The organism is Kitasatospora sp. NPDC002551, from assembly GCF_040296005.1.
In the GTDB taxonomy this organism is placed as follows: domain Bacteria; phylum Actinomycetota; class Actinomycetes; order Streptomycetales; family Streptomycetaceae; genus Kitasatospora.
In genome coordinates this window covers 1-57671 of sequence record NZ_JBEOWI010000039.1, presented here as the reverse complement: position 1 = coordinate 57671, position 57671 = coordinate 1, and the positions used below count along the sequence as shown (strand labels likewise).

The window sequence follows — 57671 nt, the reverse complement described above, 5'->3', positions numbered from 1 at the left end:
CCGGGCGGGTCCGGTACCGCGCACGGTAACTCCGCCGGAGACCCGGCCGACTCGCGGCCCGGCGGCCCGCTCCCGGGCGACGGCGAGTCGATCGTCGTGCCCCCGGCGATCCTGAAGCAGCAGGCCGGGTGGGGCGGGTCCGGGGAGGCTCCGCGGACCGCGGGGACGAAGACCGAGGACGCCCCGCAGATCTTCGCCTCCACCGTGCGCCGCCAGGACACCTCCGAGGCCGGGTACGACGAGAACCCGGGCAACGTCGGCAAGCTCGGCGTGATCCTCGGCACGGTCCTGGGCGTCCTGCTCATCGGCAGCGCCGTCACCCTGTACCTGGTGAACAAGGACGGCTCGTCGGACGAGGCCGCCGCCAAGCCGGACACCGCCAAGTCCGCCCCGGCCACGCCGACCACCGAGCCGGTCCCGCCGATCAAGGACAGCGCCAAGGTGCTGCCCAACGTCACCGGCGACTTCGGCAGCAAGGCCACCATCGAGGTGCCCGCCGAGCAGGCCGACGGCAGCTTCGTCGTCAAGGTCCTCTCCGAGGGCAACGGCCCCAAGGTCGAGAAGAACTCCTGGACCTCGGTCGACTACACCGGCAAGGACTGGAACACCGGCAAGGACATCCCCTCGTCGTACGACGACAAGGGCAAGCCGCAGATCTTCCAGGCCGGCACCGACGCGCTGATCCCGGCGCTCGACCAGGCCGTCGTCGGCAAGAAGGCCGGCTCCCGGCTGCTCGTCGTCGCCCCGCCGGCCGCCGCCTTCGGCGCCCAGGGCAACCCGAGCATGTCCATCGGGGCGAAGGACAACCTGATCTTCGTCATCGACATCCGCAACAGCAACGCCCCCGACGCGGTGGTCAGCGGCACCGTGACCCCGCCGCCCGCGGACTTCCCGCAGGTCAAGGACAACGGCAAGAAGCCCGCCGAGATCACCCCGGTGCCGGGCGCCGCCGACCCGACCGAGCTGAAGAGCCACGTCCTCATCAAGGGCGAGGGCCGTAAGGTCGAGAAGGGCGAGAAGATCCTCGTCCAGTACACCGGCGCCCTGTACAAGGACGGCAAGGTCTTCGACTCCTCGCTCAGCAAGGGCCAGGCGTTCTCCTTCCCGCTCGGCGGCGGCCAGGTCATCGCCGGCTGGGACCAGGGCCTGGAGGGCCAGACCATCGGCAGCCGGGTCGAGCTCGTCATCCCGGCCTCGCTCGGCTACAAGGACCAGGCCCAGGGCGACATCCCGGCCAACTCCACGCTGGTCTTCGTCGTCGACATCCTCGACGCCGGTCAGGGCTGATCCACTTTCGGGTGACAATGGTGTGCGTGTGACCTTCGGGCCCGGCCGCGTGGCCGGGCCCGTACGGGCGGGGGGGGGGCGCGGCCGGGGGGGGGGGCGCCCCCGGGGGGGGGGGGGCCCCCCGGGGGGGGGGGGGGGGGGGGTGTGGGGTGGGGCGCGCCGCGCCGCCCCCGCGCGGGAAGGCCGGGTGCTCAGCGCCGCCCGGAACGGCGGTCGCCGGAGCGGCGGTCCTCCGAGGCGCCGCCGCCGGCCAGCCCGGCCCGGCGCAGCGCGTCCGCCATGGCGCTGTTGCCCAGCGGCGCCGACCCGCCGGAGCCGCCCCGGTCACCGCGGTCGCGGCGGTCCTGCCCGCGCCCACCGCCCTGAGCACCCTGACCGCCGCCCTGACCGCCGCGGCGCTCCTGGCGCGGCGGACGGGCCTGGCGGTCGCCACCGCGCCCGCCGCCCTCGCCGCCGCGCCCCACCTCGTCGTCCAGGCGCAGGGTGAGCCCGATCCGCTTGCGCGGCACGTCCACCGAGGTCACCCGGACGGTCACGATGTCGCCCGGCTTGACCACCTCGCGCGGGTCCTTGACGAAGTTCTTCGACAGCGCCGACACGTGCACCAGGCCGTCCTGGTGGACGCCCACGTCGACGAAGGCGCCGAACGCGGCCACGTTGGTCACCACGCCCTCCAGCACCATGCCGACCTCCAGGTCGCCGATCTTGTCGACGCCCTCCTTGAAGGTCGCGGTGCGGAAGGCCGGACGCGGGTCACGGCCCGGCTTGTCCAGCTCGCCGAGGATGTCGGTGACGGTCGGGACGCCGAAGGTGTCGTCGGCGAAGTCGCCCGGACGCAGGGTGCGCAGCCTCCCGCTGTTGCCGATCAGCTCGCGCAGCTCCCCGCCGGTCGCGGCGAGGATCCGGCGCACCACCGGGTAGGCCTCCGGGTGCACGCTGGAGGCGTCCAGCGGGTCGTCGCCGCCGGGGATCCGCAGGAAGCCCGCGCACTGCTCGAAGGCCTTCGGGCCGAGCCGGGACACGTCCTTCAGCGCCTTGCGGGTGCGGAACGGGCCGTTGGCGTCCCGGTGGGCGACGATGTTGTCGGCCAGCGTGCCGGTGATGCCGGAGACCCGGGTGAGCAGCGGGGCGGAGGCGGTGTTGACGTCCACGCCGACGGCGTTGACGCAGTCCTCGACGACCGCGTCCAGCGAGCGGGAGAGCTTCACCTCGCTCAGGTCGTGCTGGTACTGGCCGACGCCGATCGACTTGGGGTCGATCTTGACCAGTTCGGCCAGCGGGTCCTGCAGCCGGCGGGCGATCGAGACCGCGCCGCGGATCGACACGTCGAGCTCCGGCAGCTCCTGCGAGGCGAAGGCGGACGCCGAGTAGACCGAGGCGCCGGCCTCGCTGACCATCGCCTTGGTGAGCTTCAGCTCCGGGTGGCGCTTGATGAGGTCCTCGGCGAGCTTGTCGGTCTCCCGGGAGGCGGTGCCGTTGCCGATCGCCACCAGGTCGACGTCGTGCTTCTTCGCCAGCGCCGCCAGGGTCGCCAGCGCCGCGTCCCACTTGTTGGCGGGCTGGTGCGGGTAGATCGTGTCGTACGCGACCACCTTGCCGGTGGCGTCCACCACGGCGACCTTCACACCGGTGCGGAAGCCCGGGTCCAGGCCCATCGTGGCGCGGGTGCCGGCCGGGGCGGCGAGCAGCAGGTCCCGCAGGTTGGCGGCGAAGACGCGCACCGCCTCGTCCTCGGCCTCCGCGCGCAGCCGGCCGCGCAGGTCGATGCCGAGCCGGACCAGGATCCGGGTGCGCCAGGCCCAGCGGACGGTGTCGCCCAGCCACTTGTCGGCCGGGCGGCCGTGGTCGGCGATGCCGAAGCGGGCGGAGATCCGCTGCTCGTAGTCGTTGGCGCCGGGCAGGTCGCCGGCCTCCTCGCCGTCGTACGGGGACAGGTCGAGGTCCAGCACCTCCTCCTTCTCGCCGCGCAGCATCGCCAGGATGCGGTGCGAGGGGAGCTTGGTGTACGGCTCGGAGAAGTCGAAGTAGTCGGCGAACTTCGCGCCCTCCTGCTCCTTGCCCTCGCGGACGGTGGCGACCATCCGCCCGCGCGTCCACATCCGCTCGCGCAGCGAGCCGATCAGGTCGGCGTCCTCGCCGAACCGCTCGACCAGGATCGCCCGCGCGCCCTCCAGCGCGGCCGGCGCGTCGGCCACCGCCTCGTTCAGGTAGCCCGCCGCCAGCGCGGCCGGGTCCTGCGTGGGGTCGGCGAGCAGGGTGTCGGCCAGCGGTTCCAGGCCGGCCTCACGGGCGATCTGCGCCTTGGTGCGCCGCTTCGGCTTGAACGGCAGGTAGATGTCCTCCAGCCGCGCCTTGGAGTCGGCGGCCAGGATCCGCGCGCGCAGCGCGTCGTCCAGCTTGCCCTGCGCCTCGATCGACTCCAGGACGGCGGCGCGCCGCTCCTCCAGCTCCCGCAGGTAGCGCAGCCGCTCCTCCAGGGTGCGCAGCTGCGCGTCGTCCAGCGAGCCGGTGACCTCCTTGCGGTAGCGGGCCACGAACGGCACCGTCGCGCCGCCGTCCAGCAGCTCGACCGCCGACTTCACCTGCCCCTCGCGGACGCCCAGTTCCTCGGCGATCTTCCGCTCGATCGCCTGCTGGGCCCGCTGGGCCGCCTGTTCGACTGGCGTGGTCACGAAGCCGGTCACCTTCTTCAGAGTTGCTGTCCGTACCCCGGCATTCTCGCAGCAACCCCCGACACCCCCGCCCCGCCCCGGCACCCCGGGCGTGGCGGAGCCGCCCGCGGCCGCGCTCAGTAGCCGTCGTCGACGGTGCGGTCCGGAGCGCCGTCCGGGCCGAGCCCGATCAGCACGGTCTCCTTCTCCTTCACCAGCCTGATCCGGTCCGGGCCGTCCCAGCCGACCTCGGGCATGCCCTGCCAGTCGCCGTTGACGTACGCGAGGTGCCAACGGCGCGTTCCCGGGCCGGAGCCCTCGTCCACCGAGACGATCCAGTACGGGTCGATCAGCGCGTACCCCTCCTCGACCACCAGGCGGCGGTCCGACCGCTCCGGCGCGGCCTCGGAGCGGATCGTCCGCTCGTCGCCGCCGGTCAGCAGCGGCCCGAGGAACACCCAGAGGAGTACGGCACCCAGCAGCATGAGGCCGATGACACCGTCGACGGCGAACCTGGCCCACGGCCTCCAGTTCGACGCCAGGACGCCGACGAACAGCAGCGCGAGCACCAGCGTGCCGAACAGCGCCGGGTGGTCCAGCCATTCGCGCAGCACCAGCAGCCCGCCGGAGGCCCGGTTCGCCCGGCCGAGCACGGCGGCTCCCGCCAGCGCCGCCGCGATCCCGAGCGCCCCCCGCGAAACCCAACGCCTCCCCGAAATACTCATGTTCTCACCCTAGTGTTCGAAATCCGCCTGAGCGCGGGGCCCGTCGCGGCGTACAGTGCCGGGCATGTGCGCAGCCGCTCGGACGCCCGACCACATGCACGACGACGACCACCGCTACAGCCCGCTGCACGATCCCCTGCACGACCGTCTGCACGACGACGAACCCCTCATCGACACCGGCCTGGTGCGGCGGCTGATCGCCGCCCAGTTCCCGCAGTGGAGGGGCCTGCCGCTGGCCGAGGCCGGGTCCACCGCCACGGACAACGCGATGTTCCGGCTCGGGCCCGAACTCGCCGTCCGCCTCCCCCGGGCCGCCTGGGCCGCCGGGAACCTCCGCCGCGAACGGTACTGGCTCCCCCGCCTCGCCCGGCGGCTGCCGGTGCCCGTCCCGGCGCCGGTCGGCGACGGCCGGCCGACCGTCGGCTATCCCTGGGACTGGTCGGTGCTGCGCTGGCTGGACGGCACCAACCCGGCCCCGGGGTCGGTCTCCAATCCGGTCCAACTCGCCTACGACCTGGCCGACTTCGTCACCGCGCTGCGCGCCGTCGAACCGGATCCGGACGCTCCGCCGGCGCTGCGTTCGGGGCCGCTGTCGAGCCGCGACGCCGCCACCCGGGCCGCCCTCGGACGGCTGCGCGGGGTGATCGACACCGAGACGGCGACCGCCCTGTGGGACAAGGCCCTGCGGCTGCCCGAGCACACCGGGCCGGCCGTCTGGGTGCACGGCGACCTCACCCCCGGCAACCTTCTGGTCACCGGCCAACGGCTCGGCGCCGTCCTGGACTTCGGCCTGCTGGGTGTCGGCGACCCGACCGTCGACCTGCTGCCCGCCTGGAGCCTGCTCCCGGCCACCGCCCGCCCCGCCTACCGCACCACCCTGGCCGTCGACGACGCCACCTGGGAACGCGGCCGCGCCTGGGCGCTGTCCCTCGCGCTCGTCCAACTGCCCTACTACCGCACCACCAACCCGCCGCTGGCCGCCAACGCCCGGCACGTCGTCCGGGAGATCCTGGCGGACCGCAGCGTGTGAGCGTCAGCCCCTGTGAACGTCAGGCCCCGTGAACGTCAGGCCACCTGGGCGGCGGAGCGCGTGAACGTCAGACGTGGCGGGTCGGCTCGGCGGCCCCCGGCGGCAACGGGGTGCGGGCCGCCTCGGCCTGCCAGGTGCCGGCCAGTTCGGCCGGGAAGCGGCGGCCGCTGCGGGTCAGCACCAGGCCGGGCGTCAACTCGACCTCGTCGCCCGGCCGGAACGCCCGGTCGGTCCCCGGTGCCAGCGGCTCCCACGGGCCCAGGTGACCGCGCCGCCCGGCCACCCGCATCCGGCTGCCGTAGGTGCTGGTGTCCCGCACGGTCACCGAGCCGCCGCGCACCGAGACCGTCAGGTGCCGGCGGCTGACCCGGGCCGCGCGCTCGGCCGCCAGCAGGCCGAGCAGCGCGATGCCGTCCCGCGCCGCCCCCGGCGCCCGGCCGACGGCCGTGCGCGACCCCTCGTCCAGCGTGTACCGGGCCACGCACTCGCCGTCCAGCACCACCTTGACCTGCGCGGCACCGGGCCGGGCCCCGTCGTCGAGCAGCGGTACGCCGTGCAGTTCGCAGGTCGGCACGCCCCGGCGCATCCGCGGCAGCATCACCCGCCCGCCCCGGTGCACGCTCTACAGCGTGCAGCGGGCCTCCGGGCAGCGCCAGGCCCGCCCGACCACCTCGACCAGCGGCTTGGCGGCGGCCGTCAGCAGGCCCTGCTTCTTCAGCGCCGACAGCTCCATCTTCTTGGAGATCTCCGCGCCCGTCCGGTACCCCATGTCCAGCGGCACCAGCCGCACCGCGCCCCGGCCGGCCGCCTCCGGGCGCAGGAACTGCCAGGTGTTGCCCTGGATCCACGGGTGCTCGATCCGGTGGTCGTCGTAGTGGTCGGCGGTGACCACCTGGATCCCGGTCATGCCGGCGATCTCCAGCACCCGTTCGTCGGCGTCCGGCACCTCCTCCACCAGCCCCTCGGCCACCCACCGCGCCAGCGTCCGGGCGTCCGCCTCCTCGGCGAACTCCCGCCGCCCGCCCAGCAGACTGCGGTCGGCCACGCAGTAGACCGCCACGTCCCGGTCCCCGGTCAGCCGCACCAGCGCGTCCACCACCAGGCCCAGGCGGTGCAGCGACCGCGGCGCCGGACCGCCGAGGTCGGTCCGGCGCACGACGTTGGAGAGCTCCACCAGGTAGTCCGCCCGGTCCGCGGACGTGGCGAGGTTGCGGTCGAGGGCGCGGTGGCGGCGGTGCTCCATGAGGCCTCCGGTGCGGTCGCGGTGCACGGGACGCGGCGGGCGACACACCTGCGGACGCCCCGTCACATCCACTCCATCATCGCCGATCCCGCGCCCGGCCGCCGGGGGCCGGCAGCGCGTCGACGAGACGGTTGACCGCCCGGTCCCGCCGCCACGGCGGGAACCGCGGCACCCGCCGCAGCGCCTCCACGCTGGCGGCCAGCTCCGGCGAGCCAAGGTGGGTCCGCCGGCCGGTGGCGTCGAGGCGGCGGACGAACCGGCGCACCGCGCCCGGGCTCCAGCGGGCCTCGGACCTCATCGGCACCTCGAACGGCCAGACCACCGGCGGCCCGCCGGCCGGCTTCAGCCAGAGGTAGGAGTCCTCGGTCCCCGGCGCCCGCTCGGTCACCGAGCCGATCGTGAGGAGGAACATCGCGGTGTTCTGCACCAGGGACTTGAGACCGATGTCCCGGACCTCCACGTCGAGTTCCTCGATCTCCTCCCAGCGGAAGCCTTCCGTCCCCTCCTGGCGCAGTCCGTCCCGGTCGAAGACCGGCACCCCGGCAGTGCGCTCCCCGCGCCCCAGGTGTGCGCCGCCCGGTTCGCACCGGAGCGGACCGTACATCGGTGCCATGCCGTGCTCCTCTCTGCGCGGATACGGCGTTGCCCGGCGACCGGACACGACCGGTCGCCGGGCAACGCCTACTTCGGATCCTTCAGAGGCTTCCCGGAGAAGCCGTCATCACGCGAACAGGTCCCGGAACCTCCGGAAGCGCTCGGTGACGCTGTTGATCGTCGTCTGCACCTTGTTGTAGTAGACGTATTCGTACTTGGTCGCCAGCTGGTTCCCTCCGATGATCGCCCACGGTGCGTACTTGTGGAACCTCGCCGCGAACGTGCGCGGCGCGTAGCTGGCCCCGCTCGCCTTCGCGAGACCGGAGATGCCCGCGGACCAGCCCTTGGTCAGGTTGTTGTACCGGCCGGCCATGCCGGCGAACTTGGACGCGTTGGCGAACCGTCCGAAGCCGCCGACGGCCGCGTTGAGCACGGTGTTGCGCGCCTGCCGCTTGGCCTCCGTCCAGTGGCCGCCCGAGGCGTACGAGAGGGTGGACAGGCCTCCGGTCACGGCCGAGACCGCCTTCATCTGCGGCACCCAGATGCCCATGACACCGGTGGTGGCCGAGACGGCGCCGAGGGTCTTGCCGACGACCATCGACCCCTTCTTCTTCCACCAGTCCTTGATGCCCTTGCGCCCGTCGAGGTCCGTGCAGCCGATCGGGTCGGCCATGCAGTACTCGTAGGCGTTGGCGCTGCCGCCGGGGACGGGGTCCACGGACAGGAAGCGGCCGGTGGCGGGGTTGTAGAGGCGGACGCCCATCAGGACGATGCCGTCCTGGGCCTCGGCGGAGCGCTGCTTGCCGCCGAGCCAGCCGTACCGGGCGGCGGGGGTGCCCGCCGTCGGGTTGCCGTACTCGTCGGAGTCGAGGAGGACGGGGCCGGTCAGGGCGGTGTCGGTGACCAGCACCACCGAACCGAAGAGGTTGGTGAGCTGGAGCTTGACGGTGCCCTGGTCGGTGACGGTCGCGGACAGATCGCCGTCGGTGCCCGGGACGTTGCGGGTCCAGGCGCCGGCCGCGTTCTCGACGGTCCAGCGCGGGATGTCGCCGCCGGTGCCGAAGTGGTGGACGCGGGTGGCGGTGGTGGACCAGCTGCCGTCGGCCTGCTTGGCGGCGGTGGTGCTGCCGTTGAGCCGGCCGACCGGGTCGAGGCTCCAGGTCTGCTTCGTGGTCGCGGTCTCCTGGGAGGCGACCAGGTCGTTGACCCGGTAGCCGACGGCCGCGGTCGGCGTGGTGAGCGTACGGCCGAACGCGTCGTAGGTGTAGCCCGCGTCGGTGACCCGGTCCGCGCTGTCGTAGGCGGAGTTGACCGTCGTGGCGCCGGCGGTGGTGCAGGTGCCGTCCCCGGCCGGGCCGGAGGTCGCCTTGGCGGTGCGGTTGTAGTGGACGTCGTAGGTGTAGGCGCGGGTCGTGCAGCCGGTGGCGACCGAGCTCTGCTCGGCCTTCACCAGGCGGCCCAACCGGTCGTAGGAGTAGGTCTTGGTGCCGTTGGTGCTGGTGGTCCTCGCCACCTGGGCCTGGGTGGACAGGTCGTTGCTCTGGGACCAGACCACCGTGCCGTCCGAGGCGCGGGTGTAACTGCGGGCGACGGCCTTGCCGGAGGCGTTCAGGGTGTCCTTGCGGACGATGCCGCCGGGGTAGGTCTGCTCGACGAGCTGGCCGTCCGGGCTGTACTTCGCGGTGAACTCGCCGGCCCTGCTGTCGTTCACCGAGGTGAGCAGGCCGCGCGGCTCCTTGGCGCGGTCGTAGGTGAAGGTGGTGACGCCGGTCGGGTCGGTGACCTTGACCGGCTTGCTGAACCTGTCGTACTCGGTGGTGGTGGTCGCGCCGTCCGCGTCGGTGTACGAGATCGTCCGGCCGAGCACGTCCTGGACCATGGTGACGGACTTGCCGCCCGCCGTGGTCGACAGCACCTCGCCCGTCGCCGGGTCGTAGGCGGTGACGGCCTTCGGCACCGCCTGGCCCTCGTCGGAGGTGACCTCGGTGGACACCGTCCGGTCGACGGCGTCGTAGCCGGTCACCGTCGTCCGGGTCTTGCCCGCGTTGGTCTCCACGACCTCCTCGGGCTTGCCGGTGCGCGAGTACCGGGTGACCTGCTTGACCGGCAGCGTGGTCGGCATCCGCGCCGCGTCCGCACCGGTGACGTCCGCACCCGGCGCGGTGACGCAGGACTGGCCCGCCCACTCGGGACGGTTGCCGCAGGCCGCGTTCGCGGCGTTGGCCCCCGCCGTGTAGTAGGTGTACCTGGTGGTGCCGGCGTCGGCCGCGTCGGAGCCGGGGACCCGGATCTCCTCGGGGTGGCCCTGCGCGTCGTAGCGGGTGGTGGTGGTGAGCTTGGCGCCCAGCGCGTCGGTGATCACCGTGGTCGGCTTCTTCACCACCCAGCCGGCGGTGCCGCCGATCGCGGTGCCGTAGCCGTTCTTGGTGACCCGCAGCTCGGCGTCGTCGGCGTAGCCCTCCAGCCGGGCGCCGTCGGTGACGGTGGTGGCCAGGTGGTAGGCCTGGCCGTCCGGCTTGCCCTCGTCGTAGGTGTTGGTGTTGTGGTCGCGGACCACCACCGAGGTGCCGGCCGGGAGGGTCGGGTTGACGGTGGTCTTGGTCAGCGTGACGGTGTCCAGGCCGGCGTGGAAGCGCTCGCCCTGGCTCGCCGGGTTGGTGCCGGTGATGGTGAGCTTGAGCTCGTGGTCACCGCGCGCCAGCCGGATCGCCTGACCCGTCGCGTACGCGACCACCGCCGGGTCGGCGGCGTAGGTGTCGATCGGCTGGCCGAGGTTCTGCCCGTCGATCGCGAACTGCACGATGCCGTGGTCGTTGTACTTGGTCAGCTGGCCGGAGAGCAGGTACTCACCCTCCTCCGGAACGCTGACGCGCACCACGTCGTAGCCGCCGGCCGCGGTGGCCCGCACGCTCAGGTGCGCGCCGCCGGACCAGGTGAGGCCGCAGCAGTTGCTGTCGACCTGGACCGGCACCGTGGCCCCGAGCTGCGGCAGCTTCTCGGCTTCCGCGGTGACGGTGGCCGGGGTTGTCTGGCCGTTGACCTGCTCGGACAGCGAGGCGCGGTAGACCGGGCCGAGCGTCTCGACGACGTCCTGACCGTCGGCGGTGTAGGCGGTGCGCGAGTCCAGCAGCCGCGCCCGGGCGGCGGATTCCGCCGGCAGGTTCAGCTCGGTCGCGTACCGGGCCGCGTCCGGGTGGGTCCCGAGCGCGATCGCGCGGTTGGTCGCCTCCAGGGCGCGCACGACGTGGCCGTAGCGGTCGTACTCCTTGGTGTCGATGTCACCGCCCGGCGTCACCGACGGGGAGGCCGTGTTGACCTCCTGGCCGTTGGCGTTCAGGTAGTGCACGGCGGCCGGCTTGTAGCCGTCCGCGCCCGGCTTGGCCGGGATGGCGGTGCTGGTGCCCGGGTCGTCCTCCGGGTCGAACACGGCCGTGGCGTCCGTCGGCGCGTCCAGCTGCGCCCACCTGGCGACGTCCGCGCCCGCCAGGTCGTACGGACCGCCCGCGGCGCGGGTCAGCGGCACGTCGTAGACCACGGTGATCGCGGTCTCGCCGCTGACCTGGTCCTTGCTGCCCTGGACCAGCGCCTCGCGGCGCACCTTCAGCAGACGCCCCGGGTCCTGGTCGGCCGCGGCCTTGCCGAAGTCGTAGTTCCAGGGCAGGTGCCCCGCCGCCGTGGTCCGGACGACCCGGCCCGCGTCGTCGTAGGCGTAGCCGGTCTTCAGCGGGCTGGTCTGCCGCGGGTCCCAGGTCTCGACCAGGCGGCCCTTGTCGTCGTACGCGTAGTGCGCGACCTCGACGGCCTCCTGCCGGGAGGTCGCCGGGTTCCACGACCACACCTTGACCGCCTTCACGCGGTCCAGGTGATCACCGGGCGCGGTGGCGGTGGCGGTGGTCGTCATGGCGTACTCGTACTCCATGACCTCGCAGCCGCGCGGCAGCGGGTCCACCGAGCAGCGGTTCACGTCGTCCACGCCGGCCTCGACCGGCGGGATCACCCGCTTGACCAGGGCCCGGCCGTCGGCGGTGTCGTACTGGTAGCGGGTCGCCGAGGCGGCACCGGGGCCGATCTCGCCGACCACCTGGTAGCTGTTCGAACCGGCCTGCCGGTCGAAGACGGTCTTGGTCCCGTCCGGCTCGGTCAGCTCGTAGGTGGTGCCGCTGGTCTGGACGTCCCAGACCTGGTTCGGGCCGGCCCAGCACCACCAGATCGAGGCGCCCCGGTCGGCGTCCAGGCACTTGCCGGACTGGTGGTTGAGCACCATGCCGTCGGTGCGGACGTCCCACTTCTGGTTGTCTCCGCCGTTGCAGCCCCACAGCACCAGCTGGGTGCCGTTGTCGACCGCGCCCCAGGGGTTGTCGAGGCAGTAGCCCATCAGCCGCAGCGTCAGGTCGTCGCCCCGGCTCCACTGCTGGTTGGGCGCGCTGGTGCACGGCGCGGGCCGCAGCGTGGCGCCATTGCCCGCGGCGCCGTTCGGCACCTCCAGGCAGGAGCCGTTGGTGCTGAGCACGATCGCGCCGGAGGTGGCCGGCACCGCCTTCAGGGTGAGCGACTCGGCCCCCGGCTCGGGGAAGAACGTGCCGTCGGTGCCCTTGGCGAAGGTCAGCGAGGCGTCGTCGTTGCCCTTGATCTCGACCAGGTCGGACTGCGGGAACGACAGCGAGCGGAAGTCCGAACCGCCGCCCGCCATCGGACCGCCGGCCCACTGCGGGCCGAACGGCGCGACGATCTCCCTCAGCGACAGGTCGTCGAAGTAGACCTGCTTGTCCGCCGCGGTGAAGCCGTTGTAGAGACGGAAGAACGCCTCGGTGGCGTCCTTGGGAACGGTCATGTCGACGCTGAGCTGCTGCCAGCCGTCGGTGAAGCCGGCCTTGCCGGAAGTGGTCTTGGTGTAGTCGTTCCCGACCTTCACGAAGCCGGCGAGCCGCAGGCCCCGGTCACCGAAGTCCGGGTTCAGGCCGGTCGAGCCCGGCACGTAGATCCAGCCGGTCAGGCGGTAGGTGCGGCCCGGCTTCATGCCGAGTGCCAGGGTGTTGTCGGGGCCGACGCCCGCATAGGAGTCGATCTGGCCGGTCGGCGTGACCAGCAGCGAGTCGGTCGAGCTGTCGTGACCGCGGACGGTCGAGCGGGACAGCGTCGCCAGGCCGGCCGAGAACCCGTTGGTGTCGGTGCCGATCTGGCGCTGGTTGGTGGTCAGGCGCTCGCCCTGCGGCTGCCAGCCCCGGTCCGTGCCCCGCGAGGAGGAGGTGCGGGTCACCGACATCCCGAACTCGCTGACGTCGGTGGCGCTGGTGGAGTAGTCACCGGTCAGCAGGTTCACCGTACCCGGACCGGCCTCCGCGCTCGCGGCGCCGTCGGCGTTGCGGTCCACGGTGAGGGTGTTCCACACCGTCGTGTAGCCCGCGCCCGAGCCGTCCTCCGGGAACAGCTTGGCGCGGACCTGGACGACACCGCCGACGTTGCCCAGGGTGTCCAGGACGTTCCAGTTGGCGTGCGGGCCGAGGTCCGCCAGACGCGGCTTGTCCTCGGTCACCGGGGTGTTGTCCGCCTTGGTCAGGTTGACCCGCGGCACCGCGTACTCGGTGGCACCCGGACCACGGCGGTACTCGTACACCACCCGCTTGAACTGCGCCTGCGCGTCCACGGCCAGCTTGACCCGCTTGGCCGCCTGGGTGCCGTTCACCGGCGAGCTGATCCCGGCCTGGCCGACGTGGAACACGTACTCGGCCGGCGGGGAGAGGTTGCCCGCGCGGTCCTTGGCCTGCACGCTGAGCACGCGCCGGCCCTCCGTGGTCGGGGTGATCGACGTCGTCAGCGTGGTGCCCGCGTTCACGGTGACCGCCGTGCCGCCGTCCAGGGTGTAGACGTACGCGGCGACGTCGTCCGTCCCGGCCGGGGCCGAGAAGGTGAACGAACCGGCCTGGTTGGCCGCCCCGTGCCACAGCCCGTCCGCCGGGTAGTCGGCGGAGGTGACGAACGGCGTGCCCGGCTTCACGGTGTCCACCACGAACGGCGTGGTCACCCAGTTGGAGCGGGACTTGCCGTCGTCCAGCACCGAGGAGATCGAGTACTGCACGCCCTCGTCGAGCTTGGCCAGGCCGAAGTCGGAGGCCTGGACCGAGGCCCACGCTCCGCTCGGCGTGTCCTTGGGGATGCTGCCGATGAACGTGCCGCCGCGCCACAGGTCGAAGTAGACCTTGACCGCCTCGCCGTCGTCGTCCGCCGCCTGCGCCAGGAAGCGCGGGTTGGCGTCCGCGACGTACTTCGGGTTACCCGGCTGGGACGGCTGGATCTCGACCGACGCGGGGGTCCTGGGGACCGAGTTGTAGGTGATCGAGATGTACGGCGCGGCGCCGCTCTGGGCGGAACCGAACTTCTTCCAGGAGAGGCTGCTGTTCTCGTCCGTCGCCTTCAGCAGCATGCCGTAGTCGTTGTAGCCGAACTGCGCGAAGTGCCGGATCATCGCCGTGACGTCGGTGTTCGTCCAGCCGGAGCCGTCCGGGGCGGTGCAGTGGTGGGAGTCCCCGCCGTCGACGTCGTAGGTCTCGTACGTCCGGGTCCACATCTGGTTCCCCTGGGGCTCGTTGCCCCAGCGGGTCCACCAGGCGGCGCCGCCCGCGTCCCAGACCTCCCACTGCTTCGGAGTGCAGGAGGAGGAGTGGAAGTTGTAGAGGTGCAGCTTGGCGTCGATGACCTGCTTGCCGTTGAACGACCCGCCCGGGATCGTCAGGTACGAGCGCGCCTTGACGCTGCCGTTGTAGCTGCCCAGCTTGAGTTCGTCGGAGCCGGAGGCGTCGAAGTTCTCGTTGTTCTGGACGTAGGTGTCGAAGGTGGGGCCGATGTCCACGACCGGGTCGATGGTGACCGGGTACCGGGTCTTCTCGTCGGCCAGGAACGCCGCGTCCGGGGTGAACACCAGCTCGGTGTCCGCGCCCTCGCCGCGCACCTGCATCGTCACCGGCGCCCGGTTGAGGTGCTCGCCCGAGGCCTCGTCGAGCGCCGCGTCCCACATCACGGGGGCCGGGATCTTCACGGCCTCCTTGCCGGTCGCCTTGTCCAGCAGCTGGATCGAACCGTCCTGCTGCGGGGCGACGTTGAGGCCGGTGGTGTCCAGCGGGATGGTGACCGTGCCGGTCTGCGTGACGGCGGAACGGTTCTTCACGATCAGGAACTGCTCGAAGCCGGTCCGGGTCGCCTTGAGCACCAGGTCCACGCCCGGGCGGGCGTCGACGTAGGTCGCCTGGCTGCCCTCCAGCTTCGGCTTCGGGAGCTTGCCGAGCCAGCCGAAGCCGACCTGCCGGTCACCGGAGCCGATCTTCACCAGTTCCCGCTCGGCGGGCCCGGCGGGCTCCGCGGGCCCGGCTTCCGGCGCCTCGGCCGCCGGGGCGCCCTTCGCCTTGGCCGCGGCGCCCGGTGCGCTGTCGCCCACCGTCACCCCGGCCTCGCCGCCGGCCAGCACCAGCCCGCCGGGGTGCGCCTTCGGCGCCACCTTCCCGTCGGGGGTCTGCACGAGCGTGGTGTCGACCGGCACCCACTCCTTGCCGTCCTCGCCGGCCTTCATCCGGACCTGGCCGGTGGACCGGTCCGAGGTGAGCGTCCCGTCCGGGTTCGCCCACAGGGTGGTGAACTCCGTCCGCGCCCCGGTCACCTCGACCCGGTGCCCCTGCAGACGGGCCGCCAGCAGCGCCGACGCCTCGTCGGGAGCCTCGTCGGTCGGCGTCGCGGGCTGCGGATTCTGCGGACTCTGCGGATTCGCCGGCGTCGGCGCCGCGAAGGCCGGCGAGGCACTCAGCGCCTCGGCGGCCACACCGCCCTGGACGAGCAGACCGAGCGTCAGAGCGGCCGATATCGGCCGCCTCCAGCGCGGGGAGGAAGTCCCGTCCGCGACCGCGGACGGGATCTTGGAACGTCCTAACATCAGATCCTCTTCGAAGGAGTGCCATGAACGATTCAGGCCCTCTGGCCCGTCGGAGAACCTCTCATCGCCACACCCGCCCCAGGGGTAGCCACCCGTATCGATCGGATAACGATGCATCGCCCACGATGCAGATTCTGATGCCATGTCATCTCACAGACTGCTATGGGCGATTCAGGCGCCTTTCCCCCACCGAACCCGGTTTCCACCGGCCCCTCCCCAGCCCCCGGGTCAGACGGCGTACTCCATCCAGCCGAAGACCATCACCACCGCCTTCTTCGCGGCACACACGCCCCGGCGCCCCATCGCCACAAAGGTGACGAAGGCGAGGAACACGCCCACCATCGCGAAGGCGATCACGCCCACCTTCGGCCCCACCCCCACGGTGACGAACAGCAGCGCCGGGAGACCCGCGACGACCGGCACCCCCGAGGCCGCTTCGCGAAGCACCCCGAACCACGGGACCGGACCGGACCGCCCCTTCCGGACGCCGTCATCGACGACCACGTGCCCGGTCGTCCCGCACACCCCCTTGTCCGCCACAACAATTCCCCCCTCCGGCCGGAACCGGCCGACCACCCCGCCGTATTGCACACGGACCGCCGCCCGGCCCGGTCGGCCGCGCGACCCCTCCAGCGGATCCGGAACTCTTCTGATTTATCGTCAGTTTACGTGCGGACGCGCGCCGTTCATGATACTTTCGGCCGTCCGGCCGGATCGCCGGAAAGCCTTCCCCGGCGGCGGTGAGCGGGACCGCATAGGGTGCGAACATGACACGTCACCTGACTTTCGAGGGCCCGTACAACTTCCGCGATCTGGGCGGCTATCCGGTCGCCGACGGGCGGGCGGTCCGCTGGGGCCTGCTCTACCGTTCCTCCTCGCTCGGCCGGCTCACCTCGGCCGCCGACCTCGAACGGTTCCGGACGCTGGACATCGGAACCGTGATCGACCTGCGCTACCCCTGGGAGATCGCCCGCAGGGGGCGGATGCCGGAGCTGGACGGCGTGGCGTACCACAACCTCTCGATCGAGCACCGGCCGTACGACCAGGCCGAGATAGACCCGGAGCTGGACCCGTGGCGGTACCTGGCGGACCGGTTCGCCGAGGTGGCCGAGGACGGCGTCGCGGAGATCCGCACCGCCCTGGAGCTGATCGCCGGCGCCGAGCGGCCGGTCGTGTTCCACTGCGCCGCCGGCAAGGACCGCACCGGGCTGATCGCCGCCCTGGTGCTCACGCTGCTCGGCGTCGGCGAGGACGACGTGGCCGCCGACTTCGCGCTCACCGAGCTGGTCACCGCCCGGCTGGTGGCCGACTGGCACACCGCCAACCCGGGGCGCGCCCTGCGCTGGCCCGCCTTCGGGCGCGCGCCGGAGGAGGTGATCCGGCTGGCGCTCGCGGACCTGACGGCCGCGCACGGCTCGGTGCACGGCTACGTCACCGACCGGGTCGGGGTCGACGGGGTGCTGATCGACCGGCTGCGGGAGCGGCTGCTCACGGCGTAGATCGGCGACAGCGAGAACCGGCCATCGGCCCTCCGGAATGACAATCGCATGAAAAAGAAATCGATCACCCACTAGATCGGAAGATGGCACGGTGGATCGATATTCGACAGAAAAAGCCGATATCCAGGATTTTCCGGCGAATGTCGATCCGCCCCTTGCCAAGCCCCGACTCCCCCGCCCCATTCGGCCGAATGGCCGAAAAAAATAGTGCTGAGCACCTGTTCGTGCACGCTAAGGTCATTCCCGCGGCGGCTCGGCCGACCGGGTGACCACGACCGTTTCGGTCGGACCTCCGCTCCTTTCCTTTTGCCTGCATGACTCCGCCCCGCCCGGCGGTGTCACCGAAATGATCGGACGGAACATGCACGCAAAGAACACCGCCGACCGCCCCCGCCGCGCCGCTCGCACGCTCGTGCGAAGCGTTCTGGTCGCCGCCGCGCTACTCGGCTTCGCCGGCGCCGGCCCCGCCCTCGCCGAGGGCTCCTGGACGTCCCACATCAGCAAGTGGGGGCCCGGCTCGGAGTCCCGCCGCTGGGCCGACGGCGACCGCGACGACGTCGTCACCTCCGTCACCTTCCAGGGCTGCGCGACCAGCACCAACGACTTCAAGGACGCCGCCCTCCAGCTCTACAAGGACGTCTTCGGCCCCGACAAGGCCTACGGCCACCGCTCCAACCACTGCGACACCTCCAGCTGGGGCGACCAGAGCTCCGGCGACTACTACTTCGCGCTGGAGGGCGTGCGCAGCGGCGACAAGCTCTGGGTGGACACCGTGACCACCCGCTACTGACGCCCCCGCCTCGCCCCGTCTCGCCCGCCCCTCGACCCGCCCCGCCCCGGCCGCGGTGCCGGCGGACGCGTTCCCGCCCGCCGGCACCACCGCACCCCTTCCGAGCGAAATGCGTCGACCCCTCCATGGCCCTTGAATTCCACCGCATCGACTTCCAGTACAGCCGGAAGGCGCTCCTGTTCACCGGGTTCGACCTGCGGATCGACCACCCGGCCACCGTGCTGCTCGGCCCCAACGGCGCCGGCAAGTCCACCCTCATGGCCCTCGCCGCCTCCCAGTTGAGCCCGCGCCGGGGTCAGGTCACCTGGCGCGGTGTCAACCCGGCCTCGGGCAACGGCGACCGGGCCGCCTACCGGCGCGCGGTGGCCTGGCTGCCGCAGCAGATCACCCCGGTCCCCGGGCTCAACGTGCGCGAACAGGTCGCCTACTGCGGCTGGTTGAAGGGCATGTCGCGCACCGCCGCCTGGCAGGCCTCGGCCGGGGCGCTCGCCCGGGTCGGCCTGGCCGGGCTCGCCGACCGGGCCGGCCACCAGCTCTCCGGCGGCCAGCTGCGCCGGATGGGCATCGCCGGCTGCCTCGCCCACCACAGCGAGCTGATCCTGATGGACGAGCCCACCGCCGGGCTCGACCCCACCCAGCGAGCGGTGTTCCGTTCCCTGGTCGAGGAGTTGACGGGCGAGGTGAGCGTCGTCGTCTCCACCCACCAGACCGAGGACCTCGCCGGGACGTACCGGCAGGTGGTGGTGCTGGACCGCGGCCGGGTCCGCTTCCAGGGCGCCACCGAGGAGTTCCACGCCCTGGCGGCCGGCCGCCGGATCCCCGGACCCGGCGGCGCCGACGGGGCCGGTGGCGCGGACGGGGCCGGTGGCGGGACCGATGGCGGAACCGGCCCGGCGAGCGCCGAGGCGGCGTACGCGCGCCTGATCGAACGGGAGACGTGACCATGCTGCTGCGCACCGTGCTCCGGGTCTCGGCCGCCACCCGGACGCTGCCGTTCCTGCTCGGCTTCGTCCTGTTCGCGCTCGGCGACGAGCTGACCTCCTGGGTCACCCCCGCCTACGGGCTCGCCGCCGCCGGGCACGCCAGCCTCGCGCTGCCGTTCGCCTGCGCGGCCTGCGCCGCCTGCGGCGCGTGGGAGGGCGGACGGCTGCACCGGGGCGGGGTGTTCGGCCGCTCGCCGGTCCGCTCCGCACCGGCCATCACCGCGCCGGTGCTGCTGCCGGTGGCCGTGATGGGCGCGCTCGGCATGGCCGCCGCGCTCGGCACCACCGCGCTGGCCGGCGGCACCGCGGACGGCGTCCCGCAGCCCGGTGTGCTCGCCGTCTGGGCCGGACTGCTGCTCGCCAACACCCTGGTCGGCTCGGTCGTCGGCCGGGTGCTGGCGCCGGTGGTCGCCGTCCCGCTCACACTCGTCAGCAGCTTCGTGCTGAACGCCTACCCCGCCGCGTTCGACACCTACTGGCCACGGCACCTGGTCGGCGGCGGGCTGTCCGACTGCTGCGCCGTGGACCAGGTGCTGGACGGGCGGGCGGTGGTCGGCTCGCTGGTCTTCTCCGGCGCCGTCTGCGCGGCGGTCGTGCTGCTGATCCGCGGGCGCGGCACCCTGCTCGCCGTCGCCGCCGCGCTGGCGGTCACGGCGGGCGGCACGGCGGTGGGCGGCTGGACCGTGCGCGACCTCGGCCCCGAGCCGGTGCGCGCCCGGTCCGCCGCCGCCCTGGTCTGCGACCGGGAACGACCGCGCGTCTGCCTCTGGCCGGAGCTCGGCGGCGCCCGCGCGGCCGTGGTCCGCGCCGAGGTCCGGCGGGTCGCGGACGGCCTCGCCGGCCAGGGCATCGCCGTTCCGGAGGTGTTCACCATGGCCGGGCGGCCCGGACCGGGCGAGGCCGGACTCGGCGTCCCGACCGACGCCCGGCCGCAGGACGTCGCCCCCGCCGTGGTCGGCGGCCTGCTGCCGCGCGTCCCGGACTGCGCCCGCCGCGGCGACCCCTACCCGGCCGCGGCCGCCGCCGGCACGGCAGCCGCCTGGCTCACGGCCCGCGCGGACGCGGCCGGTCCGCAGGGCGCGGCCGGCATACCGGGCGCGGCCGCCCCGGTCGGCGGCCGCGTCACCGAGGCCGACGCCGCCCGCGCCGCCCAGCTGCTCCGGCTGCCCGACGGGACGCAGCTCGCCTGGTACCGCGCCACGGCGGCGGCCCTGGCCGACTGCGGCACCCTGCCCCCGCCGGTCCCGCGCCCCGAGGCGTCCTCCGCGGGGGGCGAGCGGTGATCTGGTGGTGCAAGGCGCGCGCGGTACCGGCGCTGGCGGCCGTCCTCGCCGGGACCTTCGCCGTCGGCCTGCTGGTCGGGGACGGCGAGCTGCCGGTGCCCGCCCTGCGCGGACAGGCCGGCCACTTCCTCCTCGCGCACGTGATCACCCTGCTCCCGGCGGTGTTCCTGCTGTACGGGCTCGGCCGGGGCGACCTGCGCGCCGAGACGGTCTCCGCACGGTTCCTGCGCGGCCTGGACGTCGGGCTCGCGCTCGCCCTCGCGGCCGTCGGGACGGCGTGCGGCGGTCTCGCCCACGCGGCCGGGCAGGGGGTGCTCGCCGTGGTACTGGCCCGCAACATCGCCGGCTACCTCGGCCTCGCGCTGCTGTTCCACCCCCTGATGGGCCACCGCCCGGCCGCCGCCGCGCTCGCCGCCGTCCCGCTGCTCTGCTCGGCCGCGGGCTGGTACCCGGACGGCCACCCGCGACCGTGGGCCTGGCCGCTGCACCCGGCCGGGTCGCCGGTCGCACTCGCCGCCGTCGGTCTGCTGCTGCTCGCCGGCACGGTCTGCGCCCTGGCCCGCCGGCGCCCGCCCGTGGTGGCGCAGCTCCTGACCGGGTGACCGCGCCGGGCGGCCCGCCCCAAGGCCCGTCTCTCTGGTTGTCTGCGGGACCGGATGAGGATGGCTGCGAGGTGGAGTGCGGCCTGGTAGGCGATGGCGAGTTCGTCGGTGCGCATGGCCAGGCCGCGCCACTGCTTCAGGCGGCCGATCCATCGCTCGACCGTGTTCCGTTGCTTGTGGGCCGCGGGGTCGAAGCCGGGCGGACGGCCTCCGCGTGAGCCGCGCCGCAGTCGGTTGCGGATCCGGTCCACCGGCTGCGGGATGCGCGTGCGGAGCGGTCCAGCCGATGTCGTCCGCCGCGTCCGCCTCGGCCAGGACGGCGGCGAAGACCCGCCGCCACGTGCCGTCGACCGCCCACCGCGGCAACCGCTTGTGCGCGGTCTGGAACGGCCCCGGCTCCTCCGGCAGGTCACGCCCCGGCGACCACGTGCGCTGATCACCAACCGGACAGACACATCCGATCAACTGCTCAGCCCATCAAAGAGACACGCCTTGGGCGCCGCCCGCCCCCCGCGCGGCTCAGCGGCGGCGGGGCCGGCCCGAGCGGCCGCCGCTCTGGGGCTTGCGGGAGGTGCGTGGCGCGCGGCCGCCACCGGGTGCCGGGGGCAGGGCCTCGGCCGTGTCGGGCCAGTGGGCGGGGCGCTGCAGCGCCGCCGGGAGCCGGGTGGCGGCGTCGCCGCGGGCCGCGTTGAGCTGCGCCTGGGTGAGGAACAGCGCCTCGGTGAGGTCGGCGCCCGCCAGGTTGGCGTCCCGCAGGTCAGCGCCGACCAGGTCGGCGAGTCGCAGGTCCGCCCCGGCCAGGTCCGCCGCGACCAGCAGCGCGCCCCGCAGGTTGGCCCCACGAAGGTCGGCCCCGCGCAGCCGGGCGCCGAACAGGTCCGCGCCCCGGTGCTCCGCCCGGCGCGGCACGGCGGCCCGGACCAGCTCGCTCGCCCTGAGCAGCAGCTCGGCCACCGCCTGCCGGTGCGCGGGCACGTCGACCGCCAGGATCTCCTCCGGCGTGCCCGCGGCCAGCCGCTCGGTCTCCTCCAGCGCCCGGCCCAGCTCCCCGTGCACGGGGCGGGCCGGAGCGAAGGTCAGCGCCTCCGCGAGGTACCAGAGCAGCTCGTGCAGCTGCCGCACCACCGGGAACACCTCGAACATCGTCGCGGCGCTCTCCGGCGCCTCGCGCCAGCTGCGCCCGCCGAAGGTGACCTGGGAGACGTGCTGACCGGCCCCGAAGCAGTCGTACACCGTGCAGCCGGGGAACCCGGTGTCCCGCAGCCGCTCGTGGATGCCGCAGGTGAAGTCCGTGCCCAGGTTGCGGCAGGGGGTGCCGGCCGCCTTGTTCACGGCGAAGTCGGTACCGGCGGCGAACGGCAGCGCGACGCAGCACAGCCCGAAGCAGCTCCCGCAGTCGGAGACGAGGTTGAGACTCGGGACGCTCACGATGCTGGTGTTCCTCCGGTGCGGCGGTGCGGTGCGGTGCGGTGCGGCGGTGCGGTGGTGCGGTGGTGCGGTGGTGCGGTGGTGCAGCTGTAGAGCGTACCGACCCGCCCCGGAACGGCCGTCGGTTAGTGTGGTCGGCCGAGCACGACACGAGTACGGGCACGGCACGAGCACGGCACGAGCAGCGTCGGCGCGAGCGGCACCAGAGCACAGCACCAGCGGAGGAACCAAGGCATGTCCCGGCACGACGTGGCGCCGTACCCGGACACCGAGGACCCCGAGGACCCCGAGAACCCCGAGGTCGCAGGGGACGCCGCGGCCACCGCGCGGCCCGCCGCCGGGGAGCCGCCCGCGCCGCGCCTGCCGGCCCGCGCCCGCACCGTCGCGTTCACCCTGCTCTGCTTCGCGGTCTGCCTGGCGATCGGCCTCCAGCAGTGGACCACCCTCCAGCTCGGTGGCTTCGACCTCGGGATCTTCGACCAGGGCGTGCGCGGCTACGCGCACTTCGGCCTGCCCGTGTCGACGCTGAAGAGCTACCACCACGAGTTCCCGCCCGGCTTCTCGCTCCTCGGCGACCACTTCTCGCCGGTGATCGCGCTGATGGCGCCGCTCTACTGGCTCTGGGACGACCCGCGCTCCCTGCTCGTCGGCCAGGCGCTCTGCTTCGCCGCCGGCGTGCCGCTGATCCGCCGGATCGCCGCCCGCTGCTTCGCCGGCGCCGCCCCCCGCACCACCCGCCGGGCCACCGACCTGGCCGCCCTCGCCTACGGGCTGGGCTGGCCGCTGCTGGTGGCCTCGCGCGGCGGGTTCCACGAGGTGGCGTTCGCCGTGCCGCTCACGCTGCTGATGCTGGAGCGCGGGATGGCCCGGCAGTACTGGGCGTCCGCGCTGGCCGGCCTGCTGCTGTGCTGCACCAAGGAGGACATGGGCCTGGCGGTCGGCGCGTACGGCCTGGTCCTGCTGCTGCGGGCGCGCCGCGAGCCGGACCGCGAGCGGCGCCGTCCGGCCGTCCGCTGGGGGCTGGGCCTGCTGATCGGCGGCCCGCTCGCCTCGGCGGTGGCGATCGCGAAGCTGGTCCCGGCGATGGGCGGGGTGCCCGGCTACTACTGGAACTACCAAGCGCTGGGCGAGGACGGCGGCTCGGCGGTCGCCAACGTGCTGGCCGACCCGGCCCTCCTGGTCTCGACGCTCTTCGACGCCCCGCTGAAGCCGCTGCTGCTGCTCTGGACCTTCGGCACCCTGTTCCTCCTCCCGGTGCGCTCCGCGACCGTGCTGCTCGCCCTCCCGCTGCTCGCCGAGCGGGTGCTGTCCAGCAACCCGAACCACTGGTCGATCGCCCGGCACTACGACGCGTTCCTCTGGCCGATCCTGCTGGTCGCCGCGCTGGAGGTGCTGGGCCGCTGCCACGACCGCGCGCTGACCCGCCGGCTCGGTGTGGCGGCGGCGGCCGTGACCGTCGCGGCCGCGCTGCCGCTCGGGGTGGCGAACCTCTTCGTCCCGGCTTACTGGCAGCTGAAGGCGAGCGAGGCGGCGCTGCAGCGCGGCGCGGCGCTGGTCCCGGACGGCGCCTCCGTCGAGGCCGACAACCAGGCGGCGCCGAGGCTGACCGCCCGCGCGGACGTGGTGCTGGTCGACGAGAAGCCGCGCGGGCGCGAGTACGTGCTGATCCGCGCGGACAAGCGGTCCTTCCCGTTCCGGACCGACCGGGAGCAGGCGGCCAGGATCGAGCTGCTGCTGGCGCACGGGTACCGGACGGTCTGGTCGCAGGACGGCGTGTACCTGCTGCACCGGGAGGGCACCGAGCCGGTCCCCGGCGAGCACGTGCCCGGGCCGGACGCCACGCCGTACCAGGACGAGGTGCCGTCGGACGTGGGTCACAACCTCTTCCGCGGCTGACGCCCGGCCCGGAAGCGGCAGCGCATCGCGTACCACCGCCCCGCTCCGCGCCACTCGGGTCGGACGGCCGTCCCGGTTGCCTGTGCGGACGGTCCCCGGCGTTCCCGAACCCGTGAGCGAGGTGCCGGGACGGAAGACCGCGGCAGGGAAGCGGCGGCTACTCACTGGATCGGATGGCCTGTGCGTCTGCGGCGTGCCCTGTACCGGGTTGTGGCGGTTGGACCGGGTGTGGGCATGGCGGACGCGATTGCAGGGCCCTTGGAGCCTGTTCGCCGGAAGAGCCGGCCGCGGATGACCGCCCCCCTCCGGTACCTGCGGTGCACATACCCGATATTCGGCCGATCGTATGTCATTCGACACAGATGAGAAGGCTCAGAGAAAGACATGCCCATGCCCCCGCCACGGCAGGCGTCCCTGGGCGTCGACGCCGACACCACGGTCCACCCGCCGGTCTCGGCCCGGTCCGGCGCGCCGCTGTTACCGAAGCGACTCATCGGCGCGCCGGGGAGCCTCGCAGTCCTGGAGGCCGCACTGGCCGTAGCGGTGGCCTTCGGGTTCGTCGTCGTCAGCAGGACCATCACGGTGAACCCGACGACCCGGGTCGGCCAGGTCAGCGGACTGGCCGCTCTCCAGTTCCGGTTCATCCTGATCGCCATGGTGCTGGCGCTCGGCTGGTGGGCCGTCAGTCGCAAGCTCTCCCCGGCCGCAGGCCTGCGGTTGGCCTGCGCGTCGGTTGCGGGGCTTGCCTCGGGCCTCTACGCCGGCGGCATCGTCGTGGCGTTGCGGGGCACCCCCTGGCCACTGTTCGGCTTCTGGGGCGACGCCGGGGAACTGGAGAAGTGGTCCGTACTGATCCAACACGGCCAACCGATCCCCGACGTCTATCCTCCGCTCTTCCCCTACCTGCTCAGCTACTGGACCCGGTTCTTCGACCCGGGACAGCCGGGCGCCGCGATGAAGACCCTGACGGTGCTCCTGACCGCCCTGGCCGGCCCGGTCGTCTACCTCGCCTGGCGCCTGCTGCTCCCGCCGGTGTGGGCACTGGCGATCGGCGTGGCCCCGGTGTTCCCGCTCTGCACGGCCTACAAGCCGTACGCCGACATCGTCCTGCTGGTCCTGATCCCCGCTTTCGCATACTTCACGGGCCGACTCCTCGATTCGGCCGGGCGTTCGGTCAACGGCGCGTTGCTGGTGGGCGCCGCGTCCGGCGCGGTCTTCGCCGTCCTCTTCCTCTGCTACTCCGGCTGGTTCGTCTGGTCCGCGCCGGGCGCGCTGGCCTGCCTGGCCGTCACACTGGCACGGGTCTCACGTCATGGCTCGGGCGCCACCGTCAGGGCGCTACTCACCATGGCCGCCACCGGAGCAGTCTTCCTGGCGCTCGACGGCAGGTATCTGCTGCGCCTACTGACCGGCGCCGGAACCCCCGACTCGTACATGTACTTCGACACCAGGACCGACCCGGCCTACTTCTCCATGTGGCTCGGCGACCTGCCGGGCGGCTACACCCATGCCGACTGGCCGGTTCCGGGCGAACTGGGTGGTATCGGAGTGTTCGTGATTCTCCTGCTGGTCGGTGCAGGCGTGTCGCTGGGGCTGGGCGCCGAGCTGCCGGTCGTCCAGGTGGCCGGCTGCTTCATGGTCGGCTCCTTCCTGCTCCGCTACTGGTTCGCCTCGCACATGGAGCGTGACCAGCTCGTCCAGCTGTACCCGCGGACCTCCCCCGAGATTCTCTACTGCTGCCTGGTGATGGTCGTGATGGCCGCCCACCTGGGGGTACGCCATCTGTCCGAGCGCACCCGGGCGCAGGCGGCGCCCGGATCCGTCATGCGTACCGGCGGTGCCGCGCTGGCCGCCCTGACCCTGTTCTTCGCGCTCGCAGGCTCGGCGACGGTCGACCGCTTCATGCCCTCCAACGACCGCTCGCTCGGTTTCCTGGCGTGGGTCGCACACAGCAGCCAGCTACCTGACGGCAGTTGTCCGAAGTTCGCACCGCATCAGACCTGCACACCGATCCCGCCCGCCATCTCCGGGGCCGCCGCGCAACGGCCGTGACCCGGCTCGCATTCGCCTCCGGCACCAGTCGAACGACGACCGATCAACGGCCACGGCAAGCGGATGCCGATCCGCCGTTTATCGGCGCCGGGCAGAGTCGGACACGTCGGCAGGGCCGGCGGCTCGGGCGGCAACGCCACCGTCGACGTCTCGGTGCGGGGCAACCGACCCCCTCACCGTCCGAAGACTCCGGGCCGCGGGCGCGGCGCCTCCCACACGGGCGCCCCCGCGGTCCGGGCGCGTTTCCCGGGCCGGTCAGACTCCCGCCGTCTCCCCCACCGGCTCCTCCACCGGCTCCTCCACCGGCTCCTCCACCACGCCGGTGATCCAATGCGTTCGAACGGCATCGGTCGGCCGCTGCTCCCCCAGCGCGTCGAGCCCCCAGACGCCGAGCGCCGCCACGACCGGCCGCAGCGCGGCGCCCCGCGCGGTCAGCTCGTAGACGGTGGCGTTGGCCGGCCGTTCGAGGCGCCGGCGCTCGATGACGCCCTCGCTCTCCAGCTGCTTGAGCCGCGCGGCGAGGATGTCGGTGGAGACGCCGGGCAGGTCGGCGTGCAGGTCGGTGTAGCGGCGCGGCCCGGCCAGGAGTTCACGGACGATCAGGAGGCTCCAGCGTTCCCCCACCGCGTCCAGGGCGCGGGCGACGGCGCAGTACTGGTCGTAGCTTCGGCGTGACATGTGGATCAGCATAGCCAAGAGGTTGGACTTTCCAAGTACATACTTGGTAGAACAAAGCGACCAGGATCGACGCGGGGTGACGGTCGGGAGGCCGCAGATGGAGTTTCGGCAGTCCAGCAAGCTGAATGACGTGTGCTACGAGATCCGCGGCCCGGTGGTCGACCAGGCCAACGCGCTGGAAGAGGCCGGGCACAGCGTGCTCCGGCTGAACACCGGCAACCCGGCCACGTTCGGCTTCGAGGCGCCGGAGGAGATCCTCCAGGACATCATCCGCAACCTCCCCCGGGCGCACGGCTACAGCGACTCGCGCGGCATCCTGCCGGCCCGCCGCGCGGTCGTGCAGTACTACCAGCAGCGCGGCGTCGAGGGCGTGAACGTCAACGACGTCTACCTCGGCAACGGCGTCTCCGAGCTGATCCAGATGGCCGTCACCGCGCTGGTGGACGACGGGGACGAGGTGCTCGTCCCGATGCCCGACTACCCGCTGTGGACGGCGGTGGTCCGGCTGGCCGGCGGCAAGGCGGTGCACTACGCCTGCGACGAGCAGGCGGACTGGTTCCCCGACCTGGACGACATCGCCGCGAAGATCACCGCCCGCACCAAGGCGATCGTGGTCATCAACCCCAACAACCCCACCGGCGCGGTCTACCCGAAGGAACTGCTGGAGGGCATCCTCGACCTCGCCCGCCGCCACCAGCTGATGGTGCTGGCCGACGAGATCTACGACAAGATCCTCTACGACGGCGTCGAGCACCACTGCCTGGCCGCGCTGGCCGACGACGTGCTCACCCTCACCTTCAACGGCCTCTCCAAGTCCTACCGGGTGGCCGGCTTCCGCAGCGGCTGGCTGGTCGTCTCCGGCCCCAAGCAGCACGCGAGCGACTACCTGGAGGGCCTCACCATGCTCTCCGGCATGCGGCTGTGCCCCAACGTGCCGTCCCAGTACGCCGTCCAGGCCGCACTCGGCGGCCACCAGTCCATCAACGACCTGGTCCTGCCCGGCGGCCGCCTCACCGAACAGCGCGACGTCGCCTTCCGCGCCCTCAACGAGATCCCCGGCGTCAGCTGCGTCAAGCCCCGCGGCGCGCTCTACGCCTTCGCCAGGCTCGACCCGGCCGTCCACCGCATCGTCGACGACGAGCGCTTCGTCCTCGACCTGCTGCTCCGCGAGAAGATCCACGTCGTCCAGGGCACCGGCTTCAACTGGCCCCGCCCCGACCACTTCCGCTTCGTCACCCTCCCCCGCGCCGACGACCTGGAGACCGCCATCAACCGCATCGGCCGCTTCCTCGCCACCTACCGCCAGGCCTGACCCCGGCCCGGCGGCCGTCGTCAGCCCCCGCGGGCGGGCCTCGCGGGGGCTGACGACGGGCGGGTGCCGGGGCTACCAGCCCCAGCCTCCGCCGTGGCCGTCGTCGTCACTGACCGGACACGGCCGCGCGGTGAACGCACCGGGCGTGCCGGTCAGTCGAACGCCAATGTTCGACCATGGCTCCGCAAAGCCGTACGCAGGCGAAAGACGCCGCCGCCGGACCCCGCGCAGCACCCCGCCCCGGCCCCCGCCGGCGGTCCCGGCCCCGGACCGGGACCCCGGCACGGACGGCGCGGCCGGGGCTGGCAGGATCGTCCTCCATGGCCCGGATCCTGATCTACCGTCGCAACCTCCGCTTCCCGCACGCCTCGGTCGTCGACGGCACCCGCGCACTGGGCGAGCTGGGCGAACGGCACGGCTTCACCGTCGACGCCAGCGAGGACCCGACCGTCTTCCGGCCCGCCGCCCTGCGCCGGTACGCCGCCGTGGTGTTCCTCTCCACCGGCGGCCCGGTGCTCGACGAGGCCGGGAAGGACGCGCTGCGCGCCCACCTGACCGCCGGTCACGGCTGGCTGGGCGTGCACGCGGCGTCCAGCACGGCGTACGAGTGGCCGTGGTTCGAGGGCCTGGTCGGCGCCCGCTTCGACCGGCACCCGGCGATCCAGACCGCACCGGTCCGGGTCGCCGACGCCGACCACCCGGCCACCGCCCACCTGCCGCGGCGCTGGGAGTGGACCGACGAGTGGTACGACTTCCGTTCGGACCCGCGCGATCGCGGCGTCCGGGTGCTGCTCACGGTGGACGAGGCCGACTACACGGGCGCGGCGATGGGTCTGGCCGACCGTCACCCGCTCGCCTGGTGCGGGGAGCACGACGGCGTGCCGACCTTCTACACCGCGCTCGGCCACGCACCCGAGGCGTACGCGGACCGGGCCTTCCGCGGACATCTGCTGGGCGGCCTGCGGCACGTGCTCGGCTGAGCCCCCGGGCGCCGGGGGCGTGGCGGCCGCGAACGGGACCGCCCGGAGCGGCAGCGCTGCTCCGGGCGGTCCGTCCGTCGGTTCGGCCGTTTACCAGCCGTGGTCGTCCTTCTTCTTGTTGGTGAGGGAGACGGTGACACAGTCGTCGTCGTTCACCTGGATCGGGCCGGTCACCGGGTCGTGCGGGAGGTGATAGCCGCTGGGTGCGGCGGTCTCCCGCAGGTAGTACTGCCCGGTCGGCAGCTGGTCGAAGTCGCAGCCGCCGTCCGAGGCGGTGGTGCAGCCGCCCGCTCGGGTGTCCGGGTTGGCGCCGCCGGTCTGCAGACCGGGGACACCGTTGCCCTCCCGCCACAGCTCGAACCTGGCGCCGCCGAGCGGCCTGCCCGACTTGGCGTCCTTCTTGGTCAGGTGGATCGAGCCGTGCCCCGGCGGCTTCGGCGACGGGCAGTCACGGGCGGTGACCTGGACTCCCGCCTGGGCGTTGGCCGGGGTCAGCACCAGCGGGCCGAAGACCGGCTCGGCCGGCAGGTCGTACCCGGGAGGCGCGGCGGTCTCCCGCCAGTAGTAGGAACCGACATCCACCGTCCGACGGCAGAAACCGTCCGCACCGGTGGTGCAGGACGCACCCACCTGCGTGTCCGGATTCACGCCCGTGGTCTGGAGACCGGGAATCCCATTGGTCTCCTCCCACAGCTCGAACACACCACCCGCGAGCGGCGCACCCGTCTCGGCATCCGTCTTGAGCACCCGCACCTCACCCGTCACCGGCGCCTGCGGAGCGTCGGCGGCCGTGACCTGGACACCGGCCGAGGCGTTCTCCGGCGTCAGCACCAGCGGGCCGAAGACCGGCTGCGCGGGCAGCACGTACCCGGGAGGCGCGGCGGTCTCCCGCCAGTAGTAGGAACCGACATCCACCGTCCGACGGCACAGACCGTCCGCACCGGTGGTGCAGGACGCACCCACCTGCGTGTCCGGATTCACGCCCGTGGTCTGGAGACCGGGAATCCCGTTCGTCTCCTCCCACAGCTCGAACACACCGCCCGCGAGCGGCGCACCCGTCACCGCGTCCGTCTTCAGCACCCGCACCTCACCGGTCACCGGCGCCTGCGGGACGTTGGGAGCGGTCACCTGCACACCGGCCGAGGCGTTCTCCGGCGTCAGCACCAGCGGACCGAACACCGGCTGCGCGGGCAGCACGTACCCGGGAGGCGCGGCGGTCTCCCGCCAGTAGTACGTCCCCACATCCACCGTGCGGGCGCAAAGACCGTCCGCACCCGTGGTGCAGGCCGCACCCACCTGCGTGTCCGGGTTCACGCCCGTGGTCTGGAGACCAGGGATGCCATTGGTCTCCTCCCACAGCTCGAACACACCACCGGCCAACGGAGCACCGGTCTCTGAGTTCGTCTTGAGCACCCGCACCTCACCCGTCACCGGCGCCTGCGCGACGTCGGGAGCGGTGACCTGCACACCCTCCGCCGCGTTGACCGGCGTCAGGACCAGCGGACCGAACACCGGCTGCGCGGGCAGCACGTACCCGGGAGGCGCGGCGGTCTCCCGCCAGTAGTACGTCCCCACATCCACCGTGCGGGTGCACAGACCGTCCGCACCGGTGGTGCAGGACGCACCCACCTGCGTGTCCGGGTTCACGCCCGTGGTCTGGAGACCAGGGATGCCATTGGTCTCCTCCCACAGCTCGAACACACCGCCCGCGAGCGGCGCACCCGTCACCGAGTCCGTCTTCAGCACCCGCACCTCACCGGTCACCGCCGGTGCCAGGACGTCCGGGGCCGTCACCTGGACGCCCTGGGAAGCATTGGCCTCGGTCAGGACCAGCGGGCCGAACACCGGGTCCACCGGCAGCACGTACCCGGGAGGCGCGGCGGTCTCCCGCCAGTAGTACGTCCCCACATCCACCGTGCGGGTGCAAAGGCCGTCCGCACCGGTGGTGCAGGACGCACCCACCTGCGTGTCCGGGTTCACGCCGTTCGTCTGGAGACCGGGAATCCCGTTCGTCTCCTCCCACAGCTCGAACACACCGCCCGCGAGCGGCAGACCGGTCACCGCGTCCGTCTTCAGCACCCGCACCTCACCCGTCACCGGCGCCTGCGCGACGTCGGGAGCGGTGACCTGCACGCCCTCCGCCGCGTTCAGCGGGGTGAGGGTCAGCGGACCGAACACCGGATCGGCCGGAAGCACGTAGCCGGGAGGCGCGGCGGTCTCCCGCCAGTAGTAGATCCCGACCGGCACCGTGCGGGTGCAGAGACCGTCCGCACCGGTGGTGCAGGCCGCACCCACCTGGGTGTCGGGGAGGATGCCGTTGGTCTGCAGACCGGGGATGCCGTTCGTCTCCTCCCAGAGCTCGAACACGCCACCGGCGAGCGGCGCACCCGTCACCGAGTCCGTCTTCAGCACCCGCACCTCACCGGTCACCGCCGGCGCCGGGATGTCCGGGGCCGTCACCTGCACACCCGCGGGGGCGTTCAGGTCCGTCAGGATCAGCGGGCCGAAGACCGGATCGACCGGCAGCAGGTAGCCGGGTGGTGCGGCGGTCTCCCGCCAGTAGTAGGTGCCGAGCGGCACCGTCTGACGGCAGATGCCGTCCGCTCCGGTGGTGCAGGCCGCACCCACCTGGGTGTCGGGGGTGACGCCCGTGGTCTGGAGACCGGGGATGCTGTTGGTCTCCTGCCACAGCTCGAACACACCGCCCGCGAGCGGAGCGCCCGTCACCGCGTCCGTCTTCAGCACCCGCACCTCGCCGGTCACCGGGGCGACGGCGCAGTCGGGCAGGTTGCCGTCGAAGGGGTAGGCGTGGAACTCCTGGCCACCGCCGCCGGTGGGCGAGCTGGTGTGGGTGAGCCCGCCGGTGGTGAAGACGCGGCCGTTGACGCCGGGCAGGGTGACCGTGGTCTGCGAGGACTGCTCGCCGACCAGGATGCTGCCCTGGAACTGGCCGGTGCCGGCCAGGGTGACCGTGGTGGCGTCGGGGAAGTTCCACAGCAGGCGCTCGCGGTAGGCGTTCAGCGGGTCGGCGTCGGCGATGTCGCCGCTGAAGGTGTTGATGGTCCGGGCGGCGCCGGTCAGGTTGACCAGGATGGTGGCGCCCGCCGGGATGTTGGCGAAGGCGATGCCCTGCTGGCCGCCGCCGACGCCGGTGAGGTCGAAGTCGACGTTGAACACCTGGAGCGAGGACACGCCGTCACCGGTGAACAGGGTCTCGAAGCCCGCGTTCACCGCGATGCCGGTCGGCGTGCGCGGCAGGCCGTTGACCCGGGCGTAGCAGTCGGAGGCGGTGGAGAGCTGGTCACGCAGGGCGGCGTACGGCTGGACGGCGTTGGGGTCCTGGACGAGGGTGCCGGTCACGGTGCCGGTGACGGTGCCGGCGTGCCGGACGACACCGCCCTCGGCCACCAGGGTCTGACCGCTCGCGATGGTGACGTTGCCGCCGGTGGTGAGGAAGTCGGCCCCGTCCGGCGGTGGGACCCGGGAGCCCGCACCGACGATGCCGATGTTGTAGATGGAGCTGCCCCCGACGTCCTTGGCCTGGTCGAAGGTGTTGAGGACGACGACGCGGCCCTCGGCCTCGGCGGCGCGGCCGCGGACGAGGAAGTCGGAGCCGACGAAGATGTTGATCCCGTTGTCCCGGCCCGCGATCGGGCCGTTGCTGATCGGGGGGAAGGGGTCGGGGCAGCTGCCGGGGACGCAGGGCCCCAGCCCGCCCGGAAGGGTCGCGGCCGCGGCGGGGGCGGCGCCGGGACCGAGCGCGAGGACCGGGACGAGGGCCGACACGATGGTGCACGGCAGTGCCAGGGCGGCTGCCTTTCGGCGGACGCGGTCGAACAAGCGGTTGAGGGAAGCCATAGTCGTAGCGTCCGTCAGCTTGTCCGGGCACGGCCGCCTGAAGGGTGCTCACCTACGCTGATCGGTGCGCGGGCGCACCCGCGCGGACCAACCGCCGGCTCCGGGGGCGATCCGACGAGGGCTCAGGAGGCCTCGTCCCAGGGGGACGCCGCCCGGTTGCCGGTGCCGTCGCAGGTGCGGCAGATCTCGTCGCGGTAGGCGTGCTTGGCGCCGGTGGCGTCGACCCGGTAGCGGACGTAGACACCGGTGCCGTCGCAGAGGAAGCAGTTGCCCCCGCCGCCGCCGACCTCGGTGGTACCGGTGCCCTGGCAGGTCCGGCAGCTGAGGCCGGCGGTGCGGCCGGTGCCCGCGCAGATGCGGCAGACCGTGGTCATCGTCTTCCTCCCGGATCGGAATCCAGGCCATGGTAGGCGGTGACCGGTGTTCCGCGAGCGGGCGCCGGTCAGCCCGGCAGGCCCGCACTGACGCGGCGGGAGACGGAGATCTGCTGGAGGTCGAGCATCCCCGGCGGGTCGGCGAGGCCGGGGCCGCCGGCGTGCACCCACTCGGCGATCTCCTGGATCATGTCGTCGGCCAGCACCCAGCCCAGCCAGACCGGCCGGCCGCCGGCCGCGCGGCCCTCGCTGGACGGGCCGACCACGACGACGTTGGAGTGCGCGCAGGTGTCCAGGCAGCCGACGGCCCGGACCCGGCCCGCGTCGCCGACCGCCGCGCGCAGCCGCTCGTACTGGCCGGCGTGGTCGACGCCGGGGTGCTTCTCCCGGGTGCCGCAGCAGCAGCCCCGGCAGACGGTGACGGTCACCGGGGCCGCCGGGCCGCGCCCGGTGCCCTTGCCCCCGCCCGCACCCTGCCGGCCCGTCCGCTCGCGTTCGCGACGGCTCATGGTCCCTCAGCCCTCCTCGTTCCCCAGGGCCCGCTGCCACGCCCGTTCGCGCAGCAGCCGCAGGCCGTTGAGGCCGACGATCACGGTGGAGCCCTCGTGCCCGGCGACGCCGAGCGGCAGGGGCAGCGTACCCGCCAGGTCCCAGACCACCAGGAGGGCGATGGCCGTCCCCGCGATCACCAGGTTCTGCACCACCAGCCGGCGGGCCCGCCGGGAGAGCGCCACCACGGCGGGGACGGCGGCCAGCTCGTCGTGGACGAGGACGGCGTCGGCGGTCTCCAGGGCGAGGTCCGAACCCGCCCGGCCCATCGCCACGCCGGTGTGGGCGGCGGCCAGCGCCGGGGCGTCGTTGACGCCGTCGCCCACCATCAGCACCCGTCGGCCGCCGGCGGCCAGCTCGTGCACGGCGGCGGCCTTCTCGTGCGGCAGCAGGCCGCCCCGGACCTCGGTGAGGCCGACCTCGGCGGCCAGCCGGGCGGCGGCGCGCGGGTTGTCGCCGGTGAGCAGCACCGGTGGGCGGCCGGTGAGCGCGGTCAGGGCCCGGACGGCGCCGGCGGCCTGGGCGCGCGGGCGGTCGGCGAGGCCGAGGACGCCGGCCGGCTCGCCGTCGCGCAGCACCAGCACGGCGGTGCGCCCGGCCGTCTCCAGGGCGGTGACGGCCGGGTGGTCCCGGTAGGGGCCGGGGGCGCCGACGGCGACCACCGTGCCCTCGACCACGGCCCGCACGCCGACGCCCGGGGTGGCGGTGAAGTCGGTGGCGGCCGGGACGGCGAGGCCGCGTTCGCGGGCGGCGGCGACCACGGCGCGGGCCAGCGGGTGCTCGCTGGGGTGCTCGGCGGCGGCGGCGAGCACCAGCAGCCGGTCGGCCCCGGTGCCGTCCAGCGGCCGTACCTCGGTGACCCGGGGGGTGCCCTCGGTGAGGGTGCCGGTCTTGTCGAGGGCGACGGCGTCCGCCTGCCCGAGGCGCTCCATCACCACCGCGGACTTGACCAGGACGCCGTGCCGGCCGGCGTTGGCGATCGCGGAGAGCAGCGGCGGCATGGTGGCGAGCACGACGGCGCAGGGCGAGGCGACGATCATGAAGGTCATGGCGCGCAGCAGGGCGTCGGCCGGTTCGGCGCCGAGCGCGAGCGGGACGCCGAACAGCAGCAGGGTGGCGGCCACCAGGACGGCGGCGTAGCGCTGTTCGATCTTCTCGACGAACAGCTGGGTGGGGGCCTTGGTCTCGGAGGCCTCCTGGACCAGGGCGACGATCCGGGCGATCACGGTGTCGGCCGGGTCCCGCTCGACGCGCACCCGCAGGGCGCCGGCGCCGTTGAGGGTGCCCGCGTACACCTGGTCGCCGGGGCGCTTGGCGGCGGGCAGCGGTTCGCCGGTGATGGTGGCCTGGTCGACGTCGCTCGCGCCGTCCAGCACCCGGCCGTCGGCGCCGATCCGCTCGCCGGGGCGGACCAGCACGGTGTCGCCGACGGCGAGCTCGGCGGTGGGGACGGTCTCCTCGGCGTCCGCGCCCGGGGCGCCGGCGCGCAGCCGGGTGGCGGTGGCGGGGGCGAGGTCGAGCAGGCCGCGGACGGAGTCGGCGGTGCGGGCGGTGGCCAGGGCCTCCAGGGCGCCGCTGGTCGCGAAGATGACGATCAGCAGCGCACCGTCCAGCACCTCGCCGATGGCGGCGGCGCCGAGGGCGGCGACGACCATCAGGAGGTCCACGTCGAGGGTCCGCTCGCGCAGCGCGCGCAGTCCGGCGAGGGCGGGCTCCCAGCCGCCGGCGGCGTACGCGAGGGCGTGCAGCGTGCCGGACGCCCAGCCGGGGGCGCCGCAGAGCTGGAGGGCGAGCGCGGCCAGGAAGGCCGCCAGGCTGCCGGCCGCCCAGCGGGCCTCGGGCAGGGCGAGCACCCGGGTGCGGCGGGCGCGCGGGGGTGGGGCCGACGGGGCCGGGGCGGCCGGCCGGGTGAGCGTGGTGGCGGACATGGGCGCCACCTTACAGGAATACATGAACACACCTTCATGCGTTCATATGACTTGCCGGACCCCCTCCCTCCACCGGCGCCCCGTAGGATTCCCCCATGGGACACGCAGCCGCCGAGAACACCGTGCCGCGGATGCGCCTGGACGCGTCCAACGCCGCCAAGGTGGCGAACACCCTCCAGGCCCTCGCCACCCCCTCGCGCCTGCTGATCCTCGCCCAGCTCCGCGAAGGACCGCGGGCCGCCACCGAACTCGCCGACGCCGTCGGCATGGAGCAGTCCGCCTGCTCCCACCAGCTGCGCCTGCTGCGCAACCTCGGCCTGGTCGTCGGCGAGCGCCGCGGCCGCTCGGTCGTCTACTCGCTGCACGACGACCACGTCGCCGCCCTCCTCGACCAGGCGGTCTACCACGTCGACCACCTCCGCCTCGGCATCACCGACGACGGAGCGGCGAACCCCCTGCCGGCGAAGGGCAGTTGAGCGCCGTTACGCTGCCGGCGGGCCCCAGTCCGGGCCCTCAGGCCGTGGCCTCCGCCGCCGCGCGGCCCGCGGTGCGGCCGGAGAACAGGCAGCCGCCGAGGAAGGTGCCCTCCAGCGAGCGGTAGCCGTGCACGCCGCCCCCGCCGAAGCCGGAGGCCTCACCGGCGGCGTAGAGGCCGTCCAGCACCGAGCCGTCGGGGCGCAGCACGCGGGCCGCGAGGTCGGTGTGCAGGCCGCCGAGCGACTTGCGGGTGAGCACCGACAGCCGCACCGCGATCAGCGGGGCGGCGGCCGGGTCGAGGATGCGGTGCGGCACGGCGGTGCGGATCAGCCGGTCGCCGAGGTAGCGGCGGGCGCCGTGGATGGCGGTCACCTGGAGGTCCTTGGCGAAGGGGTTGGCGAGCTGGCGGTCCCGGGCCTCGACGACGCGGCGCAGTTCGGCGGTCTCGATCAGCGGGGCCCGCACCTTGGCGTTCATCGCGCGGGCCAGGTCGTGCAGGTCGCCCGCGACGACGAAGTCCGGCCCGTGGCCGAGGTGGGCGCGCACCGGGCCGGGGGCGCCGGGCAGGGCGCGCCGGAGCACCCCGCGCAGCGAGCGGCCGGTGAGGTCGGGGTTCTGCTCGGAGCCGGAGAGGGTGAACTCCTTCTCGATGATCTTCTGGTTGAGCACGAACCAGGTGTGGTCGTACCCGGTGGTCCGGATGTGCTCCAGCGTGCCGAGGGTGTCGAAGCCGGGGAACAGCGGGACGGGCAGCCGGCGGCCGCGGGCGTCGAGCCAGAGCGAGGAGGGGCCGGGCAGGATGCGGATGCCGTGCCGGGCCCAGACCGGGTCCCAGTTGGCGATGCCCTCGGTGTAGTGCCACATCCGGTCGCCGTTGATCAGGCCGGCCCCGGCGTCGGCGGCGACACCGAGCATCAGCCCGTCCACGTGCGCGGGCACGCCGGAGAGCATCCGCCCGGGCGGGGTGCCGAGGCGGGCGGGCCAGGCCTTGCGGACCAGGTCGTGGTTGCCGCCGATGCCGCCGGAGGTGACCACCACCGCCTGCGCGCGCAGCTCGAAGCGGCCGGCCGGCTCGCGGGAGCTGGCCTCGCCGCGCGCCGCGCCGCTCGGCACCAGCACCTCGCCGGCCACCGTGTCGACGGCGCCCGCGCTCGCCGCCAGGCCGGTGACCCGGTGCCGGAAGCGCAGGTCGACCAGCCCGGAGGCGACGGCCGCGCGGACCCGGCGGACGAAGGGTTCGAGCAGGCCCGGGCCGGTGCCCCAGGTGATGTGGAAGCGCGGCACGGAGTTGCCCGGTCCGTCGGCGAGTTGCCCGCCGCGCTCGGCCCAGCCGACCACCGGGAAGAACCGCACGCCCATCGCGCGCAGCCAGGCCCGTTTCTCCCCCGCGGCGAAGTCGACGTAGGCCTCGGCCCAGCGGCGCGGCCAGACGTCCTCGGGCCGGTCGAAACCGGCGGTGCCGAGCCAGTCCTGCCAGGCGAGGGCGTGCGAGTCGCGGATCCGCATCCGGCGCTGCTCGGGCGAGTCGACCAGGAACAGGCCGCCGAAGGACCAGTGCGCCTGGCCGCCGAGCGAGGCGGCGGGCTCCTGGTCGAGCAGGATCACCTTCCGTCCGGCGTCGGCGAGTTCGGCGGTCGCGGCGAGGCCCGCGAGTCCGGCTCCGATGACGATGACATCGGCGTCCAGGGCCATGGGGCAGCTCCTCCTCCACCGGGGGTCCACGCGGGCGAATTCCGCTCCGCCCCGTTTCGAAACGCGCTTCGATACGCGGTGGAGCGAAATTCGAAATTCCCGCCGGGGCGGCCGGTGAAACATTTGACGGATTTTCCGGAATATCCGCGCCCGGCATGGACGGCGGCGAAACCTGCCAGTAACTTACCTGTCGGTAGTAGCTGTGGCCCGGCTCGTACGTCCCCCACCCACCCGTTTCTCTCCCCCAGGAGGAACCGTGCTCCGCCGTGCCCGGAATTCCCTGCTGCTCGCCTCCGCCGCGCTCGGCGCCGCCCTGGCGATGACCGCCACGAGCGCGCAGGCCGCCACCCCCGCCCCGCACCGCTACGTCGCCCTCGGCGACTCCTACGCGTCCGGCGCGGGCGTCCCCGGCCAGTCGGCCGGCCTGTGCCTGCGCTCCGACCGCAACTACGGCCACCTGGTCGCCGCGGCCCTGAACGCCGCCGCCTACCGCGACGTCACCTGCGCCGCCGCCAAGGTCAAGTCGGTCACCCAGGCCCAGTACGACGCCTTCATCCGGGTCAACGACCCGCAGATCGACGCGGTCACCGCGGACACCGACCTCATCACCCTCGGAATCGGCGGCAACGACCTCGGCGACAGCGACATCGGGATCGGCGACGTGATCGCCACCTGCATCGCCGGCGCGGTGGTCAACCCGCTCGGAACCCCGTGCACCGACGTCTACCACCACGGCCACTGGGACTGGTCCAGCCGGTCCTGGCAGTACGGCGACGACGACCTCGCCGACCGGATCGACGCCACCGGGCCCCGGCTCGCGGACACCGTGCGCAAACTGCGCGCCAAGGCGCCGAACGCCCGGATCCTGCTGGTCGGTTACCCCTCGGTGCTGCCCGCCGACGGCGCGTCCTGCGTGCTGCGCCAGCCCATCGCCCCGCGCGACATCCCGTACCTGCACGAGGTCCTCGGTCGGCTGAACGCGATGCTGGAGTCCACCGCCGCCTCGGTCGGCGCCGGCTACGTGGACACCGCCACCCCGACCCGCGGGCACGACGTCTGCTCGGACGACCGCTGGATCGAGGGCGCGCTGCCCGGCTCCCCGGCCGTCCCCTTCCACCCGAACGCCACCGGCGAGCGGGTCATGGCGGACGCCGTCCTGGCCGCCCTGCGGTAGCACCGCGCGAAGCCCCGAGGGGGCGGTGACCGCGGACTCCGGTCACCGCCCCCTCGGTCGTGCGCGCCGCGGCCTCACGGCTTGATGCGGACCACCTGCGGGTCGTGGTCGCTCGCCTGCTGGGCGAACTCGGCGTTGATGTGCACCACGTCGTACTTGGCGTACCCGACCTCCGGGCTGACCAGGATGTGGTCCAGCACCTGCGAGTTGCCCTGGTAGACGTACGAGTACTGCTCCTTCTCCGGCAGCTCGTTCACCAGGTCGCGCAGCACGCCGTCCTTGGTGAGCGCGGCCAGCGCGGGCGAGAACTGGTAGTCGTTGAAGTCGCCGACCGAGACCACCCTGGCCTCCTTGTCGGCGGCCAGCAGCTTGGCGACGAAGGCCTGCTCGACGGTGGCCTGGGCGATCCGCTGGACCTCGGAGGAGCGGGTCGGGGCCTGGAAGCGGCTGTCGATGCCCTGGTCGCCGCCCTTGCTGTTGAAGTGGTTGGCGATGACGAAGACCTTCTTGCCGCGGAAGGAGAACTGGCCGACCAGCGGCTTGCGGCTGTTGGCCCACGCGGCGTCGGCGGGGGCGATCCGGCCGGGCGAGGCGGTCAGCGAGGCGGCCGCACCGGTGCCGGAGACGTCCACGGCGGTGGTGGCGGTGCCGCCGGGGACGTCGGTGAAGGAGACCCGCTGCGGGTTGAACAGGAAGACCTGGCGGATGTTGCCGCCGGGCTCGCCGCCGTCCTTGCCGTCCTGCGGGTCCACCGAGCGCCAGTCGTACGCCGGGCCGCCGGCCGCCTTGATCGCGGCGACGAACCTGGCGACGGTCTGGCTCGCGTCCACCGTGCCGTCGTTCTTGGCGCCGTTGTTGTCCTGGATCTCCTCCAGGGCGACGATGTCGGGCGAGCGCAGGTGGGTGACGACACCGGCGGCCAGCTCGGCGAACTTGGCGTCCGGGTTGGTGGCCGCCAGGTTCTCCACGTTGTAGGTGGCGACGGTGAGTTCGCGCTCGCCGGCCTGGGCGGTGACCTCGCGCTGCAGGTGGTTGTCCTGGAGCGCGCCGAGGGTGCCGGCGACCAGGGTGTAGCCGCCGAACTGGTTGTAGTCCAGCGGGCCGCTGGTGGTGCCGGTCAGCACGTCGCCGACGTTGGCGACCGGGAAGGGCTGCTGGGAGACCGGCGCCTGCTGCTGGACCATCAGACGGCCGACGTTCGGCTCGGCGTAGGACTCGTAGAGCAGACCGCCGCGCTTGCTCTTCTGGTCCTGCTTGTCGGCCGCGACCCACAGCTCGTTGTACTTGTCGGTGGCCTGGACCACCCGCACGTCGCGGACCTCGACGAGCATGCCCTCCAGCGACTCGTAGAAGTCGAGGGTGTACGTCTCCGGGTCCAGGGCGACGCCGTTGATCGTGCCGTCCGCACCGGCCGCCGGGGAATAGGTGCCGGGGATGTTGCGGGTGTCGACGACCACCGGGGCCGGCAGCGGGTTGCCGGAGGAGACCACGGTGACGGCCGGGCCGCTCAGCTGGGTGAGCGACTGCGAGCCGCCGTTGAAGTTCGGGTAGTACTCCGTCACCTTGCCGGTGACCAGCACCGCGTCGCCGACCTTGACGGTCGGGTTGGCGGAGCCGGTGTAGACGAAGACGCCCTCGCTGGTGGCCGGGTCGGTGTCCGGGGCGGCGTCCTGGATCCAGAAGCCCTTGGAGCCGTACGCGCGCACGCCGGTGACGATGCCGGGCACGCCCGCGACGGTCCTGCCGGTGCGCTCCGAGAGCCGGGTGCGGCCCTGGATGTCGTGGATCCGCACGGTTCCCGGCTCGGTCGGGCCGGTCGGGGTGGAGCCCTCGGCGACCTCGCCGCGGCTGTTGGTCGGCGTCGGGGCGCCGGCCGCGAGGTCGGCCGCGTTGTCGTCGGTGTCCGGCAGCCCGGCCTTGCGGGCCACCGAAGCGGTGTTGGAGGCGCCGGGCACCGAGGCCGGGCCCTCGTGGACCACCGCGGTGCCGAAGCCGACGAGGTCGCGCACCCGCGGGTCGGCGGCGCAGTCGGCGGCGGTCTTGCAGGTCAGCGGGTCGGTGCCGCGCACCAGCGCGACGGTGCCGCCGGTGCCGGAGAGCGCGAGCGAGCCGGCCGCGTCCGGGGTGGGCAGCTCGACGGTGCCCGCGGCGCCGGCCGACTCGGCGACCAGGTAGCGCCCGCCGGGGGCGATCGACCCGGTCAGCGGGGTGACGCCCCACTGGGAGTTGGCGCCGGGGGCGGCGGATATGTACTGCACGCTCCAGCCGTCCAGGCCGAAGGCGGCGCCACCCTTGTTAGCCAGCTCGACGAAGTCGTTCTTCAGGGTGGCGCCCGAGTTGCCGCCACCGCCGTAGACCTCGGCGATCAACGCGTCGGCGGAGGGCGCGGCCACGGCGGCCGGCAGCGGGGCCAGCACCAGGGAGGCGGCCAGGCCGGCCGGGACGACCGCCGCGCGCAGCAGGGCGCGGCGGGAGCGAGGACGGGGAGCAGTGGGGGTGGTCACCGGAACGGGACTCCTAGCTGTGGGTGAGGGTCGGTCGGCCGGGCGCACCGCGCGCACTGCCCCGCTACCCGCGTAGAAAGCCGTGCGGAAGCCGGGAACCGTCCCCCGCAGCGCCCAAAGATACGCGCGTAGAAAATGGCCGGACAAGAGCCCGGAAGTGAACTTCTCCGTTACGTCCGCCGACCGTTGCCCGCAAGCCGTGACGGCCGCTACAGCCAGCCCCGCTGAGCGGCCTTCAGGCCCGCCTCGAAGCGGCTGGCCGCCTCCAGACGCTCCATCAGCGCCGCCATCTGCCGGCGCACCGTGCGCACCGAGACGCCCAGCCGCTTGGCCGCCGCGTCGTCGGTCAGCCCGGTGGACAGCAGCCGCAGCAGCTCGCGCTCGCCGGGGCTCAGGCCGGTGGCGGTGTCCTCGGGGCGGGGGTCCCCGCCGAGCGGGACGGCCGTCTCCCAGGTCTGCTCGAACAGCGCGACCAGCGAGGCGACGATGCCCGGCTCCTCGGTGCACAGCGCGCCGGCCCGGGTGTTCTCCGGGTCGATCGGCACCACGGCGGTGATCCCGTCGAAGACCAGCATCCGCGGCGGCAGCACCGGGGCGGTGCGCACCCGGCCGCCCAGGGTGGTCATCCACTGGGTGTAGGCGAAGGTCTCCGGGTCGTTGCGCACGCTGTCCTGGTAGATGGTGCGCAGGCTGACGCCGCGGCGCAGCGCGTCCTCGTCGAGCGGCCGGGAGGCGGCCAGGCTGGCGGCGGACTGCGCGCCGCCGGGCATCACGCCCAGGCACTCGGTGGTCAGCCGGGCGGTCAGCACCTCCAGCTTGGCCTGGATGGCGTCGAGGCCGACCAGCCGCTCGCCGCCGTCCACCAGGGTGGCCGAGCGCAGCGTGGCGTACTCCGCGACGGCGCGCGCGACGGCGGCCTTGGAGACGGCCAGCTCCTGTTGCCTGCGGGCCAGTTCCTCCTCCTGGCGGCGCAGCAGCAGCTCCAGCCCGCGCTCCGGGCTGACCGGCCACAGGGCGCCCGGGCGCTCCCGGGAGGCGCGCAGCAGGGTCAGGTCGGCGAGGCGGTCGAGGGCCGCCCGGACGACGGGTTCGGCGAGGTCGAGCCGTTCGCAGAGTTCGGCCACTCCGCCTTGCGGGTCCGCGAGCATCTCGCGGTACACGGCTTCCGCGGTGGCGTCCAGGCCCAGTAGTTCCAGCACGTCAGCGACCCCTGATCGTCACAGCATCCCCCCACCCGGACGGTTTGTCCGCCCGGGTCGCCGATCCCCGATCCTCCGCCGGTGATCCCTCCGCCACAAGAGGCGATCCGGTCACCCACCCAGAACCAGACCGTCCGGTCTGTTCCCGCGACGGTTTCGGCCGGGCGCGCCACCCCCCGGTTGCCGTCGCGGGGTTGCAGCATGCTGCCTGGCCGGATGCTGCCCGCCGATCTCCCTCCCGCGGCGGGCCCGGCACCGGAAGTATTCGGTCTGCGCGCAACGCACCGCCCACACGCCCTGAACCACCGTGCACAGAACAGGAACCGCCGTGCCGATGACCGTCCGGCTGCTCGCCGTCGCCGCCCTCGCACTCTCCCTCGCCACCGCCGCCGCCCCGGCCTTCTCGGCCCCGCAGGCCGCGCCGGCCGCGCCGGCCGCCGTCACCCTCGCCGCGACCGCCCCCGCCGCCGGGCCGGGGATCGGCTGGGACGGGCCGGGCATCGGCTGGGACGGCCCGGCCGTCAGGATCATCGGCTGGGACACCGCCCAGGCCGACGGCCCGGGCATCGGCTGGGACTGACCGTTCACGTGTTCGCCGTCCATCTGACCCTCCTGGACGTCTCGACCGCGCCGACGGGCGAGGCCGGACCCGCCGACGTCCAGGGCGCCCTGTGGGCACGCGCGGTTCCGGGCGACGGCCTGGAACACGTGCGCGCCCGAGCCGTCCCGGGAGGCATCGGCCTGGTGCTGTACGTCCGAGCGCCCGACCGGGAGGCGGCCGAGCTGCGGGCCCACGCCCTGCTCGACCGGGCTCTGGCGGAGGGTCCCGCGCGCCGCTACGCGGTGGCGGCTCCACCGTAGGCCGCGGGGCCTTCCGCCAGGCACTTCCTGATCTTCCGTCCGTTTTCGGGCGGTTGCCTTCACTCGCAAGTTTGGCCGATTCATGCCTACCACCATGATCGGCCTCATGGCATGCGCACGCCCATAAGCACGGCCCGCCCAGGCCCGGTCCCCCGGGTCCGCGCAGCCGTGCCCGCGTGGACGGGCGCGCGTCGCCGTCGACAACGAACCCCCCTCACACAAGACCGTCGAGGAGCTCCATGTCTCACCCGACCGGCACACCACCCCGGCCCCGCGCCGGGGGCACCGTGCCAGCCGCCCCCGCGTCACGCCGCCGCAACGGCGTGCTGCGCAACACCGCGATCGCGCTGACCGTGGTGCTCGCCGCCGAGGCCGGCGCCGTCCTCATGACGACCGGCCAGGCCGTCGCCGTCAGCCAGGACAAGCCCGCCGCCCCCGAGTCCACGAAGGCCCTCGGCCCCGCCGAGGCCCAGGACATCGCCTCCGCCCACCTCAAGGCCCGGCTGGAGAACCGCCGGATCGAGGTGGTCGGCGAGCGCACCGAGTCCACCACCACCTGGGTCAACCCGGACGGCACCACCACCCTGGACATGGCCACCGGCCCGGTCCGGTACAAGGACAAGTCCGGCAAGCTCCAGCCGATCGACGTGAACCTGGCCCCGCAGCCCGACGGTTCGGTCAAGGCCAAGGGCCACCCGCTCGGCCTCTCGCTGGCCGGCGCCACCCCGCCCGCCGCCGCGTCCAAGTTCAAGGCCGCCGGCGCGCCGGCCGGCGACCAGCAGGCCCCGGCCGTCCCCCTGGTCTCGCTGGACAACGGCCAGGGCACCAGCATGTCGCTGTCCTGGCGCGGCACCCTGCCGGCCCCCGTCATCGACGGCACCAAGGCCCGCTACGAGAACGCGCTCACCGCGACCGACCTGGTCATCGAGTCCACCCGGACCGGCTTCGAGCAGTTCCTGGAGCTCAAGAACCGCACCGCGGTCGGCGCCAACGGCACCGTCACGATGACCCTGGACGCGGCCGGCCTGCAGGCCCGCCACAACGCGGACAACTCGGTCTCCTTCCTCGACCCGAAGACCGGCGAGGAGAAGGGCCAGCTGCCCGCCCCGGTGATGTGGGACGCGCAGGTGGACGAGCGCTCCGGCGACCACACCCACACCGCCCCGGTCGCCCTGAAGGTCACCCAGCGCGGCAACGCCGTCGACCTCACGCTCACCCCGGACGCGGCGTTCCTCAACGACCCGAAGACCCAGTACCCGGTCACCGTCGACCCGGCGGTCAACATCGGCGTCGGCTTCGACACCTTCGTCCAGGAGGGCTACGGCACCGACGTCTCCTCGCAGACCGAGCTGAAGCTGGGCAACAACGGCTCCGGCCAGGTGGCCCGTTCCTTCCTGCAGTTCCCGATGGGCACCATCAGCGGCAAGAAGGTCACCGCCGCCAAGCTCAACCTGTACGAGTTCCACTCCTGGTCCTGCACCGCCAAGAGCTGGGAGATCTGGGACACCGGCTCGGCGACCACCGCCACCCGCTGGACGTCCCAGCCCGGCTGGAACCGCAAGTGGGCCTCCACCACGGCGACCAAGGGCTACTCCAGCGCCTGCGCCGACGGCTGGACCAACACCGACATCACCTCGCTGGTGCAGGCCTGGGCCGGCAACGGCAACGCCAGCAACACCATGGGCATCCGGGCCACCGACGAGAGCGACCCGTACGGCTGGAAGAAGTTCTACTCCGGCAACGCGGCCTCCAACACGCCGTACCTGTCGGTGACCTACAACACCGCCCCGGCCGTCTCCACCCTGATCTCCCCGGCGAACGGCGCGCTGACCGGCGACTCCACGCCGACCCTGTCGGCCAAGGCCACCGATCCCGACGGCGGCAACGTCGTGCTCGACTTCGAGATCTGGGCCGCCAACGGCACCGCCGCCCTGCAGTCCGGCCACAGCGCCTGGGCGGCCTCCGGATCGACCTTCACCTGGACCCCGACCACCGCGCTGCCGGCCGGCGGCTACAAGTGGCGCTCCCGCTCCGGGGACGGCACCGTCAACAGCGCCTGGTCCGGCTTCCGCACGTTCACGGTGGACACCACCGCCCCGGCCACCACCGCCGTCTCCTCCGGCGACTTCCCGGCCGGCCAGTGGGCCGGTTCCCCGGACGCCTCCGGCAACTTCACCGGCTCCTTCACCTTCACCCCGCCGACCGCCGACGTGAAGGACGTCCAGTACCGGCTGGACGGCGGCGCCTGGGTGACCGTCGCGACCACCGGCGCGCCGGTGTCCGCCGCGCTCACCTTCAAGGGCGGCCAGCACACCGTCACCGCGCACACCCGTGACGCGGCCGGCAACGCCTCCGCGGACACGACCTACGTGTTCAACGCGGGCAAGGGCGCCGCCCTCACCTCGCCCGGCGCCGGCGAGCGTTCGGCCCGCCGCACCACGCTGGCGGCCGAGGGCCAGAGCGCCGCGACCGGTGTGCGCTACCAGTACCGCCGCGGTGAGACGGCCGCCTGGACCGACATCCCGGTCGCCAACGTCACCACCGCCACCGGCGGCGCCGTCACCGCCTGGCCGTTCGCGGTCACCGGCGGCAAGCCCGCGCCGCTGACCTGGAACATCACCGACACCCTGGCCACCGACGGCCCGGTCGACGTCCGCGCCGTCTTCACCATCGGCACCGGCACCGACGCCTCGGAGCCCAACACCATCACCGTCGACCGCAACGGCGGCAACGCGCCGGACGCCGAGGTCGGCCCGGGCCGGGTCAACACCCTCACCGGTGACTACACCCTCACCGCGACCGACGCCTCCGCCTTTGGTCTGAGCACCGGCCGCACCTACTCCTCCCGGCACCCCGAGAACGGCGCCGCGCAGGAGGGCCAGGCGGCCATCTTCGGCCCGCAGTGGAGCGCCGGCACCATGGCCGAGCTCACCTCCTCGGACTGGGCGTACGTCCGGCAGACCTCGCCCACCTCGGTGTCCATCGTCGACGCCACCGGCCACGAGACCGGCTTCACCGCCACCGCCGGCGGCGGCTGGAAGCCCGAGCCCGGCGCGGAGACGCTCGCCCTGACCGGCGCTCTCACCGGCACCTTCACCCTGAAGAGCACCAACGGCGCCACCACGACCTTCGCCAAGGTCGACCCGGCCGCCACCACCTGGCAGGTCACCGCCTCCTCGACGGCCACCGACAACTCCACCACCACCGTGGTCTCGGAGAAGGTCGTCGTCGGCGGGAAGACCCTGGCCCGTCCGAAGTTCGTCGTCGCGCCGACCACGGCCGTCGCCAACTCCACCTGCGCCACCAACCCCGCCGCCAACGGCTGCCGGGTCCTGGAGTACGTCTACGCCGACGCCACCACCGCCACCACCGCCGCGCTCGGCGACGTGGCCGGCCAGGTGAAGCAGGTCCGGCTCTGGTCCAACCTGCCGGGTGCCACCGCGGCCACCCCGGTCGCCGTCGCCGAGTACCGCTACGACGACATGACCCGCCTGCGCGAGCAGTGGGACCCGCGGACCAGCCCCGCGCTGAAGACCGCGTACAGCTACGACGCGGCCGGCCGGGTCATCACCCTGACCCCGTCCGGCGAGCTCCCCTGGACCTTCACCTACGGCAAGGCCGGCAACGCCGCCACCGCCGGTGAGGGCATGCTGCTGGCGGCCTCCCGGCCGTCCCTCCAGCAGGGCAGCGCCGACGTGGTGAACGGCACCGCCGCCACCAACCTGGTCTACGACGTGCCGCTGAGCGGCGCCAACGCCCCGTACAAGCTGGGCATCACGGACGTCGCCGCGTGGGGCCAGACCAACGCGCCCACCGACGCCACCGCGATCTTCCCCGCCGACGCGCCGCCGGCCAGCCACGACGGCCGTCTGCTCGGCTCGGGCGACTTCGCCAAGGCGGCCATCACCTACACCAACGCCTCCGGCCGCGAGGTCAACACCGCCGCCGCGGGCGGCGTCACCACCACCGAGTACGACGCCTTCGGCAACTCGGTGCGCAAGCTGAGCGCGGAGAACCGGGCCCTGGCCCTGTCCACCTCCCCGGAGGGCCTGGCCAAGCTGGGCGCGCTCGGCCTCGACAAGGCGAGCACCGCCGACCGCGCCCAGGCGCTGTCCACCCTGACCGTCTACTCCGCGGACGGCGAGCGGCAGACCGACGAGTTCGGCCCGCTGCACCTGGTCACCCTGGAGCGCGACCTGGCCGCCTCCGGCTCCAGCCCGGCCCGCCCGGCCGGCGACGAGGTCCCGGCCCGGACGCACACCGCGACCGCCTACGACGAGGGCCGTCCGGCCGACGCCGCGGTCAGCAACGAGCCCACCACGGCCGCCATCGGCGCGCGCGTCGACGGCTACGCCGCCGACGCGGACGTCCGGATCACCACCACCGCCTACGACTGGGCCAAGGGTCTGGCCACCCAGACCACCGAGGACCCGGCGGGCCTGAAGCTCACCAAGACCGTCGCGTACGACTCCCAGGGCCGGGCCGTCCGGACCTCCCTGCCCAAGTCGAACGGCACCGACGTCGGCACCACCGTCACCACCTACTGGTCCGCCACCGGCACCGGCGCCTGCGCCGCCCGCCCGGAGTGGGCCGACCTGCCCTGCACCACCGGCCCGGCCGCCGCGGCGACCGACGCCGGCGGCAACCCGGCGGAGATCCCGACCAGCACCACCGAGTACGACCGCTACGGCCGTCCGGCCGTGGTCCGGGAGACCTCGAACGGCGTCACCCGCACCACCACCACGACCACCGACGCGGCCGGCCGCACCACCAAGGTCGCGGTGACCGGCGGCACCGGCACCGCGGTGCCGGAGACCACCACCGTGTACGACGCCGCCACCGGCCGGATCGTCAGCACCTCCGACGGCACCGCCACCGTGAAGACGGCCTACGACAAGCTCGGCCGCGTCATCGGCTACGACGACGGCGCCGGCAGCGTCACCACCACCGAGTACGACGTGGCCGACCGCCCGGTCAAGCACAGCGACTCGGCCCCGTCCACCACCACCCTGGCCTACGACGGCTACGGCCGGCCGCAGTCGCTCACCGACTCGGTGGCGGGCACCATGACCGCCGAGTACGACTCCGAGGGCCGGCTCACCAAGCAGAACCTGCCCGGCGGCTACGTCCTGACCAACAGCTACGACACCCAGGGCATCCTCACCGGCAAGGTCTACACCGCCGCCGACGGCACCGTCGTCCTCGCCGACTACGCCGACTTCACCGCCCACGGCCAGCAGGCCGGGCACGCGCTGACCGCCGGCGCCAGCATCGAGTCGGCCTTCGGCTACGACGCCTCCGGCCGCCTCACCAAGGCCGCCGACAAGGCCCTGGACGGCTGCACCACCCGCGCCTACACGTTCGACAAGAACAGCAACCGGACCGCGCTGACCACCACCAAGGAGGACTGCGACCCGGCCACCGTCGACTCCACCACCAGCACGGTGGGCTCGCTGTACGACTCGGCCGACCGTCTGAAGGGCGCCGTCTACGACGCCTTCGGCCGCACCACCACCCACCCCAAGGGCGCCCAGTTCGGCTACTACGCCAACGACCTGGTCCGCACCGAGACCTCGGGCACCCAGCGCAGCACCTGGGCGCTGGACGCGGCCGGCCGCCTGGCCTCCCGCACCACCGAGACCCAGGCCGGCGACGGCACCTGGAGCACCACGGCCACCAGCGTGAACCACTACGGCTGCGCCTGCGACAGCCCCAGCTGGTCCAAGGCCGGCAACGGCGCGGTCGCCCGCAGCGTGACCGACCTCGGCGGCACGCTCGGCGCCATCACGGGTGCCACCGACGGCACCGTCCTGCAGCTCACCAACCTGCACGGTGACGTGTCCGTCCAGCTCCCGCTGGACCCGGCCCAGTCGCTGAGCGTGCGCGTCTTCGACGAGTACGGCGTCAGCCTCAGCGGCCCGGTGACCGGCTACGGCTGGGTCGGCGGCGAGCAGCGCGACTCCACCACCGCCACCGGCGTCATCCTGATGGGTTCGCGGCTGTACGACCCGAGCCTCGGCCGGTTCCTGCAGGCCGACCCGGTCCCGGGCGGCAACGCCAACGCCTACACCTACCCGACCGACCCGGTGAACTCCTTCGACCTGGACGGGCGCTGGAGCTGGTCGAAGACCCGCTACTACTCCTGGGGCCGTCTCTGGGCCCACATGGAGGCGCACTTCGGCTGGCGCGGCCTGAAGTACCTGGCGCAGCTCACCTTCTACTTCAACCGCGCGTACACCGGGAAGATCGGCCGCAACGCCCACTACGTCTACGGCCCGATCTGGGTCGGCGTGGGCCTGCTCGGACCGGTCGGCGCGGGCTTCGCCCTCGCGGCGGGCGCCTACTCCGGCTACGTCCAGCACATGGCCTCGAAGGCGTACTACCACCGCAAGTGCCTGGCGATCGCCATCGGCGCGGCCGGCTGGAACTCGCTGCCCTTCCCGGGCGTGCGGTCCTGGACGTACGGCTGCTGATCCGGACACCCGGCTGAGACCGTCGGCCGAAAGCGGAGGCCCGCCCGACCACCAGGTCGGGCGGGCCTCCCGCGTTCCCGCTCCCGCGCGCCGCTCGGCCCGCGCGTTCCTCGGCCCGCGCGGCCTACTCGGCCTTCTCGGCGGCCGCGGCGGTCAGCCCGGCCGACCACTTCTCCTCGACGTTGCCGAGCTTCCAGTAGGCGATCGCCGCCACCCAGGTGAGCACGAAGAGGCCGACGATCGCGTAGCCGACGAGGTCGAGGTCCAGCTCGCCGATCCAGGCGACCGGCCCGCTGGTGACGTCGAGCTTCTCCCCGAGCAGCCCGATCAGCTCGATCGAGCCGATGACCAGGGCGACCAGCACCGACAGGCCGGTGACGGTCAGGTTGTAGTAGATCTTGCGGACCGGCTTGGAGAACGCCCACTCGTAGGCGAAGTTCATGAACGAGCCGTCGATGGTGTCCAGCAGGCTCATGCCCGCCGCGAACAGGACCGGCAGCACCAGCAGCGCGTACCAGGGCAGCTGGAACGCCGCCGCGCCGCCGGCCAGCACCAGCAGCGACACCTCGGTGGCGGTGTCGAAGCCCAGGCCGAACAGCAGGCCGACCGGGTACATGTGCCAGGGCTTGGTGACGGCCCTGGTCACCCGGCCGAGGATGCGGTTCATCAGGCCGCGCTTCTCCAGCTGCGCCTCCAGCTCCGCCTCGTCGAACTCGCCCTCGCGCATCCGGCGGAACACCTTGAGGATGCCGTTGAACGCGCCCAGGTTGATCAGGCCGAGGGCCAGCAGGAAGGTGCCGGAGACGGTGACGCCGATCAGCCCGGTGGTCTCGTGCAGGGTGGAGTCGTCCGACTCGATCTGGCCGGCGAGCGAGCGGATGCCGAAGGCGAGCAGCGCGCAGAGCCCGAAGACGATCGACGAGTGGCCCAGCGAGAACCAGAAGCCGACCGAGAGCGGGCGCTTGCCCTGGCCCATCAGCTTGCGGGTGGTGTTGTCGATGGCGGCGATGTGGTCGGCGTCGAAGGCGTGCCGCATGCCCAGGGTGTAGGCGGTGAGGCCCATTCCGGCGCCGAAGACCTGGCCGCCGACGTCGTAGTGCTCGGGCGCGACGAGGGCGAGCAGGGTGAACCAGCCGATCACGTGCAGGGCGAGGATGAAGCCGCCCATGCCTGCCAGCCGGATCCACTCCTCACGGGTGAGCCTGTCGCGCCAGCGGGGGCCGGTCATCGGGGGGGTCCTTTCGTGGGGGCGTCGAAGCCGGGCCATCTTTCCCCCTCCCGGTAATTAGTTGCAAGTCATGCGCAATTACGACTCGGTCACCGGGTGGCGGACGAACAGGAGGATGATGGGAGTACCGGCCTCACCTCCCGCGCGCTCGTCCCCCGGGAGGTACCGCTCATGCCCCGCCTGCGCACGGCCGCCGCACTGCTCGCGACGGCCTTAGTCACCGTCGGCCTCACGGCGCCCAGCGCCCCCGGCCCCACCGCCTCCGCCGCCACCACGGTTCACCGGGTGCTGTTCGACAACAGCAAGGCCGAGACGGCCGGCAACGCCGACTGGATCGTCTCCACCGCCCAGCCCGACCCGCTGGGCGAGAACACCGTCCCCACCTCCGACAAGAGCTGGACCGGCGCCCTGTCCTCCTGGGGCGTCGACCTGCAGCGGACCGGCCAGTACAGCCTGAAGACCCTGCCGCCCGGCGGCACCTTCACCTTCGGCACCGGCGCCCCGCTCGACCTGGCCAACTTCGACACCGTCGTGATCCCCGAGCCCAACATCCGGTTCAGCGAGGCGGAAAAGAGCGCCCTGATGCACTTCGTGCAGAACGGCGGCGGGCTCTTCCTGATCTCCGACCACACCCTGAGCGACCGCAACAACGACGGCATCGACTCGCCCGCGATCATCAACGACCTGATGGCCGACAACGGCGTCGACAACAGCGACCCCTTCGGGTTCAGCGTCGACCTCGCGAAGATCCACAACGAGAACCCGCGCGCGGTGGACGACCCCGCCGACCCGGTGCTGCACGGCCCGTTCGGCACCGTCACCGGCTCGATCATCCGCGACGGGACCACGATGACCCTGCACCCGGCCGACAACCCGACCGTCAAGGGCATCGTCTACCGGCCCGGCTCCTCCGGGAACACCGGCGCCTTCTTCGTCACCAGCACCTTCGGTGACGGCCGGATCGCCGTCTGGGGCGACAGTTCACCGCCGGAGGACGGCACCGGGCAGCCGCACAACAACCTGCACGACGGCTGGAACGACCCGGCCGGCACCGACGCCGCGCTCGCCCTGAACGCCACCGCCTGGCTGAGCAAGGCCTGACGGCTCCGGATCCGCCGTCCCGCGTTCCTCACGTCCCCGCGTCCGTCCCGTCCCGCGTCCTTCCCGTCCCGCGCGCCCGGCCGACCCCTCGCCGGGCGCGCGCCCGCTTCCTCCCCTACTGTCGGAATGATCCGCACCGACCGGGACCCGATGGAGCGGCCATGCCCTCGTACCCCTACCGCACCACCCGCGAGGACCTGCGCGTCCCCCTCCCCGACGGCACCGAGCTGTACGCCCGCCTCTGGCGCCCGGTGACCGAGGAGCCCGTCCCCGTCGTCCTGGAGTACTCCACCGGCCGCCTCACCGACTGGACCGCCACCGACGACGCCCGCCGCCACCCCTGGATCGCCGGCCACGGCCACGCCGCCGTCCGGGTCGACGCCCGGGGGCACGGCAACTCCGGCGGCGTCGCGTCCACCGACGACAGCCTCGCCGCCGACGGCGCGGAGGTCGTCCGGTGGCTCGCCGCCCGGCCCTGGTGCAGCGGCCGGGTCGGCCTGCTCGGCACCGGCGCCGCCGGGGACCTCGCCCTGCGCCTGGCCGCCCTCGCCCCGGACGCCGTGCACGCCGCGGTCGTCGCCTGCCCCGACGGCCCGCACCGCCTCGGCGGCGCCGTCCTCGCCGCCGACGGCCACACCCGGGCCACCGACCGGCTCGCCGACGCGGCCCGCCCACCGGACCCGCAGTACGTCGGCGACGCCTGGCGGGCGATGTGGCTGGCCCGGCTCGACGCCCTCGAACCACCGCTCGCCGGCTGGCTCGCCGCCCCTGCCGGGCCCGGGCCGGCCGCCACCGTCCCCACCCTCGCCGTCGCCGGCTGGTCGGACCCCTCCGCCGCCGCCGTCCTCGCCCTGGCGGGCAGCGCCGCGCCCCCCGTCCGCGCCGTCCTCGGCCCCTGGTCGCACGGCCTGCCCGACGAACTCCTCCCCGAGGCGCTGCGCTGGTACGACCACTGGCTGCGCGACCTCGACGCCGGCGCCCTCGACGCCCCCGCCCTGCGCAGCTGGCGCACCGACCACTGGTGCGGCGACGACCCCTGGCCCTCCCCCGCCGTCCGCGAGGTCCACTACGGCCTCGACGGCCCGCTGCGCACCGCCGGCACCGCCTCCGAGGACCGCTGGGTGCACGTCCGCTCGCCGCAGCACACCGGCCTCAACGCCGGCTCCTACGTTCCGCTCGGCCGCCCCGCCGACCAGCCGCCCGACCAGCGGGAGGAGGACGGCCGCTCGGTCTGCTTCGACTCCCGGCCGCTGCCCGAACCGCTGGATCTGCTCGGCACGCCGTCCCTGGCCCTGCACCTGCGCCCGGAGGCCGCGCCCGCCCCGGTCGCGGCCCCGGTCGCCGCCCTGATCGCCGCCCGCCTGTGCGCCGTCGCCCCCGACGGCACCTCCACCCTGCTCACCCGCGGCGTCCTCGCCCCCGCCTCCGGCGCCACCGACGCCACCGTGCTGTTCGCGCCGACCGGCGCCACCGTCCCGACCGGCCACCGCCTGCGGCTCGCCGTCTCCTCCAGCTACTGGCCGTGGATCTGGCCCGGCCCCGAACCGTCCGGCTTCGCCCTCGACCCCTCCCGCTCCGCCCTCACCCTCCCGGTCCGCCCGCCCACCCCGCCGGCCGAGGACCTCACCTTCCGCTCCCCCACCCTCCCCCTGCCGCCCCCGCTGCACCTCACCGAGCCGCTCACCGCCCGCCCCGAACGCGTCACCGTCCACGACATCGGCCGCCGCGAGTGGCGCACCGAGCTCTCCCCGGCCGGCGACGGCACCCGCACCCACCCCGACGGCCTGGTCCGCGCCGAGGAGACCGTCACCGCCTACCGCGTCCTCGCCGCCACCCCCCTCAGTGCCCTCGCCCGCACCGACCGCACCGTCCGCCTGGAGCGCCCCGCCATCGGCTGGGACGTCACCGTCCGCACCCGCACCGAACTCCGCTGCGACCCCACCCACCTCCTCGCCCACACCCAGCTCCGCGCCGAGGAGGCGGGCAACGTCGTCTTCACCCGCGAATGGCGCCACCGCATCCCTCGCGGCGGCTCCTGACCCGCTCTCCGTTCCACCCTCCGTTCCGGCCTCCGTGCCGGCCGGGGCGAGGGGTCACTTCCGCCAGTCGGGCGCCAGGACGGCGGCCTTGAGCTGGTCCACCGAGAGCGCCGGCTCGCCGGGCCGGAAGTCGTAGCCGTTCTCGCCGTTCCACTCGTACAACTGCACGTTCCGGCCGTCCGGGTAGTACACCTGCGCCGTCCAGTGCAGCACCGGGTCGGTGGCGGTCTTGCCGTTGCCGAACCGGTTGGTGACCACGAGGGTGCCGTCGGGCAGCTTCTCCCGCACCTCCAGCGGGGTCGGCAGCCCCTCCTCGGCGCCCTTCCTGTTCTTGCGTCCCTGCTCCCCGGCCGGTTCGACGAGGACCGAGACCTTGCTGGTCCGCTCCCCGGCCGTGACCGTCAGCGTGGCGTGCTGCTCGTCCGCGCCGGACGGCGCCGTGCCCGGCGGGAGCAGCCTGGTGAGCGTCGCGAGCAGCTCGGCCGGGGACGGCGTCGCCGCCTGCTTCGGCTGCTCCTCCTCCTTCGGCGGCTTCGGCGCGTCGGGGTTCGGCGGCATCGCGGCGACCACCCGGGCCCAGGCCGGCGAGGTCACCATCGACGCCAACTGCCCGGCGTCCAGCGGCGGTTCCTCCCGGGCCGGGGTGGCCGGCTGCCCGTTGTACTCGGTGACCCGGACCACCGTGCCGTCGGGCAGCGCCCACGTCCCCTGCCACTGGCGCTGGCCGGGGAAGTTGCTGTCCCGCCGCTTGTCGATCACCACGACCGAGCCGTCCTCCCGCACGGTGCGCTCGCACGAGTCCTGCGGCGTGGTGAACGGGTCCGAGCAGCGGGCCGCCTCGTCGGGGCGCTGCGTGCCGCGGTCGACGCTGTAGACGATCACGCTCACGCCCTTGCCGTCGTCGAACTCCAGCACCCCGAAGTTCTGGTGCTCGCCCCGCGACGCCTTCGAACTGCCGGGCGTCTCCGCGATCTTCGACTCCACCGACCCCGGCGGCAGCAGCCCCGTCACCAGCTGCACCACCTCCTCGGCGGTCATCGGCCGCACCGGCTCGGCGGCCGGCCCGAACAGCTACGCCCCCGCACCCCCGCCGAGCACGCCGGCACCGCCGGCCACCAGCACCGCCACCGCCACCGCGCCCACCAGCGCGGCCCGCCGCCGGCCGCGGCGGCGCCGCCCGCGCCGCTCCGCTCCGGCGGCCAGGCCGAACAGCGCGTCCTCCGGGGCGAGGTCGGCCGCGCCGCGCAACGCGCGGGCGAACTCCGCCTCGAAGTCCTGTCCGTGCTCCTCCTCAACCGGCATGACGCAACCCCGCCTTCTCCATCGCCGCCACCGAATCCGCCCCCAACGCGCCCCGCATCCGCGCCAGCGCCCGGCTGCTGCGCGAGCGCACGGCGGTGCTGCTCAACCGCAGCGCCGCCGCCGTCTCCTCCACGCTCCGGTCCTCCCAGAAGCGCAGCACCAGCACCGCCCGGTCCTGCGCCGGCAACTCCCCGAGCGCCCGCAGCAGCGTGAGCCGCAGCGCGGGGTCCGGGTCGACGACGGCGACGTCCGGCAGGACGTCGGTGACCCGCTCGGTGCTGCTGCGCCGGCGGCGGTGCGAGAGGAAGGTGTTCACCAGGACGGTCTGCGCGTACCCGCTGGGGTTCTCCAGCCGCGAGATCCGCCGCCACTTCACGAAGACCCGGCCGAGCGCCTCCTGCACCAGATCCTCGGCGAGATGCGCGTCACCCCCGGTGAGGAGAAACGCCGTCCGCAACAGCTGGCGCCCCCGCGACGCCACGAAGGCCGGAAAGTCGGGCGCCTCGACGGGCGGCGCCCCCGACTCGGCCGCCAATATGTGCTCCATACCCTTCTAACGCGATCACCCGATGGTCTTGTGGCACCGCAGTCCCACTCGCCCTTCAGCATGCCCCACCCGGCAGGAACCACCGGCGCTACTTGAACGCGTTCAAAATCTCTGGAAGACTGAGCCCCCGTCAGGACGGGAGGAGCCGGTCATGGTGAGTACGCTGCTGACGCCGCGCGGAAGAGCACGACAAGCCGCACCAGGCGACAACAGCGCACACGGAAGCGCGGCACCCACGCCCATCCTCGGTTGGCGACACCCGCGCGTCCGGTCCGCCCTGCGGCTGATCGGCATGCCGCCCTCCGGAGGGGAGGGGGCGGCGTGCACGGTGACGTACCTCCGTCACGCACACCGGTGGATCTCCACGGAGGTCCGCCCCGTGTACTCGGTGGAGGAGCGGCGACCGGTCTCCGAGGTCCTGCGACTCGGCCGCGGCTCCTGCAGCCAGCGGATGGCCGTGCTGGAGGCGGTCGCACGGGCGCAGGGCATCCCGACCCGAGTGCGCGGCCTCGTCGTGGACGGCTCCTTCTGGTACCCACGTTTCCCCCGGATGCGTCGGCTCGTCCCCGACCAAGTGGTGCTGGCCTGGCCGGAGTTCCGCATCGCCACCTCCTGGCTGCCGATTTCCGACCTCTTCGCCGACAGCCCCAACCCGCACGAACGAGCCGACGGCGGATTCACCAACGCCGGCCCGGAGACCCTCTTCGAGGCACTGTCCAGAACGAACGTCGACTGGGACGGACCCACCACCACCTGCCCCGCATCGCCCGCCGCCCCGTGCGACCTCTCGGCCTACCTCCTCACGGACCTCGGACACTTCAACTCCCGGGACGACCTCTTCACCCGCCACGGCCAAACCCTCTGCGCCCCGGCACGACTCCTCGCCGAACCCATCCTCGGCCGCCGAGCAGCCGGACTCTGACGCCCACGCCAACGAGGACAGGCACCCTCACCCGAGGCCCACCAGCCCATCAGCTACGGCCGCCCCCAGCGCAGGAGGCGTCCCGCTCCAGCTCGTCCAGCGCCTGGGGGCGCTGGACGATGTGCTCAAGGAACTCGGCCGGCATTCGGACGCAGTGGTCCAGAGGCAGTGACCGTCGGTGAGGTCGCGGGAACCGTTGGCGCGTGAGCACAGCCGGCACCATGATGCCCCCGTCCAGGATCCGGTGATCTGGCCGTTCACCAGACGTCCGGTTCTCCGGCGACCTCCAGAAACCAAGCGGCCGCACCGTCGGTGGGCGTCGTCACGTCACCACCGGCCGCCCGGCGCGAGGTGCCGGGCGGCCGACGGGGACGATCAGCCGGGGCTTCAGCTGGTCGCGATCGAGGTGTCGTCGATCACGAAGCTGGTCTGCAGCGACGCGTCCTCGGTGCCGTTGAACTTGAGGGTCACCGTCTGGCCGGCGTAGGCCGA

The 57671-nt window shown here is 73.4% G+C and carries 38 protein-coding genes and 2 pseudogenes (1 of these 40 running past the window's edge); 19 read left to right on the top strand and 21 right to left on the bottom strand.

Annotated features, from left to right (window positions below; translation table 11 throughout):
* Positions 1–1287: the 3' portion of an FKBP-type peptidyl-prolyl cis-trans isomerase gene (locus ABT093_RS28040; protein WP_350569189.1), read on the top strand. Its footprint begins 21 nt before the window's first position; the window shows 1287 of its 1308 coding nt (coding positions 22–1308); the start codon falls outside the window, past its left edge; its stop codon occupies positions 1285–1287.
* Positions 1288–1478: 191 nt separating this feature from the next.
* Here ABT093_RS28040 and ABT093_RS28035 read toward each other — a convergent pair whose 3' ends face one another.
* The gene (locus ABT093_RS28035; RefSeq protein WP_350569188.1) at positions 1479–3959 is read right to left on the bottom strand and encodes a Tex family protein; all 2481 of its coding nucleotides are present in this window, start codon (positions 3957–3959) and stop codon (positions 1479–1481) included.
* Between the two features lie 116 nt (positions 3960–4075).
* Complete coding sequence (locus ABT093_RS28030; RefSeq protein WP_350569186.1) at positions 4076–4663, bottom strand: hypothetical protein; 588 nt, start codon at positions 4661–4663, stop codon at positions 4076–4078.
* A 64-nt stretch (positions 4664–4727) separates the two neighbouring features.
* Here ABT093_RS28030 and ABT093_RS28025 point away from each other — a divergent pair, with 64 nt between their 5' ends.
* Complete coding sequence (locus ABT093_RS28025; protein ID WP_350569184.1) at positions 4728–5693, top strand: aminoglycoside phosphotransferase family protein; 966 nt, start codon at positions 4728–4730, stop codon at positions 5691–5693.
* Positions 5694–5760: 67 nt separating this feature from the next.
* Here the strand turns inward: ABT093_RS28025 and ABT093_RS28020 are convergent, their stop codons facing one another.
* The 5 genes from ABT093_RS28020 to ABT093_RS28000 all read right to left on the bottom strand — a co-directional run bounded on the left by ABT093_RS28020 (position 5761) and on the right by ABT093_RS28000 (position 15952).
* A complete protein-coding gene (locus tag ABT093_RS28020) occupies positions 5761–6312 on the bottom strand; it encodes an FHA domain-containing protein (protein WP_350569183.1) in 552 nt (183 codons plus the stop codon).
* A gap of 3 nt (positions 6313–6315) precedes the next feature.
* Complete coding sequence (locus ABT093_RS28015) at positions 6316–6936, bottom strand: hypothetical protein (protein ID WP_350569181.1); 621 nt, start codon at positions 6934–6936, stop codon at positions 6316–6318.
* A gap of 76 nt (positions 6937–7012) precedes the next feature.
* Positions 7013–7549, bottom strand: a complete 537-nt coding sequence (locus tag ABT093_RS28010) for a hypothetical protein (protein WP_350569180.1) — start codon at positions 7547–7549, stop codon at positions 7013–7015.
* Between the two features lie 108 nt (positions 7550–7657).
* Complete coding sequence (locus ABT093_RS28005; RefSeq protein WP_350569178.1) at positions 7658–15448, bottom strand: ricin-type beta-trefoil lectin domain protein; 7791 nt, start codon at positions 15446–15448, stop codon at positions 7658–7660.
* A 228-nt stretch (positions 15449–15676) separates the two neighbouring features.
* A complete protein-coding gene (locus tag ABT093_RS28000) occupies positions 15677–15952 on the bottom strand; it encodes a hypothetical protein (RefSeq protein ID WP_350569176.1) in 276 nt (91 codons plus the stop codon).
* Positions 15953–16215: 263 nt separating this feature from the next.
* On the opposite strand from ABT093_RS28000, the gene ABT093_RS27995 reads away from it, so the two are divergent.
* The 5 genes from ABT093_RS27995 (at position 16216) to ABT093_RS27975 (ending at position 20605) form a co-directional block, all read left to right on the top strand.
* On the top strand, positions 16216–16947 hold the full coding sequence (locus tag ABT093_RS27995) for a tyrosine-protein phosphatase (RefSeq protein ID WP_350569175.1): 732 nt from the start codon (positions 16216–16218) through the stop codon (positions 16945–16947).
* Positions 16948–17308: 361 nt separating this feature from the next.
* On the top strand, positions 17309–17737 hold the full coding sequence (locus tag ABT093_RS27990; RefSeq protein WP_350569174.1) for a hypothetical protein: 429 nt from the start codon (positions 17309–17311) through the stop codon (positions 17735–17737).
* A gap of 125 nt (positions 17738–17862) precedes the next feature.
* Entirely contained in the window at positions 17863–18678 is an 816-nt protein-coding gene (locus ABT093_RS27985; RefSeq protein ID WP_350569173.1) for an ATP-binding cassette domain-containing protein, read from the top strand.
* A 2-nt stretch (positions 18679–18680) separates the two neighbouring features.
* Positions 18681–20003, top strand: coding sequence for a DUF7224 domain-containing protein (locus ABT093_RS27980; RefSeq protein ID WP_350569171.1), 1323 nt, complete (start codon positions 18681–18683; stop codon positions 20001–20003).
* A complete protein-coding gene (locus tag ABT093_RS27975; RefSeq protein ID WP_350569169.1) occupies positions 20000–20605 on the top strand; it encodes a hypothetical protein in 606 nt (201 codons plus the stop codon). Before ABT093_RS27980 ends, ABT093_RS27975 begins: the two co-directional genes overlap by 4 nt.
* A gap of 44 nt (positions 20606–20649) precedes the next feature.
* Here ABT093_RS27975 and ABT093_RS27970 read toward each other — a convergent pair.
* Both ABT093_RS27970 and ABT093_RS27965 read right to left on the bottom strand, forming a co-directional pair.
* A pseudogene (locus tag ABT093_RS27970) lies at positions 20650–21037 on the bottom strand (hypothetical protein); the annotation flags it as partial.
* Between the two features lie 87 nt (positions 21038–21124).
* On the bottom strand, positions 21125–22036 hold the full coding sequence (locus ABT093_RS27965; RefSeq protein ID WP_502884336.1) for a pentapeptide repeat-containing protein: 912 nt from the start codon (positions 22034–22036) through the stop codon (positions 21125–21127).
* Positions 22037–22267: 231 nt separating this feature from the next.
* Here ABT093_RS27965 and ABT093_RS27960 point away from each other — a divergent pair, with 231 nt between their 5' ends.
* Together ABT093_RS27960 and ABT093_RS27955 are read left to right on the top strand one after the other, a co-directional pair.
* Entirely contained in the window at positions 22268–23929 is a 1662-nt protein-coding gene (locus ABT093_RS27960; RefSeq protein WP_350569165.1) for a DUF2079 domain-containing protein, read from the top strand.
* Between the two features lie 390 nt (positions 23930–24319).
* Positions 24320–25981: a hypothetical protein gene (locus ABT093_RS27955; RefSeq protein ID WP_350569164.1), complete on the top strand. Its 1662-nt coding sequence runs from the start codon at positions 24320–24322 to the stop codon at positions 25979–25981.
* Positions 25982–26308: 327 nt separating this feature from the next.
* Here ABT093_RS27955 and ABT093_RS27950 read toward each other — a convergent pair.
* A pseudogene (locus ABT093_RS27950) lies at positions 26309–26659 on the bottom strand (winged helix-turn-helix transcriptional regulator); the annotation flags it as partial.
* Between the two features lie 97 nt (positions 26660–26756).
* Between ABT093_RS27950 and ABT093_RS27945 the strand changes: the two are divergent.
* Positions 26757–27971, top strand: a complete 1215-nt coding sequence (locus tag ABT093_RS27945; protein WP_350569163.1) for a pyridoxal phosphate-dependent aminotransferase — start codon at positions 26757–26759, stop codon at positions 27969–27971.
* Between the two features lie 320 nt (positions 27972–28291).
* On the top strand, positions 28292–28951 hold the full coding sequence (locus tag ABT093_RS27940; RefSeq protein WP_350569161.1) for a ThuA domain-containing protein: 660 nt from the start codon (positions 28292–28294) through the stop codon (positions 28949–28951).
* A gap of 90 nt (positions 28952–29041) precedes the next feature.
* On the opposite strand, the gene ABT093_RS27935 is transcribed toward ABT093_RS27940, so the two are convergent.
* The 4 genes from ABT093_RS27935 to ABT093_RS27920 form a co-directional block, all read right to left on the bottom strand.
* Positions 29042–32809: a SpaA isopeptide-forming pilin-related protein gene (locus tag ABT093_RS27935; protein WP_350569159.1), complete on the bottom strand. Its 3768-nt coding sequence runs from the start codon at positions 32807–32809 to the stop codon at positions 29042–29044.
* A gap of 122 nt (positions 32810–32931) precedes the next feature.
* Complete coding sequence (locus ABT093_RS27930) at positions 32932–33183, bottom strand: hypothetical protein (protein WP_030302164.1); 252 nt, start codon at positions 33181–33183, stop codon at positions 32932–32934.
* Positions 33184–33251: 68 nt separating this feature from the next.
* Complete coding sequence (locus ABT093_RS27925) at positions 33252–33692, bottom strand: (2Fe-2S) ferredoxin domain-containing protein (protein ID WP_350569158.1); 441 nt, start codon at positions 33690–33692, stop codon at positions 33252–33254.
* Positions 33693–33698: 6 nt separating this feature from the next.
* Positions 33699–35660: a heavy metal translocating P-type ATPase gene (locus tag ABT093_RS27920; protein ID WP_350569157.1), complete on the bottom strand. Its 1962-nt coding sequence runs from the start codon at positions 35658–35660 to the stop codon at positions 33699–33701.
* A gap of 95 nt (positions 35661–35755) precedes the next feature.
* Between ABT093_RS27920 and ABT093_RS27915 the strand changes: the two genes are divergently transcribed.
* The gene (locus ABT093_RS27915) at positions 35756–36136 is read left to right on the top strand and encodes an ArsR/SmtB family transcription factor (protein WP_350569156.1); all 381 of its coding nucleotides are present in this window, start codon (positions 35756–35758) and stop codon (positions 36134–36136) included.
* A gap of 37 nt (positions 36137–36173) precedes the next feature.
* Here the strand turns inward: ABT093_RS27915 and ABT093_RS27910 are convergent, their stop codons facing one another.
* The gene (locus ABT093_RS27910) at positions 36174–37829 is read right to left on the bottom strand and encodes an FAD-binding dehydrogenase (RefSeq protein ID WP_350569154.1); all 1656 of its coding nucleotides are present in this window, start codon (positions 37827–37829) and stop codon (positions 36174–36176) included.
* A 256-nt stretch (positions 37830–38085) separates the two neighbouring features.
* Here ABT093_RS27910 and ABT093_RS27905 point away from each other — a divergent pair, with 256 nt between their 5' ends.
* A complete protein-coding gene (locus ABT093_RS27905) occupies positions 38086–39003 on the top strand; it encodes an SGNH/GDSL hydrolase family protein (protein WP_350569153.1) in 918 nt (305 codons plus the stop codon).
* 74 nt (positions 39004–39077) lie between these two features.
* Here ABT093_RS27905 and ABT093_RS27900 read toward each other — a convergent pair whose 3' ends face one another.
* A complete protein-coding gene (locus ABT093_RS27900; protein ID WP_350569151.1) occupies positions 39078–41507 on the bottom strand; it encodes a DUF8508 domain-containing protein in 2430 nt (809 codons plus the stop codon).
* A gap of 209 nt (positions 41508–41716) precedes the next feature.
* Positions 41717–42706, bottom strand: coding sequence for a helix-turn-helix transcriptional regulator (locus ABT093_RS27895; RefSeq protein ID WP_350569150.1), 990 nt, complete (start codon positions 42704–42706; stop codon positions 41717–41719).
* Positions 42707–43034: 328 nt separating this feature from the next.
* On the opposite strand from ABT093_RS27895, the gene ABT093_RS27890 reads away from it, so the two are divergent.
* The 3 genes from ABT093_RS27890 (at position 43035) to ABT093_RS27880 (ending at position 50040) form a co-directional block, all read left to right on the top strand.
* A complete protein-coding gene (locus tag ABT093_RS27890) occupies positions 43035–43286 on the top strand; it encodes a hypothetical protein (RefSeq protein ID WP_350569149.1) in 252 nt (83 codons plus the stop codon).
* 8 nt (positions 43287–43294) lie between these two features.
* The gene (locus tag ABT093_RS27885) at positions 43295–43567 is read left to right on the top strand and encodes a hypothetical protein (RefSeq protein ID WP_350569147.1); all 273 of its coding nucleotides are present in this window, start codon (positions 43295–43297) and stop codon (positions 43565–43567) included.
* 239 nt (positions 43568–43806) lie between these two features.
* A complete protein-coding gene (locus ABT093_RS27880; RefSeq protein ID WP_350569146.1) occupies positions 43807–50040 on the top strand; it encodes a DNRLRE domain-containing protein in 6234 nt (2077 codons plus the stop codon).
* Positions 50041–50164: 124 nt separating this feature from the next.
* On the opposite strand, the gene nicT is transcribed toward ABT093_RS27880, so the two are convergent.
* The gene (gene nicT, locus ABT093_RS27875) at positions 50165–51268 is read right to left on the bottom strand and encodes a Nickel transporter NicT (RefSeq protein WP_350569144.1); all 1104 of its coding nucleotides are present in this window, start codon (positions 51266–51268) and stop codon (positions 50165–50167) included.
* Positions 51269–51439: 171 nt separating this feature from the next.
* On the opposite strand from nicT, the gene ABT093_RS27870 reads away from it, so the two are divergent.
* Positions 51440–52369, top strand: coding sequence for a hydrolase (locus tag ABT093_RS27870; RefSeq protein WP_350569142.1), 930 nt, complete (start codon positions 51440–51442; stop codon positions 52367–52369).
* Between the two features lie 161 nt (positions 52370–52530).
* Positions 52531–54408: a CocE/NonD family hydrolase gene (locus tag ABT093_RS27865; RefSeq protein WP_350569141.1), complete on the top strand. Its 1878-nt coding sequence runs from the start codon at positions 52531–52533 to the stop codon at positions 54406–54408.
* A gap of 54 nt (positions 54409–54462) precedes the next feature.
* Here the strand turns inward: ABT093_RS27865 and ABT093_RS27860 are convergent, their stop codons facing one another.
* From ABT093_RS27860 to ABT093_RS27850, 3 genes are read right to left on the bottom strand one after another with little or no spacing between them, the layout of a single operon-like run.
* Positions 54463–55446: a hypothetical protein gene (locus ABT093_RS27860; protein WP_350569140.1), complete on the bottom strand. Its 984-nt coding sequence runs from the start codon at positions 55444–55446 to the stop codon at positions 54463–54465.
* Positions 55447–55479: 33 nt separating this feature from the next.
* Positions 55480–55710: a hypothetical protein gene (locus ABT093_RS27855; RefSeq protein ID WP_350569139.1), complete on the bottom strand. Its 231-nt coding sequence runs from the start codon at positions 55708–55710 to the stop codon at positions 55480–55482.
* Positions 55700–56257 (bottom strand): SigE family RNA polymerase sigma factor, encoded by a 558-nt coding sequence (locus ABT093_RS27850; RefSeq protein WP_350569138.1) that lies wholly within the window; start codon positions 56255–56257, stop codon positions 55700–55702. The genes ABT093_RS27855 and ABT093_RS27850 overlap by 11 nt, the downstream gene beginning before the upstream one ends.
* 379 nt (positions 56258–56636) lie before the next feature.
* On the opposite strand from ABT093_RS27850, the gene ABT093_RS27845 reads away from it, so the two are divergent.
* Positions 56637–57179: a transglutaminase domain-containing protein gene (locus tag ABT093_RS27845; protein WP_350569136.1), complete on the top strand. Its 543-nt coding sequence runs from the start codon at positions 56637–56639 to the stop codon at positions 57177–57179.
* Positions 57180–57671: the final 492 nt, after the last annotated feature.

What these genes read in the sequence shown, in the direction of transcription:
- ABT093_RS28030 (WP_350569186.1), bottom strand. Translation starts at nt 4,663, where the DNA reads ATGAGTATTTCGGGGAGGCGTTGGGTTTCGCGGGGGGCGCTCGGGATC.
- ABT093_RS28025 (WP_350569184.1), top strand. Translation starts at nt 4,728, where the DNA reads ATGTGCGCAGCCGCTCGGACGCCCGACCACATGCACGACGACGACCAC.
- ABT093_RS28015 (WP_350569181.1), bottom strand. Translation starts at nt 6,936, where the DNA reads ATGGAGCACCGCCGCCACCGCGCCCTCGACCGCAACCTCGCCACGTCC.
- ABT093_RS28010 (WP_350569180.1), bottom strand. Translation starts at nt 7,549, where the DNA reads ATGGCACCGATGTACGGTCCGCTCCGGTGCGAACCGGGCGGCGCACAC.
- ABT093_RS28005 (WP_350569178.1), bottom strand. Translation starts at nt 15,448, where the DNA reads ATGTTAGGACGTTCCAAGATCCCGTCCGCGGTCGCGGACGGGACTTCC.
- ABT093_RS27995 (WP_350569175.1), top strand. Translation starts at nt 16,216, where the DNA reads ATGACACGTCACCTGACTTTCGAGGGCCCGTACAACTTCCGCGATCTG.
- ABT093_RS27990 (WP_350569174.1), top strand. Translation starts at nt 17,309, where the DNA reads ATGCACGCAAAGAACACCGCCGACCGCCCCCGCCGCGCCGCTCGCACG.
- ABT093_RS27985 (WP_350569173.1), top strand. Translation starts at nt 17,863, where the DNA reads ATGGCCCTTGAATTCCACCGCATCGACTTCCAGTACAGCCGGAAGGCG.
- ABT093_RS27980 (WP_350569171.1), top strand. Translation starts at nt 18,681, where the DNA reads ATGCTGCTGCGCACCGTGCTCCGGGTCTCGGCCGCCACCCGGACGCTG.
- ABT093_RS27960 (WP_350569165.1), top strand. Translation starts at nt 22,268, where the DNA reads ATGTCCCGGCACGACGTGGCGCCGTACCCGGACACCGAGGACCCCGAG.
- ABT093_RS27955 (WP_350569164.1), top strand. Translation starts at nt 24,320, where the DNA reads ATGCCCCCGCCACGGCAGGCGTCCCTGGGCGTCGACGCCGACACCACG.
- ABT093_RS27945 (WP_350569163.1), top strand. Translation starts at nt 26,757, where the DNA reads ATGGAGTTTCGGCAGTCCAGCAAGCTGAATGACGTGTGCTACGAGATC.
- ABT093_RS27940 (WP_350569161.1), top strand. Translation starts at nt 28,292, where the DNA reads ATGGCCCGGATCCTGATCTACCGTCGCAACCTCCGCTTCCCGCACGCC.
- ABT093_RS27935 (WP_350569159.1), bottom strand. Translation starts at nt 32,809, where the DNA reads ATGGCTTCCCTCAACCGCTTGTTCGACCGCGTCCGCCGAAAGGCAGCC.
- ABT093_RS27930 (WP_030302164.1), bottom strand. Translation starts at nt 33,183, where the DNA reads ATGACCACGGTCTGCCGCATCTGCGCGGGCACCGGCCGCACCGCCGGC.
- ABT093_RS27925 (WP_350569158.1), bottom strand. Translation starts at nt 33,692, where the DNA reads ATGAGCCGTCGCGAACGCGAGCGGACGGGCCGGCAGGGTGCGGGCGGG.
- ABT093_RS27920 (WP_350569157.1), bottom strand. Translation starts at nt 35,660, where the DNA reads ATGTCCGCCACCACGCTCACCCGGCCGGCCGCCCCGGCCCCGTCGGCC.
- ABT093_RS27915 (WP_350569156.1), top strand. Translation starts at nt 35,756, where the DNA reads ATGGGACACGCAGCCGCCGAGAACACCGTGCCGCGGATGCGCCTGGAC.
- ABT093_RS27910 (WP_350569154.1), bottom strand. Translation starts at nt 37,829, where the DNA reads ATGGCCCTGGACGCCGATGTCATCGTCATCGGAGCCGGACTCGCGGGC.
- ABT093_RS27880 (WP_350569146.1), top strand. Translation starts at nt 43,807, where the DNA reads ATGTCTCACCCGACCGGCACACCACCCCGGCCCCGCGCCGGGGGCACC.
- nicT (WP_350569144.1), bottom strand. Translation starts at nt 51,268, where the DNA reads ATGACCGGCCCCCGCTGGCGCGACAGGCTCACCCGTGAGGAGTGGATC.
- ABT093_RS27870 (WP_350569142.1), top strand. Translation starts at nt 51,440, where the DNA reads ATGCCCCGCCTGCGCACGGCCGCCGCACTGCTCGCGACGGCCTTAGTC.
- ABT093_RS27865 (WP_350569141.1), top strand. Translation starts at nt 52,531, where the DNA reads ATGCCCTCGTACCCCTACCGCACCACCCGCGAGGACCTGCGCGTCCCC.
- ABT093_RS27860 (WP_350569140.1), bottom strand. Translation starts at nt 55,446, where the DNA reads ATGACCGCCGAGGAGGTGGTGCAGCTGGTGACGGGGCTGCTGCCGCCG.
- ABT093_RS27855 (WP_350569139.1), bottom strand. Translation starts at nt 55,710, where the DNA reads ATGCCGGTTGAGGAGGAGCACGGACAGGACTTCGAGGCGGAGTTCGCC.
- ABT093_RS27850 (WP_350569138.1), bottom strand. Translation starts at nt 56,257, where the DNA reads ATGGAGCACATATTGGCGGCCGAGTCGGGGGCGCCGCCCGTCGAGGCG.